This window comes from Bifidobacterium hominis (assembly GCF_040095915.1).
Lineage (GTDB): Bacteria > Actinomycetota > Actinomycetes > Actinomycetales > Bifidobacteriaceae > Bifidobacterium > Bifidobacterium hominis.
In genome coordinates, this window is record NZ_JBBMFR010000004.1 from 115,344 (window position 1) to 173,014 (window position 57,671).

Annotated in this window: 47 protein-coding genes and 1 tRNA gene (2 of these 48 cut by a window edge); 17 read left to right on the forward strand and 31 right to left on the reverse strand. The window is 55.5% G+C overall.

What is annotated here, in order from left to right; genetic code table 11:
- The 3 genes from WMO36_RS04385 to WMO36_RS04395 form a co-directional block, all read left to right on the forward strand.
- Positions 1 to 2,207: the 3' portion of a maltotransferase domain-containing protein gene (locus WMO36_RS04385; RefSeq protein ID WP_099571951.1), read on the forward strand. Its footprint begins 61 nt before the window's first position; the window shows 2,207 of its 2,268 coding nt (coding positions 62-2,268); its start codon lies off the left edge, out of view; the stop codon is at positions 2,205 to 2,207.
- Between the two features lie 140 nt (positions 2,208 to 2,347).
- Entirely contained in the window at positions 2,348 to 2,842 is a 495-nt protein-coding gene (locus WMO36_RS04390) for an inorganic diphosphatase (RefSeq protein ID WP_099571952.1), read from the forward strand.
- 573 nt (positions 2,843 to 3,415) lie between these two features.
- On the forward strand, positions 3,416 to 3,982 hold the full coding sequence (locus tag WMO36_RS04395; protein WP_144171219.1) for a manganese efflux pump MntP: 567 nt from the start codon (positions 3,416 to 3,418) through the stop codon (positions 3,980 to 3,982).
- Between the two features lie 126 nt (positions 3,983 to 4,108).
- Here WMO36_RS04395 and WMO36_RS04400 read toward each other — a convergent pair whose 3' ends face one another.
- Positions 4,109 to 4,870: a hypothetical protein gene (locus WMO36_RS04400; RefSeq protein WP_144165292.1), complete on the reverse strand. Its 762-nt coding sequence runs from the start codon at positions 4,868 to 4,870 to the stop codon at positions 4,109 to 4,111.
- A 174-nt stretch (positions 4,871 to 5,044) separates the two neighbouring features.
- On the opposite strand from WMO36_RS04400, the gene WMO36_RS04405 reads away from it, so the two are divergent.
- The 4 genes from WMO36_RS04405 to valS all read left to right on the forward strand — a co-directional run bounded on the left by WMO36_RS04405 (position 5,045) and on the right by valS (position 11,070).
- Positions 5,045 to 5,806, forward strand: a complete 762-nt coding sequence (locus tag WMO36_RS04405) for a winged helix-turn-helix transcriptional regulator (protein WP_349076955.1) — start codon at positions 5,045 to 5,047, stop codon at positions 5,804 to 5,806.
- Positions 5,807 to 5,974: 168 nt separating this feature from the next.
- On the forward strand, positions 5,975 to 6,604 hold the full coding sequence (nth, locus tag WMO36_RS04410; protein WP_294448364.1) for an endonuclease III: 630 nt from the start codon (positions 5,975 to 5,977) through the stop codon (positions 6,602 to 6,604).
- Between the two features lie 102 nt (positions 6,605 to 6,706).
- On the forward strand, positions 6,707 to 8,257 hold the full coding sequence (locus tag WMO36_RS04415; RefSeq protein ID WP_144165288.1) for an ABC transporter substrate-binding protein: 1,551 nt from the start codon (positions 6,707 to 6,709) through the stop codon (positions 8,255 to 8,257).
- A gap of 80 nt (positions 8,258 to 8,337) precedes the next feature.
- Positions 8,338 to 11,070 carry a valine--tRNA ligase gene (gene valS, locus WMO36_RS04420; RefSeq protein WP_349076957.1) on the forward strand — a complete coding sequence of 911 codons (2,733 nt, stop codon included), beginning with the start codon at positions 8,338 to 8,340 and terminating at the stop codon, positions 11,068 to 11,070.
- 390 nt (positions 11,071 to 11,460) lie between these two features.
- Here the strand turns inward: valS and WMO36_RS04425 are convergent, their stop codons facing one another.
- From WMO36_RS04425 to WMO36_RS04485, 13 genes are all read right to left on the reverse strand, one after another.
- Entirely contained in the window at positions 11,461 to 13,395 is a 1,935-nt protein-coding gene (locus WMO36_RS04425; RefSeq protein WP_236824376.1) for a hypothetical protein, read from the reverse strand.
- A gap of 106 nt (positions 13,396 to 13,501) precedes the next feature.
- Positions 13,502 to 13,915: a chorismate mutase gene (locus tag WMO36_RS04430; RefSeq protein WP_099571960.1), complete on the reverse strand. Its 414-nt coding sequence runs from the start codon at positions 13,913 to 13,915 to the stop codon at positions 13,502 to 13,504.
- A gap of 24 nt (positions 13,916 to 13,939) precedes the next feature.
- Complete coding sequence (locus WMO36_RS04435; RefSeq protein ID WP_099571961.1) at positions 13,940 to 14,416, reverse strand: Lrp/AsnC family transcriptional regulator; 477 nt, start codon at positions 14,414 to 14,416, stop codon at positions 13,940 to 13,942.
- A gap of 380 nt (positions 14,417 to 14,796) precedes the next feature.
- Complete coding sequence (gene rho / locus WMO36_RS04440) at positions 14,797 to 16,902, reverse strand: transcription termination factor Rho (RefSeq protein ID WP_349076960.1); 2,106 nt, start codon at positions 16,900 to 16,902, stop codon at positions 14,797 to 14,799.
- A 337-nt stretch (positions 16,903 to 17,239) separates the two neighbouring features.
- Positions 17,240 to 18,829 carry an NAD(P)/FAD-dependent oxidoreductase gene (locus WMO36_RS04445; protein WP_099571963.1) on the reverse strand — a complete coding sequence of 530 codons (1,590 nt, stop codon included), beginning with the start codon at positions 18,827 to 18,829 and terminating at the stop codon, positions 17,240 to 17,242.
- Positions 18,830 to 19,017: 188 nt separating this feature from the next.
- Positions 19,018 to 19,329, reverse strand: coding sequence for a DUF2469 domain-containing protein (locus WMO36_RS04450; protein WP_003833998.1), 312 nt, complete (start codon positions 19,327 to 19,329; stop codon positions 19,018 to 19,020).
- Positions 19,329 to 20,432 (reverse strand): GNAT family N-acetyltransferase, encoded by a 1,104-nt coding sequence (locus WMO36_RS04455; RefSeq protein WP_144090914.1) that lies wholly within the window; start codon positions 20,430 to 20,432, stop codon positions 19,329 to 19,331. Before WMO36_RS04455 ends, WMO36_RS04450 begins: the two co-directional genes overlap by 1 nt.
- A 283-nt stretch (positions 20,433 to 20,715) precedes the next feature.
- On the reverse strand, positions 20,716 to 22,212 hold the full coding sequence (gene gatB, locus WMO36_RS04460; protein ID WP_099571965.1) for an Asp-tRNA(Asn)/Glu-tRNA(Gln) amidotransferase subunit GatB: 1,497 nt from the start codon (positions 22,210 to 22,212) through the stop codon (positions 20,716 to 20,718).
- Positions 22,213 to 22,237: 25 nt separating this feature from the next.
- Positions 22,238 to 23,767 (reverse strand): Asp-tRNA(Asn)/Glu-tRNA(Gln) amidotransferase subunit GatA, encoded by a 1,530-nt coding sequence (gene gatA, locus WMO36_RS04465; RefSeq protein WP_099595067.1) that lies wholly within the window; start codon positions 23,765 to 23,767, stop codon positions 22,238 to 22,240.
- A gap of 1 nt (position 23,768) precedes the next feature.
- Positions 23,769 to 24,065, reverse strand: coding sequence for an Asp-tRNA(Asn)/Glu-tRNA(Gln) amidotransferase subunit GatC (gene gatC / locus WMO36_RS04470; RefSeq protein WP_003833990.1), 297 nt, complete (start codon positions 24,063 to 24,065; stop codon positions 23,769 to 23,771).
- A 681-nt stretch (positions 24,066 to 24,746) separates the two neighbouring features.
- Positions 24,747 to 25,430, reverse strand: coding sequence for a TrmH family RNA methyltransferase (locus WMO36_RS04475; RefSeq protein ID WP_435374588.1), 684 nt, complete (start codon positions 25,428 to 25,430; stop codon positions 24,747 to 24,749).
- Between the two features lie 407 nt (positions 25,431 to 25,837).
- A complete protein-coding gene (locus WMO36_RS04480) occupies positions 25,838 to 26,488 on the reverse strand; it encodes a type I phosphoribosyltransferase (RefSeq protein ID WP_144165274.1) in 651 nt (216 codons plus the stop codon).
- Between the two features lie 63 nt (positions 26,489 to 26,551).
- Positions 26,552 to 27,886, reverse strand: coding sequence for a DNA recombination protein RmuC (locus tag WMO36_RS04485; RefSeq protein WP_271724707.1), 1,335 nt, complete (start codon positions 27,884 to 27,886; stop codon positions 26,552 to 26,554).
- A gap of 172 nt (positions 27,887 to 28,058) precedes the next feature.
- Here WMO36_RS04485 and WMO36_RS04490 point away from each other — a divergent pair, with 172 nt between their 5' ends.
- Positions 28,059 to 28,931 (forward strand): copper-transporting ATPase, encoded by an 873-nt coding sequence (locus WMO36_RS04490; RefSeq protein WP_349076964.1) that lies wholly within the window; start codon positions 28,059 to 28,061, stop codon positions 28,929 to 28,931.
- A 150-nt stretch (positions 28,932 to 29,081) separates the two neighbouring features.
- On the opposite strand, the gene clpB is transcribed toward WMO36_RS04490, so the two are convergent.
- From clpB to WMO36_RS04510, 4 genes are all read right to left on the reverse strand, one after another.
- Positions 29,082 to 31,787 carry an ATP-dependent chaperone ClpB gene (clpB, locus tag WMO36_RS04495; RefSeq protein ID WP_144090919.1) on the reverse strand — a complete coding sequence of 902 codons (2,706 nt, stop codon included), beginning with the start codon at positions 31,785 to 31,787 and terminating at the stop codon, positions 29,082 to 29,084.
- 225 nt (positions 31,788 to 32,012) lie between these two features.
- Complete coding sequence (locus WMO36_RS04500; RefSeq protein WP_099571998.1) at positions 32,013 to 32,834, reverse strand: fumarylacetoacetate hydrolase family protein; 822 nt, start codon at positions 32,832 to 32,834, stop codon at positions 32,013 to 32,015.
- 129 nt (positions 32,835 to 32,963) lie between these two features.
- Positions 32,964 to 33,806: a YggS family pyridoxal phosphate-dependent enzyme gene (locus tag WMO36_RS04505; RefSeq protein ID WP_033501455.1), complete on the reverse strand. Its 843-nt coding sequence runs from the start codon at positions 33,804 to 33,806 to the stop codon at positions 32,964 to 32,966.
- A gap of 220 nt (positions 33,807 to 34,026) precedes the next feature.
- Complete coding sequence (locus WMO36_RS04510; protein WP_033501456.1) at positions 34,027 to 34,434, reverse strand: HTH domain-containing protein; 408 nt, start codon at positions 34,432 to 34,434, stop codon at positions 34,027 to 34,029.
- A gap of 208 nt (positions 34,435 to 34,642) precedes the next feature.
- On the opposite strand from WMO36_RS04510, the gene WMO36_RS04515 reads away from it, so the two are divergent.
- A complete protein-coding gene (locus WMO36_RS04515; RefSeq protein WP_099571971.1) occupies positions 34,643 to 35,746 on the forward strand; it encodes a glutamyl-Q tRNA(Asp) synthetase in 1,104 nt (367 codons plus the stop codon).
- 233 nt (positions 35,747 to 35,979) lie between these two features.
- Here WMO36_RS04515 and WMO36_RS04520 read toward each other — a convergent pair whose 3' ends face one another.
- The 6 genes from WMO36_RS04520 to rpsF all read right to left on the reverse strand — a co-directional run bounded on the left by WMO36_RS04520 (position 35,980) and on the right by rpsF (position 39,357).
- Positions 35,980 to 36,708, reverse strand: coding sequence for an MIP/aquaporin family protein (locus tag WMO36_RS04520; RefSeq protein ID WP_099571972.1), 729 nt, complete (start codon positions 36,706 to 36,708; stop codon positions 35,980 to 35,982).
- 200 nt (positions 36,709 to 36,908) lie between these two features.
- Positions 36,909 to 36,982: transfer RNA gene (locus WMO36_RS04525), tRNA-Lys, on the reverse strand.
- 586 nt (positions 36,983 to 37,568) lie between these two features.
- Positions 37,569 to 38,015 (reverse strand): 50S ribosomal protein L9, encoded by a 447-nt coding sequence (rplI, locus tag WMO36_RS04530; RefSeq protein ID WP_349076967.1) that lies wholly within the window; start codon positions 38,013 to 38,015, stop codon positions 37,569 to 37,571.
- Between the two features lie 19 nt (positions 38,016 to 38,034).
- A complete protein-coding gene (gene rpsR, locus WMO36_RS04535; protein WP_003833963.1) occupies positions 38,035 to 38,283 on the reverse strand; it encodes a 30S ribosomal protein S18 in 249 nt (82 codons plus the stop codon).
- 70 nt (positions 38,284 to 38,353) lie between these two features.
- Positions 38,354 to 39,013: a single-stranded DNA-binding protein gene (locus WMO36_RS04540; protein WP_099595074.1), complete on the reverse strand. Its 660-nt coding sequence runs from the start codon at positions 39,011 to 39,013 to the stop codon at positions 38,354 to 38,356.
- Positions 39,014 to 39,069: 56 nt separating this feature from the next.
- Positions 39,070 to 39,357 carry a 30S ribosomal protein S6 gene (gene rpsF, locus WMO36_RS04545; RefSeq protein WP_003810120.1) on the reverse strand — a complete coding sequence of 96 codons (288 nt, stop codon included), beginning with the start codon at positions 39,355 to 39,357 and terminating at the stop codon, positions 39,070 to 39,072.
- A 264-nt stretch (positions 39,358 to 39,621) separates the two neighbouring features.
- On the opposite strand from rpsF, the gene WMO36_RS04550 reads away from it, so the two are divergent.
- Positions 39,622 to 40,635, forward strand: a complete 1,014-nt coding sequence (locus WMO36_RS04550; RefSeq protein WP_144171209.1) for a ribose-phosphate diphosphokinase — start codon at positions 39,622 to 39,624, stop codon at positions 40,633 to 40,635.
- 175 nt (positions 40,636 to 40,810) lie between these two features.
- Here the strand turns inward: WMO36_RS04550 and WMO36_RS04555 are convergent, their stop codons facing one another.
- From WMO36_RS04555 to WMO36_RS04570, 4 genes are all read right to left on the reverse strand, one after another.
- Positions 40,811 to 41,788 (reverse strand): ribokinase, encoded by a 978-nt coding sequence (locus WMO36_RS04555; RefSeq protein ID WP_144164723.1) that lies wholly within the window; start codon positions 41,786 to 41,788, stop codon positions 40,811 to 40,813.
- Between the two features lie 111 nt (positions 41,789 to 41,899).
- Positions 41,900 to 43,351, reverse strand: coding sequence for an MFS transporter (locus WMO36_RS04560; RefSeq protein ID WP_144171207.1), 1,452 nt, complete (start codon positions 43,349 to 43,351; stop codon positions 41,900 to 41,902).
- Positions 43,352 to 43,430: 79 nt separating this feature from the next.
- On the reverse strand, positions 43,431 to 44,387 hold the full coding sequence (locus WMO36_RS04565; RefSeq protein ID WP_117656552.1) for a nucleoside hydrolase: 957 nt from the start codon (positions 44,385 to 44,387) through the stop codon (positions 43,431 to 43,433).
- Between the two features lie 273 nt (positions 44,388 to 44,660).
- Entirely contained in the window at positions 44,661 to 45,719 is a 1,059-nt protein-coding gene (locus WMO36_RS04570; RefSeq protein ID WP_349076969.1) for a LacI family DNA-binding transcriptional regulator, read from the reverse strand.
- A 201-nt stretch (positions 45,720 to 45,920) separates the two neighbouring features.
- On the opposite strand from WMO36_RS04570, the gene WMO36_RS04575 reads away from it, so the two are divergent.
- The 3 genes from WMO36_RS04575 (at position 45,921) to WMO36_RS04585 (ending at position 47,408) form a co-directional block, all read left to right on the forward strand.
- Positions 45,921 to 46,394 (forward strand): hypothetical protein, encoded by a 474-nt coding sequence (locus tag WMO36_RS04575; RefSeq protein WP_144090925.1) that lies wholly within the window; start codon positions 45,921 to 45,923, stop codon positions 46,392 to 46,394.
- Positions 46,395 to 46,794: 400 nt separating this feature from the next.
- Positions 46,795 to 47,085: a type II toxin-antitoxin system RelB/DinJ family antitoxin gene (locus WMO36_RS04580; protein ID WP_195524294.1), complete on the forward strand. Its 291-nt coding sequence runs from the start codon at positions 46,795 to 46,797 to the stop codon at positions 47,083 to 47,085.
- 14 nt (positions 47,086 to 47,099) lie between these two features.
- The gene (locus WMO36_RS04585) at positions 47,100 to 47,408 is read left to right on the forward strand and encodes a type II toxin-antitoxin system RelE/ParE family toxin (protein ID WP_226669216.1); all 309 of its coding nucleotides are present in this window, start codon (positions 47,100 to 47,102) and stop codon (positions 47,406 to 47,408) included.
- A gap of 569 nt (positions 47,409 to 47,977) precedes the next feature.
- Here the strand turns inward: WMO36_RS04585 and rfbB are convergent.
- Positions 47,978 to 49,027: a dTDP-glucose 4,6-dehydratase gene (gene rfbB, locus WMO36_RS04590; protein ID WP_302147382.1), complete on the reverse strand. Its 1,050-nt coding sequence runs from the start codon at positions 49,025 to 49,027 to the stop codon at positions 47,978 to 47,980.
- 104 nt (positions 49,028 to 49,131) lie between these two features.
- Between rfbB and WMO36_RS04595 the strand changes: the two genes are divergently transcribed.
- From WMO36_RS04595 to WMO36_RS04610, 4 genes are all read left to right on the forward strand, one after another.
- The gene (locus tag WMO36_RS04595; RefSeq protein WP_349076972.1) at positions 49,132 to 50,907 is read left to right on the forward strand and encodes a hypothetical protein; all 1,776 of its coding nucleotides are present in this window, start codon (positions 49,132 to 49,134) and stop codon (positions 50,905 to 50,907) included.
- Positions 50,908 to 50,910: 3 nt separating this feature from the next.
- Positions 50,911 to 51,552, forward strand: coding sequence for an NUDIX hydrolase (locus WMO36_RS04600; protein ID WP_316103835.1), 642 nt, complete (start codon positions 50,911 to 50,913; stop codon positions 51,550 to 51,552).
- A gap of 262 nt (positions 51,553 to 51,814) precedes the next feature.
- On the forward strand, positions 51,815 to 54,424 hold the full coding sequence (locus tag WMO36_RS04605) for an LTA synthase family protein (protein ID WP_349076974.1): 2,610 nt from the start codon (positions 51,815 to 51,817) through the stop codon (positions 54,422 to 54,424).
- A 59-nt stretch (positions 54,425 to 54,483) separates the two neighbouring features.
- Positions 54,484 to 56,508: a glycosyltransferase gene (locus tag WMO36_RS04610; protein ID WP_349076976.1), complete on the forward strand. Its 2,025-nt coding sequence runs from the start codon at positions 54,484 to 54,486 to the stop codon at positions 56,506 to 56,508.
- Between the two features lie 59 nt (positions 56,509 to 56,567).
- Here WMO36_RS04610 and WMO36_RS04615 read toward each other — a convergent pair whose 3' ends face one another.
- On the reverse strand, positions 56,568 to 57,500 hold the full coding sequence (locus tag WMO36_RS04615) for a glycosyltransferase family 2 protein (protein WP_085381170.1): 933 nt from the start codon (positions 57,498 to 57,500) through the stop codon (positions 56,568 to 56,570).
- Positions 57,500 to 57,671, reverse strand: partial view of a glycosyltransferase gene (locus tag WMO36_RS04620; protein WP_349076978.1) — the end only. The gene runs 1,520 nt beyond the window's last position; only the last 172 of its 1,692 coding nucleotides appear in the window; its start codon lies off the right edge, out of view — the gene reads right to left on this strand; its stop codon occupies positions 57,500 to 57,502. The genes WMO36_RS04615 and WMO36_RS04620 overlap by 1 nt, the downstream gene beginning before the upstream one ends.

Below are 57,671 nucleotides of genomic sequence, written 5' to 3' on the forward strand. Positions count from 1 at the left end.
AGACGACCGCCAAGGCGGAGTCATCAACATCTCAGACGCCTCACAAGCGCACTGCCGCCAAAAAACCTACGGCATCCACCGCTCGCAAGCGCACCACTAAGGCGAAGGCCGCCTCATCGCAAGTCGTAGGTGAAGCCCCAGCCCCCGTCATCGAACGCACCAGCCCCGAACAGTTCGGCCGCGTGAACGTGCTCGACATCACCCCGAACGTTGAGAACGGCCTGTTCCCGGCACGCGTGGAGCTCGGCGAAGCATTCAACGTCACCGCCCAAGTGTTCATCGAAGGCCGTACCAAGGCCGGAGCGACCGTGTCCGTGCGCAGCGCACGCGGCCGCGAGGTTGAACGTTTCGCCATGACCTGCACCAATCCGGGTCTTGACCGTTGGGAAGCCATGGTCAAGATCGGCGAGCACAGCGATCTGAAGCCGTGGGATTCCGACTATGCCGCCGTTAAGCGCCAGCTGGGTGAATGGCAGATCGTGGTTGAAGGCTGGGAAGACACCTACCAATCCTGGCTGCACGACGCCGCCATCAAGGTTGAAGTGAACGACGACGTGGAGAACGCGCTGGAATCCGGCGCACGACTGCTCGCACGTTGGGCCGATGCGAAGGATTCCAAGCTTTCCGCAGCCGACAAGAAGGTGCTGCGCGACGCTGCCAAGACCATAGAAAACAAGTCGCTGAGCGCCGAAGAGCGTCTCGCCGCAGCCCAGAGCAGCGACATCGAGCAGCTGCACGAAACCAACCCGCTGCGCGACGGCCTGTCCGAGTCGAATCCGCAGCGTTTCCGCGTGGAACGCCCGAAGTCCAGCTTCGCTTCCTGGTATCAGTTCTTCCCGCGTTCCGAAGGTGCCTACTACGGCGAAGACGGCAAGATCGTTCCCGGCAACCTCAAGACATCAATCGCCGGCTTGGAACGTGCCGCAGCCGAAGGCTTCAACATTGTGTATTTGCCGCCGATCTTCCCGATTGGCGTAACCAACCGCAAGGGACGTAACAATTCCCTGGTAGCCGGCCCGAACGATCCGGGCTCTCCGTTCGGCATCGGTTCCGAACTGGGTGGCCACGACACCGTTGACCCGCAGCTTGGCACCATGGACGATTTCAAGGCATTCTGCGAGCGTGCCCACGAGCTGGGCTTGGAAATCGCGCTTGATTTCGCTCTGCAGTGCTCTCCTGACCACCCGTGGGTTAAGGCGCATCCGAACTGGTTCCGCACCAAGCCGGACGGCACCATCGCATTCGCCGAGAATCCGCCGAAGAAGTATCAGGATATTTACCCGATCGATTTCAATGCCGACATGGAAGGCATCGAAAAAGAAGTCGAACGCATTATGGACCTGTGGGTCAAGGCGGGTGTGACGATCTTCCGCGTTGACAACCCTCACACCAAGCCGGTGCGTTTCTGGCAGGATGTGATCGCCGCCGTCACGAAGAAGCACCCGGAAGTGCTGTTCCTCGCCGAGGCGTTCACCCGTCCGGGCATGATGCGCGCGCTGAGCTATGCGGGCTTCACGCAGTCGCACTGCTACTTCCCATGGCGTAACACCAAGGAAGAGCTCGAAGAGTACTTCGAAGAGACCAACGGCGATGGCGGCTTCTACCAGCACAACACGTTCTGGCCCACCACTCCGGATATTCTCACCGCCTACGTGCGCGACAACGGCATCGCCGGTCACGCAGTGCGTGCGGTGCTCGCCGCTATGGGCAGCCCGAGCTGGGGTATTTACAACGGCTACGAGCTTATCGAAAACAAGCAGCGTCCGGGCTTCGAAGAGCAGATTGACAATGAGAAGTACGAAGTCAAGGTGCGCGACTGGGACAGCACCGAAAAGTACGGTATCGCCGAACTGCTGACCTCGCTCAACAAGATTCGTGACACTCACCCGGCATGCCGCAGCTACCACAATCTGCACATTCTGCCGAGCGACGATGCGGGCGTGATCGCATTCCTGCGCCAGACCCCGGCCGAACTGACCGGCACCGGCAAGGCAGACACGGTGATTGTGATCGTGAACCTCGACGGCCACAACGCGCACCAGTCCATCGTACATGTGGAGCTTGGCGACTTCGGTTTCGCCACCGACAAGCCGCTCAAGGTGCATGACGAGCTGACCGGCCGCGACTTCGAATGGGGTTACGACAACTACGTTTCGCTCGCCCCATGGGCCGACGTGGCACACGTGCTCACCGTTGTCGAAGACTGATTTTCAATCGATCTGATTAATCTCAGTCAGCTCAACTAGGAATTCGTTTCGATTCATGCCACAATACCGGTTCCACTTCGGCGGAAAGCGGTATTGTGGTTACTGGTAATGTAAACTGCCCAATCTCAAGGAGAAATGACATGGCAGAAACCTTCAACGTCGTGGTGGAAATTCCGCGCGGCTCCAAGAACAAGTACGAAGTGGATCACGAGACCGGCCGCGTGTTCCTGGACCGCACCCTGTTCACTTCCATGGGTTACCCGGATGACTACGGCTACATCGACGGCACTCTGGGCGAGGACGGCGATCCACTCGACGCACTCGTCATGATCCCGAACTCCGTGTTCCCGGGCTGCGTGGTGGAATGCCGCGCCGTTGGCCTGTACCACATGGTCGACGAGGCTGGCGGAGACGACAAGGTGCTGTGCGTGCCGGCTGACGTGCGTTTCGACGACATCAAGGATGTCGAAGACGTTTCCGAGTACCACAAGGCTGAAATCAAGCACTTCTTCGAGCAGTACAAGGCTCTGGAGCCGGGCAAGGAAGTGCTGCCGGGCGATTATTGGACCGGCGTCGAGAAGGCTGAAGCTGAGATCGTGGCCGCCCGCAAGCGCCTCGCCGAATCCGAGAAGTGATTTCCACGCCTTTCTAGATAGCTTTAGGTAGCAATCCAAGGAAAGCCCGTTGACATACGCACTCGCACACGTCAACGGGCTTTTGCATACCTTCCAACGTCCAGATTCCGCCAGTCACTGGAAGAATTCTCCCGCAAACCAGCCCCTCAGCGGGCAAAAACCTCCACTCACTGGAACAATCACCCCACTAACACGGCTTCCAGCGGGCAGATTCCCCAGTCACTGGAAGAAAATGCCCGCAAATCAACTTCTCAGCGGGCAGATTCCTCCACCGATTGGAGGAAAACGGACAAAACCATACCCTCCAAGTGTCCGGATTCCTCCAGCGAGTGGAAGAAACTGCCCGCCAAACCACCCAAACAGCACACCATACGCGCATACCATACGCGCATATTCGCTGGCGCCGCTATAGTGGAGCACGTAATTCACGGCATGCGAACAGTATTCGCAGAATTCAAAGCCCGCTGGCTGGCGCGGCAGTTCTATGTCGGTACCCCTAGGCGTAGGCGGACGTGAGACTCCGTCGAGGCCCATCCCGTGGGACGACCGGCGGGATGAACCTATATACCAGCTATGTTGATTCAAACATTACTTATTGCCGTTTCCGTATCGATGGACGCATTCGCCGTTTCCATCGGCAAAGGTCTCACCGTCAAAAAACTGCGTGACCTCGACGCGTTCAAAACCGCCCTCTGGTTCGGCGGATTTCAGGCGCTTTTCCCACTGCTCGGCTATTTTGCCGCCTCCACGTTCAGCAAATACGTGACCACAGTCGATCATTGGATCATTTTCGTCCTGCTCGCCCTCATCGGTGGCAACATGGTGCGTGAAGCATTCGAAGAGGATGAGGAAAACGCCAAGGAAACCGCTGATTTCGATTGGAAACACATGCTTCCGCTCGCCGTAGCCTGCAGCATCGACGCATTCGCCGTTGGTGTCAGCTTCGCATTCATGTCGCTGAATATTTGGATTTCAGTGATCATCATCGGCATCACCACCGGCCTGTTCTCCGCAGCCGGCCTGTATATCGGCCGCGCATTCGGCTCGCACTGGCAGAAGCCCGCACAGATCGCGGGTGGCATCGTGCTTATTCTGATCGGGGTGAAAGTACTGCTGGAACATCTCGGATTCCTCGCATAACAATCGCAAGTCAGATAAAAAACAGATATACAAACTACAGCAAAAGCCCGTGATCGCACATGATTACGGGCTTTTGCATTACGATTATTTTCTTATGATTGCTTTCCCACGATTGAAAGAATCGCATTACCAAAGTATGACGTTCGCATACGATGCAAGGCCGACCACAATTCCGGAAATCATAACCGGCAACAGCGCGATGCCAATCCACGGATTCTTGGATTGCGGATCAGGATCGGCATTACGATTCCACCAATACGAGCACGCATCGAGCGCAACAATCAGCAACAGCGACACGATTACGGAGACAATCCACGCAGGATTCACGGCAAACTCGGTGGAAGCCGCGTTTTCACCGGAACGAATCGGCAGCAGCGTCGACAAGAAACACCAGCCCGCGCTGCCAATCATGGCAACGCCTTCCACAACATTGTGCGACAGCGAACGAATCAGATGCGTACGGTTCTCACGCGCCATCTGACGTCCGAACGAAACCACAATCAGCAGGATCAACAGACCACCAACACCGGCAATCCAACCTTCCTGCATCCAAAATGTGTCTTCGCCACCCAAATCGGCGGGGAAAATCGTGCGACCAAGCATCACCGTCGTGGCGCACATCACGGAAAGCAATCCCGCAACCACGGAAATCGCATGCCCCGCAACACCATCGCGGAACGGGTTGAACACGGCAAGCAGCGCAATCATCGCCACGGAAGCCGCAACAGTGAACGACACGATCGCAGGCTCTTCCGTATTCCCATAGGAAATGCCGGGAATCAGCGCAAGCACAACCAGCACCACATATGCGGCGATTTGGATGGCAAGCACCTTGCCGAACGAGGCTTTCTGAGCCGACTTGACGGCAACTTTTTCAGAGGCGGTCATTTCGTCCCCTTTTCATGATTTTCCATAATGTGGTCATTACGTATGCAATACCATTAAATGTAGCCGCAAGTGTCCACATAGTTCAGATAAAATTAACGAAACGCCGATAACACACAACAAGAGTACAATCGCGGCAACAACGCAAAACCAACACAAGAGACAAAGGGAGCTAACGTGACGGATCTGACGCTTATGACGTTCGCTAGCGACCCAGCTACCGTGCTTCCTTCTCTGGCGTTGCTTTCCCACCGCGTGCGCGTTCTGCCGATGGATGCGGCGAGCCTGGTGAAAATGCCGGAAAACACCGTTCTTTTCCTTGATGCGCGAGACGACCTGGCCACGGCGAAAACGCTGTGCCGCCTGATCCACGCCTCCGGACTTTCCACGCCAATCGTGCTTATCCTCACCGAGGGCGGGTTCACCGTGGTCAATTCGCAGTGGGGCATCGCCGACGTGGTAGTGGCATCCGCCTCTCCGGCCGAGGTCGAGGGGCGCCTTCGCCTGGTGTCGGAACGCGGCAACTCGCCGATCAACGCAGTGTACGGTTCCCGCGAATCGGGCGTGCAGAACGAAGACGGCATGATCCGCTCCGGAGACTTGGTGGTGGACACCAACGGCTACACGGCAAGTCTGCACGGGCATCCGATCGACTTGGCATACAAGGAGTTCGAGCTTCTCAAGTATCTCGTGCAGCACCCGGGGCGCGTGTTCACCCGCGCGCAACTGCTGCAGGAGGTGTGGGGCTACGACTATTACGGCGGAACCCGTACGGTTGACGTGCATATCCGTCGCCTTCGTGCCAAGCTGGGCGGCGAATACGAGCATGTCATCGGCACTGTGCGCAATGTCGGCTATCGTTTCGACCCTCCCGAAGAGGAAGAGAGCGAAGCTGCAGCCAAGGATGCCGCAGCCCGTAACGCTTCGGAAGAAGACTGATTTTTCTTACTATCCGTTTGCTTTGCAGACGGTTTGCAATATCCGCTTTTTACAATTGCCTGCGATTTGACTGTCGGCCGTTTTGCTTTCGTGCGTGCGATTGTGTTGCTCATGCGACGGTAGACTGGTAGCGTGCCCAAGGAATCGAAACAAGCGCGACTGTCACGCATGCATCAGGAATACGCAGTGTTGTGCGAGGAGATTCCGCATCCGAAATGTGCGCTGAATTTTTCGAATCCTTTTGAATTGCTGGTGGCGACCGTATTGAGCGCGCAAACCACCGACAAGCGGGTGAATATGGTCACGCCGGAATTATTCGACGAATATCCAGGTCCAGACGCACTTGCGAACGCCAATCCCGAACATGTGGAAAGCATCATTCATTCCATCGGATTTCATCGCACGAAAGCAAAGAACATCATCGGACTTTCTTACGCATTGTGCGAACGGTTCGATGGCGAAGTGCCGCAAAATATGGACTCTTTGACAAGTCTGCCGGGCGTGGGGCGCAAAACCGCGAATGTGGTGCTTGGGAACGCTTTTGGCGTGCCGGGTTTTCCTGTTGACACGCATGTGATTCGTGTGACCGGTCGACTGCGCTGGCGTTCGGATTGGGCGAGCGGCTCTCCTGATCCCAAGGCCATTGAGCGTGAGATCACCGCATGCTTCCCGCCCGAGGAGTGGACGGATCTGTCTCACAGGCTGATACTGCACGGTCGTGCCATATGCCATGCTCGTAAGCCGGACTGCCTGAACTGCCCGCTTAACGACACCTGCCCCAGCGCATTCGCAGCATAGTTCCGTATCGGCCCTCCCAATGGGGTGATTCTCCCACTCACTGGAATAATCATCCCGTAGATGCGGCACCCGCTGTAGCACGTGTCAACTAGACTCGGCAGCATGGAAGAAGAAAACGGGCGGGAAGCCAAGCTGAAAGCCGAAATCACGCGGTGGCTGATCTTTTTCGGCGTTGCCATCATGCTCAGCGTCATGACCTGGCTGGGCTGGTCGCTGACGAACCGCAAAAGCCCGATCGCATCATTCACCACGCTCGTTTCCGACTCCTCCGTCGCCATCGGCATACAAGGCAGCGCGCCGGAATCGCTTGACATCCGCAGCGAACAGGGCACTGCAATAGAGCAGGCACTGCTCGAAAACGTGTACGAAACCTTGGTGTCACGCAGCGAAACCAACAAACTGCAGCCGTCAATCGCCAAATCATGGCAGATTTCCGACGACGGACTGACCTACACGTTCACGCTCAACACCAACATGACCTTCGCCAACGGTCACAAACTCGACTCGTCGGACGTGGTCTGGTCGCTGCAAAACGTCATCAACAACAATTACGTGGACGCCGACCAGCTCGGCGATCTCAAGGAAATCACCAATCCCGACGAAAACACAGTAGTCATCACCCTTAATCAGCCAAATCCAAGGCTTTTGCGCGCACTCAGCGGGCGCGCCGGCATCGTCTACGACGAGGAAAGCAAGGCGGATTACAGTAAGAAGGCCGTGGGATCGGGACCGTTCACCGTGGAAGCCTCGTCGAAAACACAGATCGTGCTGCAGCGCAACGACTCGTATTGGGGCACCAAAGCCGCCGCATCGCAAATAACGCTGTATTACTATGCTTCCGAAGATTCGCTGGTCAGCGCCATGGAAGCCAAGAAAATCAGCATGGCATTGCCGTTGAGCGCATCGACGGCGGACGAGCTCAACCAGCAAAGCGGTATCAACTCCGACAGCGGCATCAGCTTCGACAAAGTGATGCTCGCCTTCAACAACGGCACTGAAAGCCCATTCTCCGACGAGCAGATCCGCAAAATGACACGGTACGCCATCGACGCCCAATCCATCGCCAAAGACGCTCCGGACGCCTATTCGCCGCTCGGCGGTCCGATCAGCCCGCTGGAAGACGGCTATGAGGACTTGAGCGAACTGTTCCCCTACAATCTTGAGCAGGGCCAGCAGATGCGCAGCTATTTCGGCGCCAACTATATCGCAGACATCAATCTGTTGGTACCCAAGGAATACGAGCAGATCGGCAATACCGTGAAATCGGCGATCGAACAGCTCAATATCGGCGTCAATATGGAAGTGCTTGATTCCGCGGCACAAGTCACGGAACGTATGAACGCCGGCACGTACAATATCGCGCTCACCACCATGAGCGGCGAAAACGATGCGAGCGTATTCACCGACGGCCAAAGCGTATTCCATTATGAGAATGGCGATGCGCAGCAAGCATATGCGGATGCGATGGCAGCCACCAACGACAACGATTATCAGAATCGCATGCGCACGTATGCACGCACCGTCAGCGAGAACGCGGCAAGCGACTGGCTGTACACGCGTAAGAATTTCATTGCGGTAAGCGACCAGTTGCAGGGATATCCGAAAAATCTGACCGACCGACTGCTTCCGTTGAGCAGAATAAAACTGCACTGATTTCCCTGCGATTATTTCGCGATTTCGGCATTCGGTTGCGGTTCCGTAAGTTGTCACATTCGCTTTCTAGACTAGCCTTTATGACTGAAAGCCAAGATAATACCATCAACGCGAACCTCACGCCGCTGCCCGACAAGGTCGGCGTGGACGGTCTCGAAGACAAGTGGCGCGGAGTCTGGGACGAAAACGAAGTCTACAAGTTCCAGGGCACCCGCGACCGCAAGGCCGTCTATTCCATTGACACCCCGCCGCCCACCGTTTCCGGCCACCTGCACGTGGGCCACGTGTTCTCGTACACGCATACCGATGTGATCGCGCGATTCAAGCGCATGAACGGCTACGACGTGTTCTATCCGATGGGCTGGGACGACAACGGCCTGCCGACCGAACGCCGCGTGCAGAACTATTACGGCGTGCGCGTGGACACCTCCCTCAAGTACGATCCTGATTTCGTGCCGCCGTTCGAAGGCACCGATGGCAAGAAGATCGACGCCAAGGATCAGGTTCCGATCTCCCGTAAGAACTTCATCGAACTGTGTGAGAAGCTCACCGCTCAGGATGAGAAGCAGTTCGAGGCGCTATGGCGCTCCCTCGGTCTGTCCATCGACTGGACGCAGACCTACCACACCATCGGCGAGCACCCGCAGCGCGTGGCTCAGAAGGCATTCCTGCGCAATCTAGCCCGCGGCGAAGCATACCAGAAAGATGCTCCGGGTCTGTGGGACGTGACCTTCCAGACCGCAGTGGCCCAGGCCGAACTGGAATCCCGCGAGTACCCGGGTTTCTACCACAAGGTGGCCTTCCGTTTCGAAGACGGCACTCCGATCTACATCGAAACCACCCGTCCGGAACTGCTGGCAGCCTGCGGCGCACTGATCGCGCATCCGGACGATGAGCGTTACAAGCAGTATTTCGGCCAGTACGTCTACTCCCCGCTGTTCCACGTGAAGGTGCCGATTCTGGCGCACAAGGCCGCGGAAATGGACAAGGGCGCAGGCATCGCCATGTGCTGTACGTTCGGCGACGTGACCGACGTCGAATGGTGGCGTGACCTGAACCTGCCGTTGCGTTCCATCATCCAGCGCAACGGACGCATCGTCATGGATACTCCGGATTGGATCGAAGACGAGGAAGGCCAGCGCATCTTCCAAGAGACCGCCGGCAAGACGACGTTCTCCGCACGCAAGGTCATCGTCGACGCACTGCGCGAATCCGGCGATCTTGACGGTGAGCCGACTCCAACCAAGCGTATGACCAACTTCTATGAGAAGGGCGACAAGCCGCTCGAAATCGTCACTTCCCGCCAGTGGTACCTCAAGAACGGCGGCACCGACGAGAAGCTGAACGCCGAACTCATCGAACGCGGTAAGGAACTCAACTTCCACCCCGACTTTATGCGCGTGCGCTACGAGAACTGGGTGCACGGCCTGAACGGCGACTGGCTGATTTCCCGCCAGCGCTTCTTCGGCGTCCCGTTCCCACTGTGGTACCCGGTGAAGGAAGACGGTACCCCGGATTACGATCACCCGATCACCCCGAGCGAAGACATCCTGCCGATCGATCCGACCGACGATGTGCCGGAAGGCTACACCGAGGACCAGCGTGACGTACCCGGCGGTTTCACCGCCGAGCCCGACATCATGGACACCTGGGCCACTTCCTCCCTCACCCCGCAGATCGTGACCCGTTGGGAAGAGCCAGGCGAAGAGAACCAGGCGATTTTCAACGCCACGTTCCCAATGGATCTGCGCCCGCAGGGTCAGGACATCATCCGTACCTGGCTGTTCTCCACCGTGGATCGCGCGCATCTTGAAAACAAGTGTCTGCCGTGGTCCAACGCCACCCTGTCTGGCTGGATTCTCGATCCGGACCACAAGAAGATGTCGAAGTCCAAGGGCAACGTGGTCGTGCCAGACAAGCCGATCAAGCAGTTCGGCGCCGACGCGGTGCGCTATTGGGCCGCTGCGGCACGTTTGGGCCTGGATGCCACCTACGACGAAGGCCAGATGAAGATCGGCCGCCGTTTGGCCATCAAGCTGCTCAACGCCACCAAGTTCGCACTGGCCATCGGACGTGAGGATGAGAACCATCATGTGGGCGCTCCGGCAACCGCAAGCTGGAACCCGGCCGACGTGACCGAGCCGCTGGACCGCGCAGCCATGGCCAAGATGGCTCTCGTGGTGCGCGAAGCCACCGAAAACCTCAACAACTACGAGCATTCCAAGGCTTTGGAAGTCATCGAGAACTACTTCTGGCAGTTCTGCGACGATTACATCGAACTGGTCAAGAACCGCGCGTACGGCACCGCCGACGCCACCGGCCGAGTGCCGAGCGAGAAGGCCGTGAAGTCCGCCCGCACCGCACTGGGACTGGGCTTGGATGCCTTCGCACGCCTGCTGGCACCGTACCTGCCGTACGCCACCGAAGAAGTGTGGAGCTGGATGCATGAGGGCGAAGGCTCCGTGCACCACGCCGCATGGCCGAAGGCTGAAACGTACGATGCGGCCGCCGCAGCCATCTCCCCGGAGCTGCTCACCCATGCCGGTGAAGCGCTGGCCGCGCTGCGTGGCATCAAGTCGAAGGCCAAGGTTTCGATGAAGACCCCGATCCTTTCCGTGCAGCTAGGCGTTTCCGATGAAGCGCGCGAATCCATCGAAAGTGCATTGGGCGATATTGCCGAAGCCGGTCGCGTGGTCGGACGCATCTCCTTCACCTCGCCTGCAGCAGCCGAAGGTGAGGACGAGGCCGCAACCGACGTGACAATCGTTGAAAGCGAGCTGGGCGAGCCGCCGGCAAAGAAACCTAAGAAGTAATCTTCTGAAATCATATCGGCCGACGGTTCTCACGGGACTGCCGGCTGACGGTAAAGCCTCCTTTTGTATTGCCCCGCATTGCGGATTTCGGTATCGCAAAAGGAGGTTTTATCGTATTCTTATGCTTTTCCAAATCGCAATCGATGCATGGTCGGGGTTGCGAAAATCACATTCCCTGCCAGAATATGCACCCCCGTACTCGAAAAAGCCGCATTCCCGATGTGCAATCGCAGTCAACGCACGCAAGAGGGCATCAAAGCGGCGTTCCAAGCCGAAATACGTACCCCCGTATCCGAAAAACCGGGAAAACCAATCCAGATCGATCTTATTCATGAATGGGGGCCGCGCCAAAACAACCACAAATCACACCCATCAGCGGAAACAGCCAATCTACAGTATCGGGACAGCCAGCAAATACTGCGCGACGCCAGTCGCCTTTGCGGGGCCAGCCGACAGTCCAGACTGCATCGCACCGTCCAAAATCTCGGCCGCGGCAGCCAACTCAACCGTCTCGTCGATCAAATCGCCATTATTTGGCGCAAACTCGCTTTTCGCCAAACCGTAGCCCGAAATCGGCATCGAGCCGGCGGATTCGGAACCGCCATCCGAAGCGACGGAATCGCCCTTCTTCGTGGAGCCATCCACTCCCCCAACCTTCGCCACGTTCTTCGACGTGACGTCCGCGGCCGCGCCGAATGACGGACGCAATCCACCCGCATAGCTCATCACATCGTCCATGCTGATGGCGTTCTTGTCGTCAACCAAGCTGGAGGAATCGGCGGCATCGCCCTTGGTCTGCACCCGTTCCGCCTTGTGCTGAGCCTTGGCGCGCGACTTCTCGGCCTTCGCGCACAACGCACGCCCAGCCGAAACGGCGCGCATTGAATCAAGCACCGAAGAGCCGTCAGCAGCGTTGGAATCCGATGTCTCGTCATCCGAATCCAGCTGGTCAGCAAACCGCACGATGATCTGATGGAACGCGCTGGCCTGCCCGATATGCTCGCTAGCGTCCGCCAGCGCGGTCATCGCGGCGGAGACTTTGTCGGATGCGGTTTTGAGCTTCTCATTGCCCTTGATGCCGGCACGCACGTCGGCGATCGCCTGGTTTTCGTATTCGGACGCGGTGCCGGTGGTGGCGCCCAGTTCCTTGAGTCGAGCCGTGTATGCGTCGGTGAAGTCCATCGAATACGGAATCATCGCGGAGGACAGCTGTGACTGGCCGACGCTGTAATCCTTGGAGCCGCGCTGCTGCTCCTCACCCGCGCGTTTACCGAGCTCTCTCACCAGCCCGGATGTGCCGCGCTGTTCGATGGTGCGGATCACCTCGTCGACCGCATCAGCGGCACCAATATGTCGGTAGGCGGCGCTCACGTCGTTGACGACGTTGGCAAGATCCGCCACGGACTTGGCTACGGGAGTGTCGCCGTTCAACTCGGATGCGGTGCCGAGAATGGCGGACAGCTGCGTGGAATTGCCGAGTGAGCCGGACAGATGCGTGGTATACGAGCCGACATACGCCTCGACATAGGCGTCGAACGCCTGCTCATGCGCTTTGGAACGCGTTGAGATGGTCTGTTTGGCGATCGCTTTTTCGTTGTCCCGAAGCCTTTCCAGTTGAGAAATGAGCTTGCGGTTGTGCTGCGAACCAACGTTGGTCAACCCGTCCACCAGCGTCGCCGCACGCTTGGTGAGATCAGGCAGCGATTGGCCAGCATCGCCATCCACCGCGGCGACGGCCAGCGAGCTCATGGAGAAACGATTCGCCGTCACATACGTGTTAAATGTTAGATCCTCACCGGGTTTGCCGGCTGCGGCCACCAGTGTCGAAGTGTTGTCCGACGAAACGGCCACACCGTCATCAGCGGTCACGTCATTGCCGACGCGGCTGGGGATGGTGAAAGCGACGATCGGTGTCAAATCGGCCGTTTTGTCGGCATCAACGGCATGCAGGGCGATGCGAACGCCAACCATTCCGGAAGCGCCGGAAATTTCGGAAGCGCTCACATTGGGACCGTCAAGAGTGAACGTGGCGGACACTTTCCACGGCATTGCCACAGTGCCTTTGGGAACGCGCTGTGATGCGTGCGATGCAGAAGTTCCGCTCTGGGTCAGGAAAAGACGGCCAGGCTTGTCGATGGATTCATACGCGCTCATCACGTCACTTTGCGTCGCCTCGACCGCATATTGCCTGTTCTGCCGAACGAACGTCGCCACATTGGCCGCATCGACGGCCGCGACCGGAATCGCGGCGACAAGCGCCACAGCAGTAGCCGCGGAAAGATGGCGACGGATGTCCCGTGGATGAATCGTAAGTGCGTGATGCATGCCGAGCCTCTCAATCGCAATTACAAATGCCTGAAATACTTTCCAAAGCATTCAATGTAGCGCCCGGCATGCCCCGAAATACTTGTTTTTGCCGAAAACAGACAGGTCAGGCGAATACGTCGAGCACGCCCGGATCTCCACCGTTTTCGGCGATGCGCTTATGCCTACGCTTGGCTTCGGTCACCACGAATTCGCGGTACATTTCGGCGATATCAGGGTCAAGACCCGCGTCGACGGCATTGCGATGCAGACGCTCGATCTGATAGTCTTCACGCTTGTAATCGGCCGGCGCGAAGCCCGCACGTGCCTTCAGCACGCCCACTTGGGACGTGTATTTGAAGCGTTCCGCCAGCAGGGAGACGATGGCCGTGTCGACATTGTCGATCGACTGGCGCAACGCGGCGATTTTCGCCACGGCGTCGGCAACCTCAGGATTGTTTTGCGCGGTACCCGCGTCGATGATGGTTTCGGTTTCGTGTTCTTCTTCTGGCCGAAGCCAGTCGTGTTCGCTATCGCTCATGCGTACAAGACTACCGCGCGAATGTCACTTGGAGAAGTACCGTTGCAGCACAATCGAGGTTTCCGTGCTCACCGGCACCGTCTGATGAATGACATTCAGCAGATCCTCAAGCTTGCTTGGCGAAGCCGCGCGCACCGTCAGCATGTAGCTGGGAGAACCGGCAACGGAATCACACGACATAATGCCGTCGATATCCTGCAATTTGCAGGGAATCTCGGATTCCTTGGAATAGTCGATCGGGGTCACCGCAATGTAGGCGCGCACGCCGAGCCCGCGCTTTTCATCATCGATGACGGCCTTGTAGCCGAGAATCACATCGCGACGTTCCAGCTTCTGTACGCGCGACTGCACCGCGGAAATCGACAGTCCCGTAGCGTCCGAAAGCTGGGATAGCGTGGCGCGGCCATCCTCCTCCAACATGCGGAGGATGGTCTCGTCGATGTCGTCAAGTTGACCCACGTTAGCGTACGTTGTGTCGGGTTCGTTGCCGTTGCCTGTCATACATACCCCTTTCCAACAAGCATTCTGCATCGGCCTGGCAGGACCGACTCCCCTATGCAGCTCACAGTTCGTCCATTACGATACCCACCCCAACACACAAACCGTCAACCGCATTTTCGTAACGCTTCCGACGAATTTCGATTTTCAATCACTTATCTTTTAATATTTACACATACCCCCTTATATGGCAATACAATTTTCGACTTTCAACTTTTGATTTCGTATTTTTTAGGATGTCGGAATTTATGTATCGCATGTCCACAACGTGATCATCCATACATCTGCAATGCCTTGCGGATATACGAAAGGGTCGTATGACGATTGCCATACGACCCTTGGCTTGCTTACCGCAGATTGCGATCACTCGCGACTAATTGCGATCAATTGTTGCCATTATTCGCGTTATTGCTGCTCTGCTGAATCAGCGACGCCATGAAATCACGGTTGGTCGCGGTCTTCTTCAGACGTGGCACGAGCGTCTGGTAGGCCTGCTCAGGCTCGAAACCGCCAAGCAGTCGGCGCAGACGGTAGATGATCGGCAGTTCCTGCGGATCGGTGATGAGCTCCTCGCGGCGGGTGCCGGAAGCGTTCACGTCGATGGCTGGGAACAGGCGCTTGTCCGCCAGTTCGCGGCTCAGACGCAATTCCATGTTGCCGGTGCCCTTGAACTCCTCGAAAATCACCTCGTCCATCTTGGAACCGGTTTCCACCAGAGCGGAGGAGATGATGGTCAGGGAACCGCCGTTTTCGATATTGCGGGCGGCGCCGAAGAACTTCTTCGGCGGGTACAGCGCCTGAGCGTCAACACCGCCGGAAAGGATACGCCCGGAAGCCGGAGCCGCGACGTTGTAGGCACGTGCCAGACGGGTCATGGAGTCAAGCAACACCACCACGTCCTGGCCGAGCTCCACGAGGCGCTTCGCACGCTCGATGGCGAGTTCGGCGACGGTGGTGTGGTCGGAGGCCGGGCGGTCGAAGGTGGAGGAAATCACTTCGCCCTGCACCGTGCGTTCCATATCGGTGACCTCTTCCGGACGTTCGTCCACGAGCACGACCATCAGGTGGACTTCCGGATTGTTGGTGGCGATCGCATTGGCGATGTTCTGCAGGGTGATGGTCTTGCCGGCCTTCGGCGGAGACACGATCAGACCACGCTGGCCCTTGCCGATCGGCGCCACAATGTCGATGAGACGGCCGGTGAGCTTGTTCGGCGCGGTCTCCTGCTTCAGGCGCTCCTGCGGGTACAGCGGGGTGAGCTTGTTGAAGTGCGGGCGGTTCTGCGCTGCCTCGACGGTCATGCCGTTGATAGAGTCGATGGACTGCAGGGGCACGAACTTCTGACGCTGGTTACGGCGGTCGCCCTCACGCGGAGTGCGGATGGAACCGTGCACGGCGTCGCCCTTGCGCAGGCCATACTTCTTGACCTGGCCCATGGAAACGTACACGTCGTTCGGACCCGGCAGATAGCCGGAAGTACGCACGAAAGCGTAGGAGTCGAGCACGTCGACGATGCCTGCGACTGGCACGAGATCCTCTTTCGGCTCCTCGTGGCGCTGTTCGCGTTCGACACGTTCGACATTGCGATCCGTGCGATCGTTGCGTTCAGTGCGGTCATTACGCTCGCTGTTACGGCCACGACGATCGTCACGCTCATCATAATCGCGGTCACGGCCACGCAGACGGCGTCCGCGACGATCCATACGATCGCCGCCCCTGTCACCGGCACGGCCACGGCCACGACGTGTGAAATCGCCATCCTCGGCTTCGTCATGGCGCTCGTCGCCCTCGTTGCCTTGCGAAGGCAGCGTGGCGAGAATATCGTCGAGATCACGCACGACATCCTCATCCTTCAGCTCCTCCACCGCACGGCGACGTCGACGCGGCTCGGCATTGACCTCATCATCCTTGCGATGGCGACGATGGTCATCCTGCTTCGGCGAAGCATCATCCAGTCCCAATTCGGCGAGCAGATCGGCGGCTGCTTCCGTATCACGGCGACGACGGCGCTTCGGAGCCTCGTCGAGGCTGTCCAAAGCGTTCACAGCGACCATGACGCCCACGGCATCCTCGCTTGCCGGCGCTTCGTCCTGCTTACGGCGGCTGAAGCGCTCGGAACGCTCAGTACGCTCGACGCGGGTCCTCCTAGAGGTTTTGGAAACCGACTTTTCAGAATCCTCAGCATCATCGGCCTTGACCTCGGCAACCTCAGCAGGCTTGCCGGCATTCTCGGCCCTACCAGCCGCGACCTCAGCGTCTGCGGATGGAGTTGCGACCTGAGCTGCCAGGTCAGCCGAAGCTGCGGACGCTGCGGACTTCGGGGCTCGAACGGTCACGCCGGCCGGCGCCTCGCCGCCGGAACGAGCAGCCTGAAGCGTCGCGATAAGTTCCGGCTTACGCATGGTGGAGGTGCCACGAAGGCCCATCTGCTTGGCAAGCTCCTTGAGCTCAGGCAGTTTCATATCTTCAAGATTCGGGCTGGTTGCCACTAGTTTTGCCTTTCCCTAGCTTCCCGCAGGCACACGCCCACGACAGCTGTAAAAAAGAGATACGGAAAAATGTTCCGCCACTGAAAGTCCGCCGCGAAATACCACGGTTTTCGAACTTTTCTAACCATACAACGTTATCCAGACCAACGCAACGCAGGCGTGCCAACGTATTCGAGCCAATCAAGCATTGCAAGTCAATCAAGCATTGCAAGTCAATCGCCAATCGCAATGCAAAAGACCCGCCATGCAATCACATGACGGGTCTTCGCCGGCAAACAACGCGAGCGTCGCACTAAAACAACGGTTTGCCGATCCTACCGAGAGATCCTACCGAAACCTACTTTTCCTCGTGATAGCTCTTGTCGGTATTGACGGACCACACGTTCTTCTTGGACGTCTTGCCATTCTTGATATTGCCGACGGCTTCGATGGCGGTGGCCATGGAATGATCCATGTTGTTGTAGCGGTGCTGTCCGTTACGTCCGACGCAGTACAGGTTACCGAAGGAATCGAGGTATTCCACGAGCTCAGGCATGCGGTCGTACGTGTCGAAGTAGGCCGGATATGCCTTCTTCACGCGCTCGCGATGGGAATCGATCACATCCTGAGGGCCGTTGATGACCTGCATGCGGGTGAGCTCCTGGATGGCGAACTTCTTCGCCTCCTCGTCAGACATGTTCCAGAAGGAATCACCCTCCTCGCAGAAGTATTCAAGACCGATCCACACGGTGTTATCAACATCCTTGACCAGATACGGGCTCCAGTTGTTGAAGATCTGCAGGCGGCCGACCTTATAGCCCGGATCCTGCACGTAAATCCAGCAATCAGGCACGATCGGCGGATTACCAAGGGTGGGAATGTCGGTGGTGTTCGGCAGGCGCAGATGATTGACGAGCAGACCGACGGTCACGAAATCACGGTACGGCAGGCCGTTGGCGATTTCGGTCATATCCTTCGGCGCGGGCTTGCTGGAAGCGTCCACTGCGTTGATGAGGTCCTTGACCGGCATGGAGGAGATGAAATCGTCCGCAGCCATTTCGTTGCGATTACCTTCGGAATCCTCATACACCACGGAAGCGATCTTGCCGTCAGACTGGCGGATCTCCACCACATTGGCGTCGGTAATGACCTTCACGCCCGCGGCCTCGCAGTTAGCCTCCACGGTTTCCCACAGCTGGCCCGGACCATACTTCGGATACCAGAATTCCTCAATCAGCGAGGTTTCGACCTCGGCATTGCTGCGCTTCTTCGGCAGGAGCTTCTGGAACGCATTCTTCAGCACGCCCATAATGCTCAGGCCCTTGACGCGCTGCGCACCCCAATCGGCGGAAATCTGGGACGGATGACGTCCCCACAGCTTCTCGGTGTACCCCTCGAAGAACATGGAATACAGCTTGCGGCCGAAACGATTGATGTAGAAGTTCTCCAGATTGTCTTCCGGCAGCTTGTGCACCATGGACTTCAGATAGCTGAAACCGGCAACCAACGTAAGCTTCGGACCCATGGCCTTCAACGTATTGGCACTCAGGGAAATCGGGTAGTCAAAGAAGTGTCGGTTCCAGTAAATACGAGACACACGATGGCGCTTGAGCATCACCTTGTCTTCGACTTCCGGATCCGGCCCGCCCGGTTCCATATCGTGCTCACGACCGAGCTTCTTGTCATCATAGCTTGGCGCGCCCTGCAGCGGCAGGACCCCCTTCCACCAATCCATGATGCGTTCGTCCTTCGAGAAGAAACGATGGCCGCCAATATCCATACGGTTGCCATCATGCTTGACGGTGCGGGAGATGCCGCCGAATTCGCGGGTTGCTTCCAGCACGGTCACATCGTAGTTCTCGGAGCCACCGTCCTTGACGAGCTCCCAAGCGGCAGTCAGGCCCGCAGGGCCACCGCCGATAATCACCACGGATCGCTTTTGCGTCACTTTGAGGTCTCCTTATGAAAACAAAAATCCCTGATAGTCTACCCGATGGTAGGGAAACGAACATCGCAACTTGTGCGAATGCTTACAAAATCAAGCCAAGTCAGGCAATACCAAGCCGAACGGTCTAAAACAAACAAGACAATATCAGGCCGAGCAAAACGATACGCGACCACACACGACCATATCGACTATATGGAATCAGGAATGTCGATATCGGTTTTCTGCACTTCCTCGACATTGACGTCCTTGAAAGTGACGATACGCACATTCTTGACGAAACGACTGGAACGATAGACGTCCCACACCCACGCGTCGGTCAAACGCACGTCGAAATACACATCCTGACCGGCGGAACGCACATTGAAATCGACTTTATTTGCCAGATAAAAACGACGTTCCGTCTCAACAACGTAAGTAAATAATTTAATAACGTCGCGATATTCCTTATACAGAGCCAGTTCTGCGTCGGTTTCGTAATTATCGAGATCCTCGGCGCTCATCACTTACCTTCCACATCACGCTTGCGACCACGCCCGAGCGTACGCCACCAAGCTTCCTTCGACGTCTTGCGCTCGCCAGCCGTATACGGCCAGCTGTTTTCGACATCGGCATCACCATTAACGGACTTGCGGTCGTCACGCTCGCTTTGCCGCGCAGCATCCACGCCTTCGACGTTCTTCTGCTGGGACGCAGCCACATCATCCATACCGTCAGAAGGAACTTCCCGCACGGATTGCGCAACCGCCGCAGCATCGTCGGCGCCCACGCCTTCCGCATCAGGTTTCGTGGCATTCTTCTCATTCAGTCGAATGGCAATCGAATGCTCGCGTGCACTCAAAGCCTCCTTGACGCCCGGATTGTCTTCGATCACGTGCATGCCGAACGCGTCAAGCGAGCGGATCGGATCAAACTCGTCAACCAGCGTGTCCATAACGATCAGATCTTGGTAACGGTTCTGCGAGTCGTTCCACAGGGCGTCGCGGGAGCGACCGGAAGGCACGAATCCCAACGACTGGTACACGGACACGGAACGCGTGTTCTGTTCGGGCACTGCGACCCAAATGCGATGCATGCCAAGGCCTGCCGGCTCCGGAGCAAGACCGTACGTCATCACGCGCGGCATGATGTCTCGCGAATAGCCACGGCCCCTGTAATCCTTTCCAAGCACCACCTGAATGCGGGCGGAACGGGCCCAACCGTCAATATCGATCAGGAAAATCATGCCGATCACATTGTCGGAATTCGCGGCATCAATCCTACCATCGCCATCATGGTCGGCTTCGGTGATGATGGACCATGCGATTGTGCGACGTGATTCCGGGTCCCCCACACCGGATTCGGACGGAGCCTCGCCTTGGGACCATGCCACGGAACGACGTACCCACGCACGCACCGCGCCACGCTCGGCGACTCGGTCCTTACCAGTGATTCCGGAAGCGCCGACGTACGCCTCGATGGCGTCCATGCGGTCGAGATCCTCGATCACGGCCGGGCGTAGATGCACCATCTCGCCTTTGATAGGCGGCACAACGATACGTTTCGGCAGCTCACGCGACTGCCGGTCCGACTGCTCCTGTGTTGCAGCCTCAAGATTCTCTGGCATTTTTCCCGCCCCCTACGTCATTGCAGGTACGACCGTCGCCGCACCTGTACCGAGGGTATTGTACCCGACTGTATGTCAGCTGTGAATTAGCGCGGCGGCAATCGTTATAAATCTTCCTCTATCAGCATAACTTGATATTGAAAGACACGTCGGTAATCGTAAGAAAAACAACTGGTGATTAGCTCTTTCCCTTTCTTTTGGAAAGATAAGAAAACGCACGTCCCAAGTTTTTGGAACGTGCGTTTTCGTGCGATTCAGCAATCGCAAGTAATCGTTGTAAACGTTACTTAATCTTGCTCATCACGATCTTGGTGACGGCTTTCGCGTCAGCCTGACCGCGAGTGGCGCGCATGACGGCACCAATGATGGCGCCCATCGGCTTCATGTTACCGCTCTTGAGCTTTTCAACGATGTCAGGATTGGCTGCGAGAGCCTCATCCACGGCCTTTTCGAGAGCGCCGTCATCAGACACGACCTGGAAGCCATGCTTCTTGACGACCTCATCCGGAGTGCCCTCGCCGGCGAGCACACCTGCGACGGTCTGCTTGGCCAGCTTGTCGTTGAGCTTGCCATCGGCGATCAACTTCTCAACTTCAGCCACATCGGTCGGAGTGATCGGCAGCTCTTCGAGGCTCACGCCCTTGTTGTTGGCTTCGCGGCTCAGCTCGCCCAGCCACCACTTCTTGGCGCCGGCTGCAGTGGCACCGGCCTTGACGGTTTCCTCAAGCAGGTCCAGAGCGTCGGCGTTAAGCACGTCGCGCATCTCCAGATCGTTGAAGCCCCACTCGCCCTTCAGGCGGTTGCGGCGCTCACGCGGCATTTCCGGCATCTGGGCCTTCATCTCTTCGATGTGCTCCTTGGTGATGTGCAGCATCACCAGATCCGGATCCGGGAAGTAACGGTAATCGTCGGCGTCGGACTTCACGCGGCCGCCGGCGGTGGTCTGCGAAGCCTCATCCCAGTGTCGGGTTTCCTGCAGAATCTCGCCGCCTTCGCTCAGAATGGCCGCCTGACGGCGAATCTCATACTGAATGGTCTTTTCAATGCCACGGAACGAGTTCACGTTCTTGGTTTCGGAACGAGTGCCGAACGGGTCGGACGGGCTGTTGCGCAGCGACACGTTCACATCGGCGCGCATATTGCCCTGCTCCATACGAGCGTGGGAGATGTTCAGCGCACGCACGATGTCGCGGATGGCACGCATATAGGCGCCTGCGATTTCGGGGGCACGGTCTCCGGCGCCTTCGATCGGCTTGGTCACGATCTCGATCAGCGGCACGCCTGCACGGTTGTAGTCGACCAAGGAGTGATCGGCACCTTCGATACGGCCGTCAGCACCACCGACGTGGGTGTTCTTACCGGCGTCGTCTTCGATGTGGGCGCGTTCGATCGGCACGCGGAACACGGTGCCGTCTTCAAGTTCCACATCAAGATAGCCGTTGCCGTTGGTCGGCTTGTCGTACTGCGAGATCTGGTAATCGCGCGGCATGTCCGGGTAGAAGTAGTTCTTACGTGCGAACTGGCTCCATTCAGCGATTTCGCAATGCAGAGCAAGACCCAGCTTGATCGCGTAATCGACGGCGGTCTTGTTGACTACCGGCAGAGAGCCCGGCAGACCAAGGCTCACCGGGGTGAGCTGGCTGTTCGGATCGCCACCGAACGAGACTTCGGCCGGGCAGAACAGCTTCGTGGTGGTGCTCAGCTCAACATGGGTTTCCAGACCGATGACCGGGTCGAACTTCTTGACGGCATCGGCGTACTTCATCAACTTTTCAGCCATTTTGTTTTCTTTCCTCCGATGCTTCTTACTTGTTCAAGCCGTCGAGCCACGGGGTCTTCAGGGACTGCCAGATCGGGCCGTTCCAGTCTTCCTCGAGAGCTGCTTCAAGAGCTGCGGCAGGCTTGTACATGGCCTCGTCGCGCTGCTGCGGAGCGAGGAACTGGAAGCCGACTGGCAAACCGTCGTCGCTCAGACCAGCAGGAATGCTCATAGCCGGAACGCCGGCAAGGTTGGCCGGAATGGTGGTGATATCGATGGCATACATAGCCATCGGATCCTCAGTCTTCTCACCGAACTTGAATGCGGTGACCGGGCTGGTCGGGCCCACAAGCACGTCGACCTTGTCGAAAGCCTTTTTGAAGTCATCGATGATCAGGGTGCGCACCTTCTGCGCAGAACCGTACCATGCATCGTAATAGCCAGCGGACAGGGCGTACGTACCGAGGATGATACGGCGCTTGACCTCGTCGCCGAAGCCGGCTTCACGAGTGTAGGCCATCATGTTGGCAGCGGTCTGAGGAACACCCGCCGGCGGCATGACGCGCAGACCGTAGCGCATGCCATCGTAACGGGCCAGATTGGAGCTGACCTCGGATGGCATGATGATGTAGTACGCGCCGAGAGAGTACGGCAGGTGAGGCAGAGACACCTCGGTGATCTCAGCACCCATTTCCTCGAGCTTCTTGACGCCTTCGTTGAAACGTGCCATAACGCCCGGCTGGAAGCCTTCGCCGCCGAGCTCCTTGATCAGACCGACCTTGAGGCCCTTCAGATCACGCTTCATGCCTTCGCGGGCGGCCGCAACCATCGGGCGCGGGCCTTCCGGAATGGACGTGGAATCACGCTTGTCGTGGCCGCCGATCACTTCCTGGAGCAGGGCCGCGTCGAGCACAGTGCGCGAGCACGGGCCGATCTGGTCGAGCGAGGAAGCCATGGCGATCGCGCCAAAGCGGGAGACGCCGCCGTAGGTCGGCTTGACGCCGACGGTACCGGTCAGAGAACCCGGCTGGCGGATGGAACCGCCGGTATCGGTACCCAAAGCGAGCGGGGCTTCGAATGCAGCCACGGCAGCTGCAGAGCCACCGCCGGAACCGCCCGGGACGCGCTCGGTATCCCACGGATTGTGGGTGGTCTGGTAGGCGGAGTGTTCGGTGGAGGAGCCCTGCGCAAACTCATCGAGGTTGGTCTTGCCCAGCAGCGGCATGCCTGCGGCCTTGAGCTTCTCGATGACGGTGGCATCGTACGGGGGCACCCAGCCTTCGAGGATCTTGGAGGCTGCGGTGGTTTCGATGCCCTTGGTGACGATCATGTCTTTGATGGCGATCGGCACACCGGCGAGTTCCGGCAGTGCAGCCTTTTCCTCATCGGACTTGGCGTCGAAGGCGTCGGCCTGTTCGAGGGCCTGTTCGCCGGATACCTTCAGGAAGGCCTTGATGCTCGGTTCGGCGGCTTCGATGACTTCGAGGTGCGCTTCGACCAGCTCGCGACTGGAAACTTCCTTGGTCTTGATCTTGGCCGCCATCTCAGCGGCGGAAAGCTTGACGAGTTCGCTCATGTCACTCCTCCCCTAGAATGCGCGGCGCAACAAACATGCCGGCTTCAGAAACCGGGGCGCCCGCAGTTGCTTCTTCCTGAGTCAGCGGGGTTTCCGGCACATCCGGGCGCAGGTAGGCTTCCAGCGGAATCGGGTTTGCAGTCGGTTCCACATCGTCGGTAGCGACTTCCTGGACCTTGTTGATGGATTCTGCGATGACGTTCAGATCGCCCTGCAGACGGGTGATCTCCTCGTCAGTGAGTGCAATTCGGGCCAAATCGCCCAGATGCACGATTTCTTCTTTGGTGAAAGTAGGCATGTCCCTAACATTAACGCGTCTGTGTGACTAGCGCCCCACCCATTTCGCCTATCGCCCCAGCCTCACGCTCCAGCCGCACCAGCCCAGCCGGAACAGCCTCGCCGCACCAGCCGCCGCAGCCCATGGATTCGATCATCCGCGAATCTTGCACCGGCAAGGACTGACCATAACATTGCCCAGTCACGGATCATACCGACCGCACGAAAAACTCAATATCATATACAGTCCATACCCCAGAGAAAAAGCGGTAATCGCAAACGGAATTGTCGTCACGAATCCCTCTCGTACGCTGCTAGATTGCGGACGCACGATAGATTTCGTCCATTCTCTACCGATTTTTGACGATGCAATCCGGCAAAAACCGCTGATTGCGAAACTGCGGCGCGCTGGGGTTCCTTGCGTTTCATAGGGTGATCTTCTGTGGGAAGATTCCTCCAGTAGGTGGAAGAGTCGGGACGCTGAAAAGCTCGCCACCGGGAAGATTCCTCCAGAGAGTGGAGAAATCTAGACTCTAGCAAGGCACTCAGCGGAAGGATTGTTCCAGTAGGTGGAGGATTTGGGTCTCTGGTGAGGCTTTCTGCGGGAAGATTCCTCCAATCGCTGGAGAAATCGGGACGCTGAGTAGTCTGCCAGCAGGAGGATTCCTCCAGTGACTGGAGGATTTGGAACGATAGGAGCCGGTCAGGACTGGGGTGCGGCGTGCTGGGCGATCCAGGCGTGCATGGAAACCGCGGCGGCAGCTCCGGCGTTAATGGAACGCACCGAACCGAATTGGGAAATGTAGACCACGTCATCCGCCAGCTCAAGTGCCTTTTCGGACAGTCCCGGACCTTCCGCACCAAACAACATAAGACATCGCTTCGGGAAGCGATACGTTTCCATCGGCACCGCACCCGGAATGATGTCAAGCGCAATCACCCGCGCAGCCTTCAACTCGGCAATGCGCTGATCAATCGCTGCCAGCTGCGTCATATAGGACAGCTTGTTCCCATTTTCAGCGCCACATGCGGTTGAAGTATCCATTGAATTGCCAGCTGGAGCACACTCAGTAGCACGGCCCTCATTCAGCGAAGCAGCATCGTTCATACCGGTACCGTGCCCACTTTTCGCGTTTTCGTGCATATGTAATGCGATTGCGGAGGCTTGCGATTGCGCCGCCGCGATTTCTCCGTCAATGCGCAGCTTCCAGCATTCGACCAGTTCGGTTATGGAAGGGTGATTTTCGACGTGCTGGTACAGTTCCGTCATCAACGCGCCCTTGCGATTCCATTTATGCGGACCGACGATATGCACGCGTTTTGCCTGAAATGCGTTGGCAGTGCGCACCATCGATCCGATATTGAAATCGTGCGTCCAGTTTTCCACGGCAACCTCAAAATCATGGCGACCATGAGCGTCAAGATCATCTTTGATGGCCGAAACCGTCCAGTAACGATACCGGTCAAGCACGTTGCGGCGATCACCCTCATCAAGCAGAGACGAATCGAATCGACGATCATAATTCGGCGATTGCGGATCATCCGGACGGGGCTCGCCAAGATGCGCTTCAGCCCACGGACCTACGCCCACTTCACGAAAGACCGGCTCTCCGGATGCTTTCGCCGCAATATCGATGGGATTAGGCTGATGCACGCGATTCCTCCTCACAACTCATTAATTGATCCAACTAGACGCAAAGTCGTAAAACGTTCCGTGAAACACGCTATTTAGCGTCACCGAACCACCAATGCAACCGAAAAGCTGCGACACTTCGATACTCAGTGTTGTGACACTTAATGAAGTTCCGATTCCTTGAATACTTCCACAAACGGCAGATCGGATTCGCTTCCGTCAACCGGATTGATGACCTTGATAGAAGGCGACGCCATATCGACGCCACCAATCAGCGATGCGACGGCAAGCACTTTAGCACCCTCGTTTTTTACCACGGAGAAGTCAAGGCTCAACTCGTTGCCATTGCGCAACGTAACCAACGAGGACGTCTGCACATACGACTTTTCAGATAACCAGGAATCCAACAAAACCACGCGCTTGCCTGCGATCGAAGGCCCCTTGATGGACGGATACACGAAATCCATCACGAAACCGTTCAGGTTCTCCCCACGAGAAGCGGCCGCCTGAATCATGGCGGACACCAGCGGAACCGAGGCCGCGGTCAACGCACCCACCGCGTCGAAATCATCCACGGAATAACCGGCCTCTTCCAACGTGTCCAGCAGGATATGCCCAACGATCGAAGCGCCACGATGGTCGAACAGTACGGAGGAAAGCTCCGAGAATGGCTTGTCTGCCATTTCAGCCTGCAACAGCGACTTCAGCTGGTCACGCGGCTCAAGCATGGCGAAATCGATGTCGCTATGCGTGGAAGCATCGGCAGGCGCAGCAACCGACTTGGTCTTACGGAAAGTCTTCTCTTCGGTCATGTTCCTAGCCTATCCTTTCGGCTCGTCAAACCTTATCCCCTACCGACACGTATCAGGCAAAGATTACTGTGCACTGGTTTCGGGAGCGTTGAGTTCGCGGACATCGGCCTTTTCGGGCGCGATCATGCTCACGGGTTCGATGATTCTGCTCTGGTCGACGCGCTGCAGCTTGCGTGCGGTGACCAACACGCGTGATTCCAACGACGAGGCGAACGCATTGTAGGCGCCGACCGTTTTGGTGATGGCGGACCCCAGCTTGGTGGCACGGTCCCCAAGCACGGCGAACCGTTCATACAATTCGCGAGACAGGTCGAACAGCATTTTCGCGTCATCGGTCAGGCTTTGCTGCTGCCACGCGTACGCCACGGACTTCAGCACCGCCCATAAGGTAATCGGCGAAGTCAAGGCAACCTTGCGCGCAAACGCGTCGTCCATCAGCGTCGGATCGGTTTCCAAAGCCGCCTGCAACAAGGATTCGTTGGGAATGAAGGCGATCACGAAGTCCGGCGCGTCGTCGAACGCATTCCAATAGGCCTTGTCGCCCAAGGTTTTCACATGATCGCGCACCGCTTTGGCATGCGCATGCAGCAATTCCGACTTTCGTGCCAACTCCTCAGGCGTGGCGGTGTCGGGAATTTCACACGCTTTCTGATAATCGGCATACGGGGCCTTTGCATCGATCGGAATGGTCTTGCCGCCCGGCATGTGGATGATCATATCCGGACGCTGCGCGCGACCGTCCGCATCGGTGACGACCACCTGCGTATCGAAATCCACGTGTTCCAGCAGCCCGGCGGATTCCACGATATTCCTCAACTGCGCCTCACCCCACGCGCCGCGCACCTTGTTGTTGCGCAACGCGGACGACAGAGCGTTGGTCTCGCGGTCAAGACGGGCCTGCTGTTCGCCAAGGCCCTTGAGTTGTTCGCCAAGCGCACCCATTTCCCGCTTGCGGCCCTCTTCGATTTGTGAAACCTTCTGCTGCAGGGCATCAAGATTCTTCTGCACGGGCGCGAGCGCTGACAATACCTTGCTCTGCTCCTGCAGTTTTCGCTCGTTTTCGGCCTGCTTGCGTTCCGCTTCGGCCGCGGCACGCTCACGCTCACGCTCCACACGTTCCTGTTCGGCCCGCTGGGCCTGCGCGAGCTGCGATTTGAGATAGGTCAACTGTTGGGCCAACCCTTCCGCCTGCGTACGGTATTGGGTCACCGATGTGGACAATTCGCTGATTTCCTGCCGATCAGCTTCGATCTGCGCTTTTGCCTCGTTAAGATCAGCAGTTTTCGCATCACGGGCCATTTCCTGCCCTTTAGCGCGGCCCGCAAAAAAGCCGGCCGCAGCTCCAAGCGCGGCCACAACCACCAGAAGAATCACCACAAACACAGGATTATCGAACATATGTTCTATATAACAGCATGCCCAGGACATCTTGAAAGATCAAGGTTCGCAAGACAACCGCGCCCAGCTGCATTATGCTTGGAGCCGAAGCATGCTCACGAACATGGCGGCAACGCGAGCACGCTGAATATTCGAGAGGTATTCAAGAGGCAATCCGGGGGTTCGGAAACACATGGGATTCGATTTGTTCATGACGGTGGCGGCAATTGTTGCGGCGGCCGTGGCCACTTGGGCCATCCTCAGGCTATTCCTAAGAGAAAACGATGTCACAGCCCCCTCCCACCAGCACACCACCGATGAAAAACCCACCGAAAATCACGTCGAAAACCCAGACGAGATAGCCGGCAAAACACACAGAAGCGACATCGCCAAGCGTCTCGTCATCGCAACCATATTGACCATTCCCACATTCACCGTAACCATGCTGACATTCGGCGGCATCGCACTCCCCCACTGGCTGACCAATCCATGGCTGCACGCCATCATCGCCACGCCGGTCATGTTCTATTGCGCCGCGCCGATGCACAATCATGGCACCGCCGCCCTGAAAAGCCGCACGCCTAACGCGGATTCGCTGCTGTCACTCGCCATGACCATCGTGTACGCTTACAGCCTGCTGGCGTGCGTGGTGTCGTGGCTTTCCCCCGAAAGATCACGCAACCAATGTTTCGCTTTCGCAAGCATGGTCGCCGTGCTGTCGCTTGCAATTCCGATGATCGAGCAACGCCCCACGGCAAAGAAAGCATCGGAAGGCGATATTTCGACCGCACAATTGCAAGAGACGCAGGAAATACAATCGCAGGAAACACAAGAAACACAGCAAAGCACGGATACGCTTATCCAAGCCAGCATCGTATATGAGATTCGCACGCGGGTAACGCAGATTACCGCGACCGTGACGATGGTCATCGCGGTTTGGACGTTCGCTTTGTGGCTGATTTTCGGACTTCAGCCGAAGCTTACGATTGCCGTGTTGATCGGTGCGACGGTTTTGACGGTCGCAGGCTTGGTTTTGCAGGCATACGACCGCCAACCGTCACGGTAAAAACGGTTTTCGCAGAAAATCGCGCAGTCGCAAAAAATGGGCGGACCCGCATATGCGCAGTCCGCCCATCGTCAACGGTTAGACCGTTTTCGCGACTCGGCCAAGCGACAGTCAGTCAGGCCAAACCGATCAGCCGAATGACTCCGACCGTCACTTAGCTTCCGCCGAAAAATCGTCGTCGATCTGCCCCGGCGCCCACGAGGAAAGCTCCAAATGGTCGCCGCCGGTCTGGTCCACAAGCACGGTGTCGCCGTCGTGCACTTCGCCAGCCAGCAGCATGCGCGCCAGCTGGTCGCCGACTTCGGTTTGCACCAAACGACGCAGCGGGCGAGCGCCATACGCCGGATCGTAACCGGTGTTGGCGAGCCAATCGCGCGCCGAATCGGTAACATCCAGCTTGATACGGCGATCCGCCAAGCGGGCCGAAACCTGCGCCACCTGAATGTCCACGATGCCGCCAAGTTCTTCGCGTGTAAGCGGGTGGAACATGACCAGTTCATCCAAGCGGTTGATGAATTCCGGCTTGAACTGCATGTGCACGGCGTCCATCACGGCCTTCTTCTTGGCTTCGTCATCCAGTTCGGTGTTCACCAGGAACTGCGAGCCAAGGTTGGAGGTCATGATCAGAATCGTGTTCTTGAAGTCCACGGTTCGACCCTGCCCGTCGGTCAAGCGGCCGTCGTCGAGCACCTGCAACAGCACGTCGAACACTTCAGGATTGGCCTTTTCAACCTCATCGAACAGCACCACCGAATACGGGCGGCGACGCACGGCCTCAGTCAGCTGACCACCCTCCTCATAGCCGATGTAGCCCGGCGCAGCACCGATCAGACGAGACACGGAGGCCTTCTCCATGTACTCGCTCATGTCGATGCGCACCATGGCTTTTTCATCGTCGAACAGAAAGTCGGCGAGCGCCTTGGCAAGTTCCGTCTTACCCACGCCGGTCGGTCCAAGGAACAGGAACGATCCCGTCGGGCGGTTCGGATCGGAAATGCCCGCGCGCGATCGGCGTACTGCATCAGAAACAGCTTGAATAGCTTCTTTCTGGCCGATCACACGCTTGCCGAGATAATCTTCCATGGTCAGCAGCTTCTCGTTTTCGCCTTGCATGAGGCGGCCGACGGGAATGCCCGTCCAGTCGGACACGATTTCGGCCACGGAATCGGCGTCGACGCGGTCCGGCACCATCGGAATATCATCCGCCGCGCCGTCGTCGCCAGTCACGCCGGCCGCACCATCCTTGGCCACCGCCTCGTTTTGTTCGGCTTGTGCGATTTCCTTCTGGATGGCCGGAATTTCGCCATAGTTGATGGCGGAGGATTTCGCCAGATCGCCTTCGCGCTCGTACCGTTCGGCTTGGGTGCGCAGTTCATCGAGCTTCTTGCGCAGGTCGCCGATGCGGTTGTGTCCGTTCTTTTCGGCGTCCCAGCGTGCTTTCAGACCGTTGAGTTTTTCGCTTTTGTCTGCGATTTCCTTATTGAGGTCGTCGAGACGTTCCTTGGCGCTTTCGTCAAGCTCGCTTTCGGCTTTGCTTGCGGCGGCATCGTCTTTCGGATTGCCAAGCAGGTATGACTTCTCCATTTTGAGTCGGTCGACCTGGCGTTGCAGTTCGTCGATTTCCTCAGGCGAGGAGTCGAGTTCCATGCGCAGGTGGGATGCGGCCTCGTCCACCAGGTCGATGGCCTTGTCTGGCAGCTGACGGCCGGAAATATACCGGTTCGACAGTGTTGCCGCGGCCACGAGCGCGTCGTCGCCGATGGTCACCTTGTGGTGGGCTTCGTATTTCGGCGCGATGCCGCGCAGAATGGCGATGGTGTCTTCAACACTCGGCTCCCCTACGAACACTTGCTGGAAACGACGTTCCAACGCCGGGTCCTTTTCGATGTTCTCACGGTATTCATCGAGCGTAGTGGCGCCGATCAGACGTAGTTCGCCGCGTGCAAGCATGGGCTTGAGCATATTGCCCGCATCCATGGATCCTTCGGCCGCGCCCGCGCCGACGATGGTGTGGATCTCATCGATGAAGGTGATGATCTGCCCGTCGGCGTTCTTGATTTCCTGCAGCACGCTCTTCAGACGTTCCTCGAATTCGCCACGGTATTTTGAACCGGCCACCATGGAGCCCAAATCAAGCGAAATGAGCTTCTTGTTTTGCAAGGTTGTCGGCACGTCGCCGGCGACGATGCGCTGTGCGAGGCCTTCCACCACGGCGGTTTTGCCCACGCCCGGCTCACCGATCAGGACCGGGTTGTTTTTGGTGCGGCGGCTCAGGATCTGGATCACACGGCGGATTTCCTGATCGCGACCGATCACCGGGTCGAGTTTGCCTTCTTTCGCGGCCGCGGTCAGGTCGGTCGAGTACTTTTCGAGGGCTTTGTACGACCCTTCAGCATCGGGGCTGGTCACTTTCGCGCCTCCTCGAATCGATGGCACAGCTTTTCGTAGCGCGTCGGCGGTCACGCCGTATTGTTCCATGATTTGCGCGCTTTGGTTTGGTTTTGCCGCCGCGATGGCGATGAGCAGATGTTCGGTAGAGACGTATTCGTCGCCCATCTGCTGCATTTCCTTGCCCGCTTGTGCAAGCACGGCGGACAGTTGCCTGCTGACCTGCGGCTGCGCGGTGGTCGATCCGCTGGCGCTCGGCAGCGTGTCTTGCGCTTGGTGCACGGCTGCGCTGATGTTCTGCGCGTTGCCTCCCGCAGCTTCGATCAGTCCGCGGCTTACGCCGTTTTCCTGACGCAGCAGCGCGTCAAGCAGGTGCAGGGTTTCGACTTGCGCGTTGCCTGCAGCCGACGCGTTCTGCACGGCGTCGGAAATGGCTTCCTGCGCCATTGTGGTGAACTTCTGTTCCATATCATCCTCCATGGTTCGCGTCGAACGTCCGGTTTTCGCACGGTTGCGTCGACGCATATGTCGTTGTCTGATATGCTCAACCGACTTCACCACCATTCTATTCCCAAAAGTTGAGTCCGCAACACTCAACTTTTGTTCACCGCACGGAAAGTCGTGAAAAAACGCGAAAAGGCCGCCATCCACGAAAGATGACGGCCTTCATATCCGCAATATGCCAATCGACGATCAGCCGCGCACTACCACATTGCGCAGGCTGCCGATGCCTTCGACGTGCACGATTGCCTCGTCGCCCGGATCGAGATGTCCGGAAGCGTTCGGGGTGCCCGTCAGAATCACATCGCCCGGCAGCAGCGTCGTAAAGCTGGAAATCGCGGCAATCTGCTCGGGAATGCCGTGAATCAGGTTCGCCGTGGTGCCGGAAGCCAACTCGACATCCTCGCCATTCAGTGTGAAGGAAATCTTCGCATCCTTCCAATCCAAGTCATCACGAGTCACAATCCACGGGCCAAGCGGGCAGGACGTGTCGAAGCCCTTCGCGCGCGTCCACATCGGGTCAAGCCCCTGCAGATCGCGCAATGTCACATCGTTCACGCAGGTGAAACCGAGCACATAGTCCATGGCCTGTTCGACCGACACATTCTTGGCGATGCGGCCCATCACCACGGCCACTTCCGGCTCGAAATTCATGTCGTTCGAATATGACGGAATCACAATCGGATCATCCGGACCGATCACCGACGTACTCGGCTTGGAGAAGATCACCATGTCTTCCGGAGCATGCTTGATATCGGAATGGCCGGCTTCATGCATGAACTGCGCGTGCGCCTCATAATTTTTGGCCAGACCATACACCTTCGACGGAATCACCGGAGAGAGCAGACGGATGCCATCGCCGTCCACCGGAAAACGCTCGCCGGTCGGCTTCACGCCGGCACCGGCCAGAGGATGCCCCTCAAGCGCTACGAGATAGTCCTTACCGTCGCTTTCATCGGTCTGCACGAAAGCGTATTGCGGTACATCATTATGCGAAAAACGTGCGATTCTCATGCTTGCCAGTCTACCCGCAACAATCGTCGAATCGTCCATATCATCGACATGCGACGCCCGACAATCAAAAACATCAAAAAAAAAACGGGCCACCACAGCATGCGAAGGCCCGTCACAGGAAGAAAAACGTCAGATAAAAGCACGCTCGCCGAAAATCGCGGTACCGACTCGCACGATGGTGGATCCTTCCGCAATCGCAAGTTCCATATCGCCGGTCATACCCATCGACAGTTCACGGCAAGACTGCGTGCCAGGCTCCCCCGATTCGAGAATATGATCGCGAGTTCTACGCAGATGCTCGAATCCCCGGCGAATGGCGGTTTCGTCGCTCACATGCGCGCCAATGGTCATCAGACCCTGCAATTCAAGCCCGTCCAATGTGCCGATTTTCTGCGCGACGCGAATGGCATACGCCGGATTGCAACCGGATTTCGACGCCTCGCCCGATTCATTGACTTCCAGCAGCACACCCACGGTGATGCCGCGCGCCACCGCCCTACGTGAAATCTTTTCCGCCAGATCAAGGGAATCAACCGATTCGATGGCATTGACGACCGGCAACACCTTGCCGATCTTATTGCTTTGCAGCTGGCCGATCAGATGGAACGGAATGCGCTCGCAAGCAACTTCGGAATCGTCTGAAGCGGACGCGATGCCGGAATCGTCGGCAACACCCAACGCAAACCCGCGTTCCGCGCAACGCGCCATCAACCCTTCGGCCTTCGCCGTCACTTCCTGCGGACGATTCTCGCCGATCATGCGCACGCCCGCGTCGATCGCCGCCATGATCTCGCCCACATCGCGCGTCTTCGTAGCGGCAAGCAGGCGCACGGAACCCGCGTCACGACCGGCATGCTGCTCGGCCGACGCAATACGATCCAACACGCGATGCACGCCATCGGCGATCTGCACGGCGCGCACGTCGTCGATCACCTCATTGGCAAGATTCTTATGATCCATATATGCGGTCATGTTCAGCCTCTTACATTTAATCCCAACTACCTCTACCAGAGTAAGAAGAAGCCCGTACGACGGTCTGAAGCGAAGCGATAAAGCGACCAATATTCGCACGGGCCAATAAAACAGACGTCAGCAGAAGGGGGGACTTCAAAGACTCCGTCCGACAATCACTATATGGAAGATTTACTAAACACGCGCCGAAAAAACAATCTATTTTTTCAGCTATCGCACTTCATCTCTGTATTTCTTTCAATTGCCGTTCCAAAACGTCGATGCGATCCTTCAGTTCAAGTACCTGACATGTCAACGACCGAATCTGCCCCAGCTGAACGGACACCAGTCGCTCGCGCGTCTCGGCAGACAACGGTCCCGACGAACCTCCGCTTTTCGCGGCGGCCATGATATCCGGATCCACCTTCCAGCGCGCGATATTACGCTCCACACGCTTGCGACCGACAATCGCAGGACTCAATCCAGCCGACGTGAAAATCGAACTTGGCCTCTCGCCATCCAAATATCTGCGCATGCAGCTGATTTGAAAATCACGCGAATACGTGATTCTGTTCTGCGTAACCGACTCAACCGCCGGCAACGCACGAAGATACTCGACCTCCGTGTTGCTAAACTGCCTTTTCGTCATATCGACCTCATTCACCCGACAAAACGGAATACCTTTTCCACGCTCGCAGATTACCTTCGCAAACGAACGTACCGGAACGGCACATACTACCACCTTATACACACTGGTATGGGGGTTTGCGCCACCCGAATCGCCCTACGCTGAACCTGAACGAGTCCCAGAAGGTACAGTTGCATACTGTCACCATCGATGTATCAAAGGAGCCACCATGACCGGCCGATTCGCACCCACCCCATCAGGCCGCATGCATATCGGCAATGTCTACGCCATGCTTGGAGCTTGGCTTTCCGCACGTAAAACAGGCGATTCCATACGATTGCGCATTGAAGACATCGATGAACCGAGGGTCGTTCCCGGCGCTGCCGAAACCATGATGCACGACCTCGGCTGGCTCGGTCTCGACTGGGACGGCGAACCAGTATTCCAATCGGCGCGACACACCCTATATCAGGAAGCGCTCAATCTTCTCACCAACCTCAACATTGACGAAATCAGCGATACTATCAGCACTATCGGCATCGGTTCCTACGATTCCGATTCCTACGGCACTACCGCAAACAACACCATAAACACACCCGGCGCAACGCCGCTCATCTACCCCTGCTTCTGCTCGCGCGCCGACATCCGCGCCGCGTCGGCACCGCAGGAAGGCGACCGTTTCACCGTATATCCGGGAACATGCCACCGACTCATCGCCAACGACCCGCAACGTGTGAAGCAACGTCTCGCCAGCGGAGACCGCCATTCGCTGCGCATCGCCACCACCGACACCACCATCGCCTTTCACGACGAAGTGTTCGGCAACCAGCATTACAACCTCGCCCAAGACATCGGCGACACCATCGTCCGCCGATCGGACGGCATCTACTCCTATCAGCTGGCCGTCACCGTGGACGATCTTGACATGGGCATCACCGACATTGTGCGCGGCCGCGACCTGCTACGCTCCAACGCTTTGCAAATCTATATCCGCAAAGCCCTTATCGCTGCGGGATTCCAGTCTTCCGAACCTGCCGATGCGGCCATTTCATACGCGCATCTGCCCCTTATCGACAACGCGGCCGGTCAACGCCTCGCCAAACGCGAACGCTCGCTCGATCTCGGTATTCTCACGGCACATGGCGTCACCGCGCAACAGATCATCGGCTATTGCGCATGGCTGCTTGGATTGCAAGGCAATCCGGAACATACCAAGCCGCAGCCTATGAACGCCGCCGAAGCGCTTGGCGAATTCAGTTGGAGCGCCGTTCGCGCCAACACTTCGGATCGTGTACTCGACCAAGCCGAGTTCAACGCGTATTTCGGACTATAGGCCCTATTCTGCAGTTTTATTTCCGCTTATTCCGCAGTCCTATGCTGACGTCACGCGGGTGGCAGCATATCTCTTCCAAGGCAACGCTACCAGCCAATAATGGGCATGCAAAAAGCCTGTTTCCCCCGAACCAGAAAATTTCCGAGGAAAACAGGCTTTGCATGTCAGTTCTTATATGTCAAACGCAACTTATGTGACAGTCAGACAAACAAATCACGAATGACTGCAGACGATCAGACGAACAGCTTGAACATGGCCACACCGACGATAGCGCCCAGAACCGGGGCGACGACCGGAATCCAAGCCTCGTCCCAGCGGGAGGAGCCCTTGGACGGAATCGGCAGGATGGCGTGCAGCAGTCGCGGCATGAGATCGCGGGCCGGGTTCAGGCCAGGACCGGTCGGACCACCCATGGAGGTCACGAGGCCCCACACGATGAAACCAACCGCGATGGATGCGGCAGCATGGTCTTCCTCACCCCACGGCAGGGACAGGCAGCACAGTGCGCCGACCACGAGCACGAGGGTGCCGAAGAACTCGTTGACGAAGTAGTTCACGCGATCGTTGTGAGCGTCGGTGGTGCAGAAAGTGCCGAGGATGGCGTCGGCGTCTTCGGTGTCCTTATAGTGCGGATAGTAGGTGATGTATACCACGAGCTGACCGACTGCGGCGCCGAGCAGCTGAGCGATGATGTACGGCAGCACCAGATTCCAGTCGAACAGGCCGTTCACCGCCTGGGCGATGGTCATGGCCGGGTTGATGTGCGCGCCGGAAACGCCACCGAACATGAGCACCGGGAACATCACGCCGAAGCCATAGCCCATGGCGATGTTCAGCCAGCCTGCATGGTGGCCCTTGGTGTTCTTCAGTTCAACGTTCGCGACAGCGCCGTTGCCGAAGATCATCAGAATGGCGGTACCGAAGAATTCGGCCGCAAGTTTGACAAAAGTCGAGTATTCCACTGCTGTTTCCTCTATTGCTTCTTCTCTGTAAGAATCAGATTGATGTCGATTCCGCTCTCGGCGGACAACAGCGTCCAACACTACTCCCCACACTGGAAGTCGAGCACAAAAAGGCTTGACAGGCCGTCGGCTTGCCGGACAGTCATACGGAAATCGGAAAACAAAAAAACCTTGGAACCGAAGTTCCAAGGTTTTATCTGTGCCCCCTCAGGGATTCGAACCCTGGACACGCTGATTAAGAGTCAGCTGCTCTAACCAACTGAGCTAAAGGGGCGTTGGTCTTGCGAGGTTTTGTTCTCGCTGAGCACGAGAAGTAAATATACTCAGAATCGAGAAGAATGCAACTTTCGGCGTGTCGCGGTTGTAAAACCGCTATTTTTCAACGATTTCGGCATATTGCGCAAATCGCAGAAAAACGCGATTCAACCATCATATTTCCTACCTAAAGAGCACAATCAAGGCAGGAAATCACAATTTCTTCACAAATTCAGTTCCTTGCAATCCAGTTGCCCCAAACGCTCCCGCTAATTCATTTGCACAGCCATGCATGAAAACTGACGGTAAATCGCTCTTCTTGAGTGAATCAGCATGCTTCACGCAACACCCACTTAAGGATTGAGCTTAGGTTGCTTCCAAGCACCGTTTCCGCACGAGAGAAGGAAAGTAACGACCATGACGTGCCCAAGTTGCGACAAACCAACTAATGACGGTGGCTACAACTGATCAAATATGAAAATCCCCCTGCACAACTGTTTTCAGCTGGTGCAAGGGGATTTTCCATGCTTAAGCTCAGACGTATCTCAGTCTGAAGTCATTCATCATGGCTGCAACGAATGCAGTCTTGATGAATGGGGCCGAAATCACTCAGCGACAACCTTCACGGTGAAGGAAGCGGTGATTTCCGGGTGCAGAGCGACGGTCGCAGCGAACTCGCCGGTGGTCTTGATCGGATCCACGGTGATGTTCTTCGGGTTGACGGCAACCTTGGAAGACAGAGCGATGGCGATCTTGTCGGCGGAGACACCACCGAACAGCTTGCCAGACTCGGAGACCTTGGCGGCGATTTCGACGACGGAACCCTCAATCAGGCCCTTGGCTGCAACAGCCTCTTCGCGGGTGGCGACGGCCTTGGCCAGACGAGCGCGCTTCATGGCCTCGATCTGGGCAGCAGCGTTCTTGGACCAAGCAAAGCCGAGGCCCTGCGGGATCAGGTAGTTGCGAGCGTAACCGGCCTTGACGGTCACGACGTCGCCCGGGTGACCCAGGTGATTGACGGACTTGGTAAGAATAACCTTAGCTTCAGCCATTGTTCAAACCTCTCTCAGATCAGCGACCGGAAGTGGCGTACGGCAGCAAAGCCATCTCGCGGGCGTTCTTGATAGCCTTGGCGAGCTCGCGCTGTTCCTGCACGGAAACACCGGTGATACGACGGGAACGAATCTTGCCGCGATCGGAAATGAACTTGCGCAGCAGGGCAACGTCCTTGTAATCGATCTCGGTGACCTTGGCGGCCTTCAGTGGATTCGGCTTCTTCTTAAACGGCTTGACCGGCGGCTGCGGCCTCTTGCGTGACATCTTGATGTTCTCCTTAAAAACTGGAAATCGCTTTTCTTCTAAGCTGCTTTAAGCTGCGATCCAGATCGGATCAGAATTCCGGTTCGTCGCTGTTTCCGCCGAACTCGGAGGAACCGAACGAACCGAACGAGGAGGAACCGGAATTATCCGAGCTGCCCCACGGATCCGATGCCGGAGCGGGCTGCATGGCGGGCGCGGCGTTGGCTGGAGCGGAAGCTCCGCCCTGATAGCCTGCACCACCGGAATATCCGGCACCACCCTGATAGCCACCGGCATTGCCGGCGAAGCCACCATTGTTGAATCCGCCATTGCCACCAGCGAAATTGTTGCCACCACGATTGCCGGCAAAATTACCACTGTTAGCACTGGAGGTTCGGGTGACCTGGGCGGTCGCATAGCGCAGGGACGGGCCAATCTCATCGACCTGAAGCTCGACGACCGTGCGCTGGGAACCATCGTTCGCCTGGTAGGAACGCTGCTGCAAACGACCTTGCGCGATCACGCGCATGCCCTTGCTTAAGCTCTGCGCACAATGTTCGGCCATGTCGCGCCACGCGGAGCAGCGCATGAACAGGGCCTGACCATCTTCAAACTGGCCCGTATTACGGTTCCAGGTACGCGGAGTGGAGGCAATCGTGAAGCTGGCCACGGACGAGCCGTTGCCAACTGTACGGATTTCGGGATCAGCGGTGAGGTTACCCACCACAGTGATAATCGTTTCGCCTGCCATCGTTACCTACTTACTTTGCAGCTTGTTGTTTTGCAGCTTGAAAAGCTTGGAATTACTTACTTGCGAAGAATCTTCGTGCGGATGACGGATTCGTTCAGGTTCAGCAGACGATCGAGTTCGTCGCTGGTGGCCGGCTCAGCGGAGTAGTTGACCACAACGTAGTTACCTTCGGTCTTGCCAGCGATCTCGTAGGCAAGCTTGCGACGGCCCCAGATGTCGATGTTCTCGACAGCACCGCCTTCCTTGGTGACAGTTTCCAGATACTGCTCGGTCAGCTTCTTCAGACCACGCTCATCCAGCTCAGGATCGGCAATGAACATCAGTTCGTACTTATGCGCAGACATCACCCACCTCCTTCGGACTATCGGCCATGGACCTTCCATGGCAGGAGTGTGTATGCGTACTGCCTTCACACATCTATATAAGAGGTATAAAGATGCATTTCAGACAACCTGTTCAGCATAGCCCTTCTGCTGGACGAGCGGCAATCGCGCACGTTCCGCAAAACAGGCGCGTCATGGGCACCCGCATTGTTATATTGAATACAGCTACTTTTGTACGGTTGGCATACCGTATTTACGCGACTCTAGATTTGTGGAAGGCGAAGCATGTCGGCGATTCTCGAAGGCACTCCGGATAAAAAACTGGCTTTGGTAACGGGTCGTGCATACCCTGATCAAGCCCATGAAACCGCGAAATACCTGGGAATCGACGTGCTTGAAACCACGGCCTACGATTTCGCTAACGGCGAGATGTACGTGCGCTACACCGAACCGGTGCGTGGTGCCGATGCGTTCGTGATGCAGGCGCACACCGAGCCGATCAACAAGTGGATCATGGAACAGCTCATCATGGTTGACGCCATGAAGCGTGCTTCCGCCCGCTCCATCACAGTGGTCGCACCGTTCCTTGGCTATTCTCGTCAGGATAAGAAGCATCAGGGCCGCGAACCCATCACCGCCCGCCTGATTTTCGACTTGTTCCGCGCAGCCGGCGCCGACCGTATTATGACGGTTGACCTGCATGCCGCCCAGGAGCAGGGTTTCTTTGATGGTCCGGTCGATCACCTCACCGCCACTCCGGTGCTGCTCGACTACGTGCGTAACAACATGCCGCTTGAGAACACCACCATCGTGTCTCCGGATGCCGGCCGCATCAAGGTTTCCGAGCAATGGGCCGCAAAGCTTGGCAATCTGCCGCTCGCCTTCATCCACAAGACTCGTGACATCACTCGCCCGAACCATGCCGAGGCACATGGCATTATCGGCGAAGTCGAAGGCCGCGACTGCGTGGTGGTTGACGACATGATCGACACCGCGGGCACCATTTGCGAGGCTGTGCGCACGCTGAACAATGCCGGCGCGAAGTCCGTGACGTTGGTTGCCACCCATGGTCTGCTGTCCGGCCCGGCTGTGGAACGCCTGAGGAATTGCGGTGCCAAGGAGATCATACTCACCGACACCGTGCCCGTTCCGGAGGAGAAGCGTCTGCCGAACATGACCGTGCTGTCCGTAGCTCCGCTACTGGCTGCCGGCATCCGCTCCGTGTTCGAATCCGGCTCCGTTTCCACGCTGCTCAACGGCTTGCCCGAAGACATGCGTCCGCGCAACATTTACGCCTGATTCGCGCAATCTTTTCAACGTAACAAAAACTCGCCCCCATCCGGTCGGCGAGTTTTTAATGTCAGATCTTCCCAAAAACGGGGTGCCGCATCCTACGTCGGTAGGATGCGGCACCCCGCGTATCAAGAGAGAAAAGAGAAATCTGGCTAGCGTCCGATAGGCATCCTCGCTTCCGTTATTTGGCGAATGCTTCACGGATTTGCGCAGCATTGCCATAAGAGGCCTGCGCGCCATAACCGGTGGCAGCGTATGCGGACACGTATGAGGCAAGCTCGGCCGCTTCGCTCAATGTCATGCCCGAGGCGAGTCCGGCCAGCACAGTACCCATGAAGGAGTCACCGCAACCGGTGGTATCCACCGCGTTAACGCGCACGGGGGCAATTCGCTGGATCGGCGCTGCCGAAGTGGAATCCAACACCACGGAACCGTCGCCGCCGAGCGTCACGATCGCCTGTTCGAAACCGAATCCGCGCATCGCTTCCAGCGCATGATCCCAGTCGAAACCGTCCCAATCATCGTTTTCAGGCTCGTCGATGCCCAGCAATTGCACCATCTCATGCTCGTTGACGAGCAGAATGTCGGATGCTTCCACCAGTTCGGCCGGCAGCGACGGGGTGAACGGCGAATCGTTGAGCAACACTTTCACGCCCGCTTCGTGGCACATGCGTGCGGCGGCCGTCACCGTTTCGATCGGGCTTTCCAAGCACAGGCCAAGCACGGAAGAACGTACCAGCGCCTCGCGCACGGATTCAACATAATCCACGGTGACCTGCGCGTTGGAACCCGGCGAGTACACGATAGTGTTTTCGCCGGCTGCGTCCACGGTGATCACGGTTGTGCCGGATGGTCCGAGCACGCGGCGAACATGCGTGGTGTTCACACCAGCTTCGCCCAGGGCGCCCAGCAGGAAGTCGGCGTTGGAATCGGAGCCTACCGCACCGAACATTTGCACGGTTGCGCCGATGCGCGCTGCGGCGGCCGCCTGGTTGCCGGATTTTCCGCCTGGTAACAGCTGCAGCGGACCGCCGGTGATGGTCTCCCCCGGCCCTGGCAGACGCTGTGCGGTGACGGTGTAATCCGCATTCATCGAGCCGATTACGGACACCGTGCCGTGGATGCGGTCCAATGCAGAGAGAACTTCAGTCGCGCTCATCTTTGACTTCCTTACATTAATTAAATAAAAAGGAGATTTGCGGAATATTGTTTTTCAGTATTCGCAATTATCGCAAATCTCCATTGTTTATATTGAGGATGTTATGTGCGATTATTTAGCCGATTCCTCGGTTTCCAACGCATGGTTGCCTTCGTAGATCTTTTTCTTGAAGACGAAGAACACGATCAGACCAAGCAGTGCGGTACCGGCGGCGATCAGCAGCAGGTTGGAATAGTTGGCGGCGTCACCGGTAGCACCGGTGATGGAACTGCCTGCGAGGGCGTTGGAGCCGAGCAGGCTGCCGATGATGGCAATGCCGATGGACGGAGATACGTTCATAGCCAGATCGTTCATGCCGACGCCACGACCAGATTCGTCCTTCTCAATGGTGCCGAGCACGGTGGAAACGACTGGAGAGTACATAAGGCCACAGCCCGCGTAGAACACGCATGCGCACAGGGTCAGCACCACAAAACCGGAGTTCACGCAGAATGCCGCGCCGGTCCATCCCAGGAACATGAGGGTGCCTGCGGTCACGATGCCGGCCTTGATGCCGATCTTGCGGATGATCATGCCGGAGCAGGTGCCCACCACAGCGGCGACCACGAAGGCCCACACGATGTGCAGGGAAACCTGGGTGGTGGTCATGCCGTAGATGTTGGTACCAATGGCATTGAAGATCGGGCTCAGTGCGTAGTTCACGAAGTAGAACACGAGGATCAGGCAGATGGCGCGCAGCCAACGGGTGTTCTTGAAGAACGCCGGGGTGATGAACGGGTTGGAGGCCTTGTTGATGTAGAAGGCGAATGCCACGAACAGCAGCAGGGAGACCACGAGCATCCACCATGCCATGTACGAGAAGAACAGGGTGAGGAATGCGGTGGCGAAGCCGAAGATCACGAAGCCGAATGCGTCGACCTTCTGGCCGTTGCCACTCTTGGACGGCAGGGTCTTGAGCAGGATCGGCAGGAACAGGATGGTGACGGCTGGGATCAGGAACAGGAACTGCCATGCGATGGAGCTGAGCATGCCGGCTGCGAACACGCCGATGGAAGCGGACAGCTGGTATGCGGCGGTGAACAGGCCGAAGAAGATGACCTTCAAATCGTTACGCAAGTACTTAGTGGCCACCACCAAGAAGGCTGAGCCCGCCACCTGTTCGCCTGCGGTCTGCAGCACACGGGCGATGATCACGGTCCACAGGTTTGCGGCGAAGAAGTAGTTTGCCACGAAACCGAAGAGGGAGCCGATGAACAGCGTGACGAGACCGACGGTCACGAGCTTACGCAGGGAGACGAAGTCGCCCAGGGAACCGTAGATGAAGCACACGATGCCGAGCACGATGCTGGGGAATGCGGTGATCAGGGATGCCTGGTTCGGAGCGCCGACGTCGGCGCCGACTTGCTGGAACACGAGGTTGAAGCCCTGCAGGCACAGGGTGCCGAGCACGAAGGTGATCAGCAGCGGGATCAGGGAACGGATGGCCATCTTGTTGCTGGTCACCGGATCGTCGAACGGATCAGCGGATGCGGCGCTGGTCACAGCGGTTGTTTTGTTAGACATTGTAAAAATCCTTGATTCTCTCGAATTGCGCGATACGCGATACGCGATTTGTGATACGCGATTGTTTGGCTGGTTACGCTTATTCGGCTTTGGCCGCGAGGCCGGAGATGCGGGTCATGAATTCGTTCAGGAAGCGCGGCACGTCAACGCCGACGGCCACCTTCATGGTCTTGACAGGGTCGTTCAGGCGAGTTTCGTCGCCGATGGTGCGTCCACGGGTCGGACCTTCCACGTCGACCTTCATGTTGATGTCAAGGGTGGTGACGAGGGTCGGGTCCACCGCCACGCCGACGGCGAGCGGATCATGCAGACCGCAGCCGCCCAGGTGCGGGGACGTAGTCTCGTAGGCCTTGATGTAGAAGTCGGTCATGTCGGCCAGGAACTTGCCGGCCTTGGTGCCGAGATCGCGCCACTGCTGAGTTTCCTTGTAGGTGAGCAGGGTCTGCAGGGTCACGTCGAGGCCGATCATAGTGGTCGGAGCGCCGGAACGGAACAGGTAGTCGGCGGCTTCCGGATCCTGCGAAATGTTGGCTTCCATGCAGGCGTTGCAGTTACCGGGCACGGTCAGTGCGCCACCCATGAGCACGATCTGGCCGATTTCGTCTTTGATTTCCGGAGCCTTCTTCAGTGCGGCTTCGATGTTGGTCATCGGGCCGGTCGGCACGTAGACGAGATCCTTGCCATAGGTCTTCACTGCGTCGATGATGAAGTCTACCGCGGATTCGGTTTCGACGGAGCGGTTGGAATCAGGGATTTCCACGTCGCCGATGCCGTTGTCGCCGTGGATGAACGCGGAGATTGGCAGTACTTCGAAATGGTCGGTGGTGCTGGAGTGCGGCAAACCCTGATACACCTTGACTTCCGGGTGGCCGAGCAGGTCGGTCACGGCCAGTGCGTTGCGCACACCCTGCTCGACGAGCACGTTGCCGTAGGTGCCGGTGATGCCGATCAGTTCAATCTCCGGGCTTCCCAGAGCATACGAAATGGCAAGCGCGTCATCAACGCCGGTATCAAGATCAAGAATCATCTTTTTCATGTGTGTGCCTTTCCTCTTTGACGGGCCTGACGACGGTCCACCACCATACGGGTGCGTCGTCAGTTATACATCGAGCACATTCTCGATTGTGTTGTGTTGACAAGATTTATGATAAAGCGTTTTATCAAGAACGCAAATTCGGCACTACCCTACGGCGTGTTGCTTTTATTTCCAACAATTTAACCGTATAAGAAACTCCGACGACACTTTAATCAAGATTTATCAGCGCCACCCGTCTCATCATGATCCGCAGGTATCTAAAAATCCTCAATCCTACGCGCAGGCGGCCTGCACCAGTTTCGGCGTAAGCACTTCAACCTGCGGATTAGAAAGCCACGGGCGAGCAGCCCTCGAATCCACGCCGGATTTGGTACGAATCGCAACATCAATCCGCTTACGCAACATACCCCAACAGGCGGCGGCCAAATCAGTCACGCTCTGCTCAACGGTGGTCATACGCCAACCAAGACCGAATCGTTTGAGAATATTGTCGTAACCAATCACCTGCATATCCTCAGTAACATGCAACCCACGCTCCGCCATACGCTGACGGAAGCCAAGCGCCATCACATCGTTGCAGCAGAACACGGCCGTCGCCCCGCCATCGATGATCTGATCCGCAGCATGATAGCCACTACCGAAACGGTAATCACCCTCAACACACAGCGAAGAATCAAAATGCTTCCCCGACTGCTCGACGGCATCCACAAACCCACGACGACGCTCCGCAGCACTCGACTCCGCAGTATCGCCAGTCACAATGCCAATACGAGTATGACCACCCTCCAACAGATAACGGGCAGCCAAACGACCGCCAAGATAATTGTCAAAACCAACGGCATCGCACCAACCGCACTGCGTCAAACGATCAATCAACACCACAGGGCACGACACAAGCGCCACATCCTCACGCAACCGCTCAGCAGCATCGCCAGCGCAGGACTCGCGCGCCGGAATCAGCATCACACCGTCCACCCCACGAGCCGGAAGGCGCTGCAACAACTCATGCTCGGTAACACGCGAATCATCGGAATTGGCCACAATCAGCGAATACCCCTGCGCGGCGCACTCATCCTCCACACACTTGGCAAGCGCCGCGAAAAACAAGTTCTTAATATCAGGCACGATCAGCGCAACCAGCTGGGACTGCTTGGTCACCAAGCTTCGCGCGCTCTGATTCGGCACGTAATTCAGCTTCTTCGCCGCGTCGGCAATGGCCTTGCGCTTCTCCTCAGACACGCGAGCCGGTCGATTATTCAACACCAGCGAAACCGTCGTCACAGACACCCCCGCGGCAGCGGCCACATCCTTCAGTGTCGCACGATACGCCATCAAACCCCCTTAAAACGTTTCTCCCTCCAGCATAAATGCCATGCGATCCTGACGCGCCCAGCATCGCAATCACAAACAAATTCCTTTCACAGCAAAATAATCCGCATTATTTCCAGCGGTAAATCGTTTCTCGGAAGTGTTTTTTGTATACTCACAACGTTTTGTCTGAAATGAGCGCCACACAAGAAGAGAGGAACCACCATGCAGCCAACCATGCAGAAAAACAATGTGAAACAGCGCAAGACCATCGCCATCATCGCCATGATCGCAGTAGCTGCCATCGCGCTCGCAGCCGTCGCCATCATCGCAGTCTCCAACAAGCGAGAAATGACACAAGCCGCCAGCGACACCTGCACGTTGAATGCGAAGGCGCTCGCCACGCATCAGCAGAACTTTGAAGAAGCGCAACAAGAAGCTGAAGAAGCAGCGAAACTCACCGTGAATGACGTGGCGGACGGCACCACGCTCGAAACCCTGAAGGATGCGATCACACTGGCCAAAGCCGTGGAAAGCGCGCCAGCATGCCCCGCAAGCGGCAATGCCAGCGACTTCACCAAAGCGACGGACGACATTCGCAAATACGCCGACAACCTGCGCAACATCACCAACGAACTCGACGCGGCCGCCAAGTCGGTGGTCGCCAGCCAAGAACTCAAACTCGAGTCCGCCAAGTAAGTCAAGTAAGCCGCCCCGACGGTTAGCGCCGACGTCAGCGCCAAACCCTACGTTCAACGGGGCCAAAGTCATCCAAGTCTGCAACTTCGCCCCCATTACAAGCATTTTCGCACCACATCGGGCTTATATATGGCAGATTCGACAGGTCGCCCGGAGACATTTCGCTTATATATGGCAGGTCATTCCGGAAAGACCGCAGTTAGAGGGTGCAAAATTACCCCCTAACTGGCTTGTTTCAAAAACAGACTGCCATACATAGGCGAAATGCCTCCGTGCAAACCCCAAAATCTGCCATACATGAGCGAGATACCATCTGCCGACTTTCCTTTATTTTGCATTATGCGTGCATTTTACGTAGAATACACATTAATTGCACGCAAGATTAGGGCAGGTGATTCAGATGGGCAATATTACCATTCGCATGAACGACGATCTGAAAGCCCGGGTCAACCAGACACTCGACGCCATAGGCATGAATTTCAACACTTACGTGACCATGGCGAGCATCCAGCTCGTGAACCAGCAGCGCCTGCCTTTCGACACTTCCGTGCGCGCCGCGGAACCAAACGAGCAGACCAAGCGCGCCATGCTCGAAGCCGAAGCCAAGGAACGCGGTATCCTCCCAGACGACGCGGCCACCTTCAACAGCGCGCAAGACGCCATCGCCTGGCTGCACAACAATCACGGCTGAACAGGCAAAGCGCCATGATTACCATTAAATTCGACCAACAATTTCAGACCGACTTCAAACGCATCTCACGACGGATACCTCAAATCGTAACGGAACTCGAATATGTAATCGAAGCTATTGAGGAGTACGGGCACGTTCCGGAATCATATAATCCTCACATGCTTGATCACCCACGAGGAATCTACTCGGGATATGCGGAATTCCATCTTGCCGAAGGGAAAATGGATGTGTTGGTGATCTACTCGGAGCGGCCGGAAGCGTCGACAATCCGATTCATTCGCATGGGATCCCACGACGAACTGTTTGACGGTCCGTTGCTTTAGATGAGACCATCGTAGGACCCAACGAGATTCAGCCATCGATTTCCGCCCAATAAAACTTTTTCCCACCATATCGGGCTTATATATGGCAGATTCGACAGGTCGCCCGGAGACATTTCGCTTATATATGGCAGGTCATTCCGGAAAGACCGCAGTTAGAGGGTGCAAAATTACCCCCTAACTGGCTTGTTTCAAAAACAGACTGCCATACATAAGCGAGATGCCTCCGTACAAACCCCAAAATCTGCCATACATAAGCGAGATATGCCCATGAATTACGCATCTATGCCGTGCAGGCGCGACCTCGCGTCGCTTAGAGGCTTGACAACACCTTCCATTTAACAAAAGTTGTCAGTTGCCACGCACCAGGAGACGCAATAGGGGCCGCACCTTCGAGGTGCGGCCGTTTTTCATCCTTCACCAAACCTGGATCTGCAACTAAGGCTAGCGAACAAAATGTACGCCAAACCACACATCCATTCCCCGGCGAGGTTGACTCGCCTGCAACGTGTCTCCTCGATCACCGCTTACCGAACTTCAATTGTCCGGCTTGCGCCACACGAACCGAATTCTTACTGGCCTTGGGCGCGGTAGCGGGCTTCGGTGGCGGCTTTGGCGGGCTCCCACCAGGCGCGGTTGGCAGCATACCAAGCGATGGTCGCTTGCAAACCGGCTTCGAAATCGGTGTGCACGGGCCGCCAGCCGAGTTCGGTACGCAGCTTATTGGAATCGATCGCGTACCGTCGATCATGCCCAGGACGGTCACACACCCAGTCGAACGCATCTTCGGCACACCCCATAAGCCGCAGAATCATACGCATCACGGCGATGTTACTCATTTCACCGTCCGCGCCGATCAGGTATGTTTCGCCGATCCGCCCGCGTGTAAGAATCTCCCACACCGCAGAAGAGTGGTCTTCCGTATGGATCCAGTCGCGCACGTTCTCGCCTGTGCCATATAGTTTCGGACGCACGCCCTCCATGATGGAAGTGATCTGGCGTGGAATGAATTTTTCCACATGCTGGTACGGCCCGTAATTGTTGGAACAGTTGGAAATCGTGGCGCGTAGATCGTACGTGCGCACCCATGCGCGCACCAGCTGGTCGGACGCCGCTTTCGACGCACTGTACGGACTCGACGGCTTGTATGGCGTACTTTCGGTGAATCTGCGTGGATCGTCGAGTGCAAGGTCGCCGTACACTTCGTCGGTGCTGATGTGGTGGAATCGTACGTCATACTTACGGGCGGCTTCAAGCAAATGGAACGTACCCTCCACATTTGTTGTAATGAAGGGTTCGGGATTGGCAATGGAATTGTCGTTGTGTGATTCGGCCGCGAAATGCACGATCGCGTCATGCCCGGGCACGATACGTTCCAGTAGTGCAGCATCGCAAATGTCACCTTGCACAAGTTCTACTTGTGACTGCGGGAGACCGGCGATATTTTGCGGATTTCCTGCATATGTCAGCTTGTCGAGCACGGTTATGTGCACGTCAGGATGGTTACGTGCCACATAGCGCACGAAATTGGCTCCGATAAACCCACATCCGCCGGTCACGATGATGTTGCGCGGCTTGAAAATCTCACTACTCACGATTTCAGAGTACCGGCAGGGTTGCATAGTCGAACACCGTTATGTTTGCGCCTCCACGTTTTTCAATGATCGTTTGTCGATTCAAACCCATAAAGCATTCCCCCACCAGACGCATCAGTACAATCAAAGCTGTGAGCCTTTTATCTCAGGAGGAATCAGCCGCTATGAACCAGCGCCCTTATGCCACGATGGTGACAAACTTCGATTCCACGGAACAGAAACACAGCTGGGAAAGGCTTCTCCAGGAAACCCAAAGCCAGGAAGACGAACGGTCATCAGCTCAAAACATCTCCAGCACCACACTCCCATCAGTTGAAGAGCTATGGCACACACGAACCTGCGAAAGCCTACTCAACGCCCACACTTCATTCGCCACGCATTTCGCCGGCATAATTCGCACCGCATATCTGTATTGCCCGCAAATCATGCTGTCTGATGCAGAGGTTTGCGACGGTCTCTTCTTTCTCGCCCTCGGTCCCAATACTGTCAATTCGCTGCTTGGAAAATCATATAAAGATGGCCCGTCCATCATTATCTCTGGCCGAAGTGATTCGTTTGAGGAATGCCTGTTCAACTTCACGCTCAGCACAGTTGGGGCCGTTCAGGCGAAGGCTCAGAAGGCGGCAAAACGAGACGATTGTTTACATAATGCAATTGAAAAATGCCCCGCAATGCCTGACCAATATACTATTCGTCCATTGGAATATTGCGCACTAGATTGCACAATCAGTTATACTGACGCACTTTCGCAACCTGCAGAATTTTACCAAAATCTTACCGAGAAAATCAACCTTTGGAAGCAACAACAAATCGGAAACTTACCTGAAATTATCACTTTTGCTTTTTCTTCTTTTTTTGAAAAGTCCGAAGATACTTACGCTTATCTTGCCCAGCGATGGCAGGATTGGCTGGATGCAGTCGCCTGTGGATTAGTATATTATGAGAATCAAAATGCTGAAGACGTGCGTAACCGTATCAACGAGGGACGTGAAAATCAGATTAAAAACATGGACTTCGATAAGCTGTTTGCGAGATACTCTTGTCAGAACAGCCTAATTTTGGAAACGCATCTGAAGACCAAGAACCCTTTTGGGACAAAAACAGCAGATGCACTCGAAACACTCCAACAAGTTGCTGAGATGTCGCAACGTTCAGAAGCTTTTACCTATATTGATAAGAAATATCCAGACAAGTTAGGCACAGTCGAAGTTTACGCAGGAAAAACACCAACTGAAAAGATTCATAACAGCACGGATAGCGCGGATAGTACGCCGAATCAGTTGTTGAAATCTTGGTATCAGTTCGTCTACCAACGGACTCTTGCCACTCATCTTGGTGCATGCCTTATCGCTGTCGCCGCCACGCCAAATGCATATGAGCAGATTGCCGGTAGAAGTATGGCAGATTCCATTGAAGAGGAAGCTGGCATATTCCGCAAAATGGTACGTTCTTTCAAATATCTCACCACTGCAAATCCTTCATCTTCCCTCACTTTGTCTGGGTCTATAACGGAGATTTTGGGTGGCATGCCGTATCATGTTTTCTCTTGCTTCTGCTACGAGGCGCGCACGACCATTGATAATTGGAGGAACTGTTCTCCCACAACTCCGCTAAGAACGCAGAAGCTGCACACCAGGAACACTGCTTATCTTATTCAGAAGGCAAGCGAGGAAGTCAGCCTTCTTGACGACGCCAAGAGTATGCGGAACAAGACAGCACTTGCATTTGTGCTCGCTCTTATTTCGGTGTTTTGCGATCAAATTTGGTTTAACGATGGCACAGTCCCACTTTGGCTGGTTGTTATTGTTACTTGGTTTGTTTCTGTGGTTCCTGATTTTGGAGAGTTGTTCGCCTGGATCAGAGGTGTGCATTCGAGCGCCAAGACTGTTGTGTTTATGGGGGATTGATACATGGCTACTGATTCAATCCAACACGTTGTTCCTGTAGAAGATGGAATTCCTCCACTTGATATTCAGTCTGAAACTGAAGTGTTCCGCGAGCATGGTGGGGCAGGTTTTACTGTAACTAAAAATACTGCGGTCGTACGCTCAACTGGAGAACGCCTACAGTTTCACGTCGCTTCGGTTCGAGACGGTAAAACGGGTGCTGTTTGCATTGCAGAGCAGATTTTGTCTGATGGAACATCCACTTTTCTTCTTGCACGCCACTGGAGGGTAGCCACCAGGCAATGGGCTTGGGAATTTCCACGAGGCATGGGTGCCGATGATGAGGATTCTCGAGATACGGCTATCCGTGAGCTGTCTGAGGAAACAGGAATCACGGTTTCACGGGATCAGGTTAGAATTCTGCAACATATTCACGCCGACACAGGCGTTCTTCGCGACAATATTGCCGTCGCGAGGGTCTTGCTTTCGGAAGAAGATTCGCAAGTCTGCAACCCTACCGACTGGGAACTTTCGAATTCACGCTATGTTCCTGCCAGCACAGTGTGTCAGATGATTGCAGGTGGAGAAATCACTGATGGCATTACGCTTGCTGCCTGGTCCGTGTACTGCGCTCATTTTCTGTTCCCACCAGCCGAAATGGGGTAAAGGATTTATTATCCTGCGGATTTTCAGCATACGTTAGCTCGCTAAGTACGGTTGTGCGCACGTCAGAATCTTGCATACCGCATAGTTGAGCGAGACACCAAAACCCGAATGTGTTCTCGCTCAAAATCCCAGTTAACCTTCCAGCTACCTTTAAGACATCCGCTAGGCACCCGTTCGTCCACAGCTGAACACTAAAATATACCCGGTTTAATTGTACAGAGCCTCCAATTATAAGGGGGTTGTCTTTTTGAAGGATGCGACGATGCCTATTTTCTCGCCTGACCGTCACGCTTGCGCACCTTCATACATAAAACTTACTAAGCAGCCGATTGCGGGTGGAACATATCGCCCTCTTGCGGACAACGAAGACAGCAACGCCTGTGCTCCATCCACCCTTTCAGGTCACCACAGTTCAAAGCTGTATACGCAGAAGTCGGCAATTCACGCCACCTCCGACAACACAAGCGTTTTCATTCCCAACGTCGACGCGCTCCATCTGCCAGAAACGGCTGATAACAAGTCCGGCAACGGAGCATTTGGCGAAGCAGGGAACGACAATATCCATTTCACCCCCCTATCTGCCGAAATTCAACTCGCGCAAACTGACGAACATCCTCTGATGCAGGCCTTTGAAGTCTGCAAGCAAGCAGCCCGCACCACAACAAACGCGCTTTCCACCGCAGGGCACGCAGTCGTAAAAGCCGCCAAAACTACCGGCCACGCCATCCATGTCGCCGCCACAGCAGTAAAGACCGCATGGCACACCTTCACCAACTTCAAAGCCGTTCAACTCATCATCAAATTCTTTAGGAAAGCATATGACCCGTGGAAGAAGCGCATGAGGTTCTCCTATGCGTTCTACGCCATCGTGTTCACCCTATTGACTTCTGCCGAAGTCATCTTCCTTCAGTGGGGAGTGTATAGCGAACCCGAATATGCAGAAGATTCAGAGGTTGATTATACGACTCAGATTTTGCAAAGCGTTGCTGGGCAAACCACTAGATTCGTCAGCCAGATTTGGCTTGAACAAAAGTATCAATTTCTCCTTAATTTCATTGGCATAGGGCTTATTTACCTTGCATTAGTTTTTGTATTAAATCGCTTTTGGATAGCGACCGTTATTTTCGGTGCCGCTATGACTGCCTACGGCGTAGCGAACAGCATCAAGATGGGACTTCGTAACGAACCTATTCTCCCTTCAGATCTTAGCTTTGTATCAAATGGCAATGGCGGGAGCCTCCTTTCTTTCATACCGAAAGACCAGCAAGCTCTCGTTAATGGAGCAATCACCGTATTAATCTGGTTCTCTTGTGCCTGTCTTCTTCTTTTCGTTCTTGATGGAAGACGCCGCTTTATTCACTGCTCTTGGAAACACCCCTCTTCGAATGCCAAAAATATAATTGGGACATCATCTCGCGCACTTGCTGCAATTCTCAGCATCGTTCTTCTGGTTTCCTACACATGGAATCTCAATATTCCTGGAGCTTGGTCCTATACTCTGGCAACCAACTTAGGATACAAGCCTGTCCCGTGGAACACCTATGAAGATGCCAAATCAAACGGCCCAGCCACTACATTTCAAAGTCTCGTAAGAGTTAAGGCAATGGATAAGCCGAGCGAGTACAGTAAAAAAACTATGGAAAAGATAGCCGCTCGCTACACTAAAGAAGCAAATAAAATTAATACATCACGGGCAAACATCCTCACGGATAGCACTGTGATTCTCATTTTATCCGAGTCTTTTTCTGATCCCCTGCGTGTTCCTGGCATCTCCTTTGATATCGATCCGATGCCTAACATTCGAGCTTTGAAAGATGTCACCACCTCAGGACTTATGCTATCGCCAGGCTATGGTGGCGGCACAGCTAACATCGAGTACCAGTCTCTAACTGGAATGAATCTCGCTAATTTTAACGATCAGCTTATTTCTCCTTATCAACAACTTGTACCCAGTCAAAAAAACGTATACACCTTCAATCAAATTTGGAATGATGCATGCCAGGCGCAATGCTCATACGCTTTTCATCCCTATTTGAAGAATTTTTATCTTCGAGATTCGAATTATAAAAAATTCGGTTTCAAATACTTCCGTACAATCGACAGCAAACCGGCGTTGAAATATCAGGATCACATTGACGCTGGCTATGTTAGCGACGCATCGGCATATCAAAATGTGATCGACCAGCTTAATCAATCTGACGGAGAATCCCAGTTTATTCAGTTGGTAACCATGCAAAACCATTTGCCATACGGGGACTACTACACCAACAATGAATTTAAAGAGGCAGATACTTCAACAGGTCTCGATGAAAACGAAGAAGTTCAGATTGATACCTATGCAAAAGGCATCAGTTATACCGATCAGGCCACGGCCACATTCCTCGATCAACTAAATATGATAGAACAGCCAATTACTGTCATTTTCTACGGAGACCATCTTCCTGGCATCTACGCATCAGCAGCAAAGTACAAAGAAAATCAACTCACTTTACACGAAAGCGATTATTTCATATGGTCTAACTCTTCTTCTTCGAGCGCTGGTTCAAAGCTATCGCCCGAAGAAAGCGATTACTCGTCTTCGAACTTCTTTATGGCTAGCGCCGCAGAACACATGGATGCGAAAATCACGCCTTTCCTAGCTCTGCTTACAGAAGTACATCAATCTGTACCGGCAGCCGGCAGATTCGCCTCGACCGATGCCGATTGGGGTACTGGGTCAGCTAGCTATCTGGATTCTTCTGGACAGTTAATAAAAAAGAAGCATCTATCATCAGAAGCAAAACAGCTACTGGAGGATTATCGTCTGATCCAGTATGACCAGACCGCAGGAAAAGGATATCTCAGCGAAAACTGGTTTAATCGAGTGCCATAAAAAGGAAACGGCAGTCAGGATGCTCTGGAGGGGGAAAAACAAGAACGTATACTGGTGTTATGTCTGCACTAGAAGAAAACCAAGAATGGGAAGCAGTTAATAGAATTGTTTTCCCTACTACAGACGCGGAAAGCACGCTTCCTCTCTACGTTGTCAATTGGACACCGTCGCACCCAGATCCAGCTCTATTTGATGCCCGAGAATCTCTGGAAAAAGTCACCTTCTCAAGTTTAAGTAAACGACAGCTCTCGGGGACTCTCAGGAATGGGATCTTTTCAGCACAAGAAGCAAGTAAAACAGAGCTTCCCGCGGGATCAGTTTTAATTAAGTCTCGAACTTCAATTGAGTTGGCAGCAGGTCAGCACGTCTCATTGTGCACTTTCTTCAACGCATTTCCGGCAAGTTACTGGCAACGCTGGACCAAAGTTACCAACGTACGTTTTATTGCGAAAGTTGGCGGCGTCGGACGTATCGTCGTCATGAAATCATCAGCCCGAGGAATCCCCTCTCCTGTTACCACAATTCCTGTGACACAAGAAGATGAATTCGTCGAAGCCGACATTAGCTTATCTGGCTTCATGGATGGCGGATTCATTTGGACTGATATGGAATCCGCTTCGAATGACTCTTTGACCGTTACCGACGCCCAATGGCAGGTCCCCACCCAAGAAAGGCGCGCCCCTCACAACTCGTCTCTTTCAATTGCGATCACCACATTCAATAGACCGTCATACTGTTTGAATCAACTTCAGACCATTGCCGCCGAAAAAAACTTACGAGATCATTTAGATACAATTTATTGCGTCGATCAAGGAACAGATCGAGTACAAGATCAACCCGATTTTCAGCAAACGAGAGAACTCCTAGGGCAACAGCTAACATATATCCTGCAAGACAATTTAGGCGGATCTGGCGGTTTCTCACGAGGGATGTATGAAACAGTCAAGGCCCAGAAAAGTGCATACGTTTTACTTCTTGATGATGACGCAATCACCGAACCTGAAGCCATATTAAGAGCCCTTCAGTTTTCCGATTACGCTACCAGACCAGTTCTCGTTGGTGGTGGAATGCTGCATCTGGACAATAGAACTGTACTGTACTCTTCCGGCGAGCGCTTTGACGCAAGCTCTGCAATGCCAGCACCAGCCACCGGCACACATTACAATCATGATTTTGCTGTAAACCCGCTAAGGGATACTCCTGAACTGCATAAGAGGATCAATCCTGACTTCAACGGCTGGTGGCTATGCCTCATCCCCACGGAGGTCTTGAAGAAAATTGGTCTTTCCATGCCGGTTTTCATTAAATATGACGATGTGGAATTCGGCTTGCGTGCCAAAGAAAACAACATTCCGACTATATGTCTTCCCGGTGTCGCCGTGTGGCACCAAGCATGGCATGATAAGGATATTTCCAGAACTTGGGAGGAGTATTTCGCTCAAAGGAATCGTTGGCTCTGCACTCTTATGCATTTCCCCGTACCAAGCAAAAAGTTTGCTTTCCGAATGCTTTATGAAGATGCTCATCTAGGAACAAAGCTTCTTTATTCTGCCATGAAGTTAAACCATATGGCACTTCGCGATTTGACCGAGGGGCCGGAATACATCGTCAGATGCCTCCCGCAGAAACTAGCAGAAGTTCGTAAAGCAAGAGAAGGTTTCACAGATAGTCTTGTTCTGCATAATCTCGACGATTTTCCAGCGGCACTTGCAGACTATGAACCGACATTCATTCCGTCGGATCCCAAAACCGTCACGAAGATAGGGCTCAAATCCGTTATTTCTGCATTCTTTTCTCAATCGAGCGGAATAAAAGACACTCACCCTCAAGTGTCCATCATGTCCAAGGATGTAATCTGGCCGGCTTTTAACAAAGTATCGTCGGCACTTGTAACTACTGCTGACGGAAACGGAGCGGCCTGGTTCAAGCGAGACAGCAAGTTGTACCGCAAGGAGCTTTTCCGCTGCGTACATCTAGCGGCCAATATCTTGAAGCAGTGGAACAAGCTTTCTCGCCTTTATCGAGAGAGCGATTTCTGCAGCATAAATACTTGGCAACGAATTTTCAATCAATCAAGTAAATAAAAGCAGTGAGTGGCGGTACATCAGAGTCGGTTCTCGACGTGTACCGCCACTCGCTGTTTTTACTTTGCAGCTACTTGTGGATAATCAACTCTCGGATTGAACTTCCACGCTTCAATCATCTTTTTGTACATCTTCTTTCTCAACGGCTTTGCAACATTTCCATGTCGCATACCGTTCCAGACCAGCGCGCAAAAACGCAAATACTGATAAAAACCTTCATGATGCAAGTGATAGGAAGCCTCATTACGAACTCCGTAAGAGAACTTCCAAGCGTTTTTCTCATCAATCATGGAGAAGTTAACTCCCCGGTTAACACCCATATCATGGAGAACGACACTGTCAAGTACCTGCACGCCAGGGCAAGACTTCGTTATACGAAGCGTGTACTCAGCATCATCGAACCAAATGAAGTATTCCTTATACGGCAAGCCAAAAGCTTCCATCACCCAACGTGGGATTAAGACAGAAACGAAGGAGCATCGGGAAACCATGACAATGTCAAGTCCTTTAGCTTTCAACCTTCCCCAATCCCATGTCGGAATCGGATTATTCATTTCCGAGATAGTTCCGTCAATAAACTTCACCATGGAACAGGCAAAAGGTACGTCAGGCCCCAGCTCCGCTACTGCGCTATCGTACCCGAGCACCAACTTATCTAGAGCATCAGGTTCCGGATAACCGTCATCATCAAAAATCCAAGCGTAATCAGCGCCCAGCTCATAGGAGCGACGCATGCCAGCAGAAAAGCCTCCTGCACCACCCTCATTTTTCTCAAGCGTGACAATATCCAACTGCATGGAATCTGACAAGGCGAATCGCTGAGCATACTCCTGCAAATATTCCGCAGTTCCATCCGTTGCAGCATTGTTAACAATGACCAACATCTGCGGAAGTCTCGTCTGCGATTCAAGCGAAGCCAAAACTTTTTTCAACTTCTCAAGACGGTTATATGTTACGACAACGGCCGCTACTTTTCTCACGTCTGTTGACATCAGTCGTGCCACTCCTTCAACATCTTCTTGAAATATGCCTCAGCAGATTCAAGCTCAGAGAACTTCTGAAGACGAGTAAGTTCACTCTCCCAAAGCTTCCTGCGATCTTCTTCATTATTCAAAATATGAGACAGTGCGGATTTTGCGTCATGTACAAAGTTTGAAGTCATA

Coding starts and splice junctions, on each gene's coding strand:
- WMO36_RS04450 (WP_003833998.1), bottom strand. CDS start 19,329: ATGAGCGCCGAGGATCTCGATAATTACGAAACCGACGCAGAACTGGCT.
- WMO36_RS04485 (WP_271724707.1), bottom strand. CDS start 27,886: ATGTTCGATAATCCTGTGTTTGTGGTGATTCTTCTGGTGGTTGTGGCC.
- WMO36_RS04560 (WP_144171207.1), bottom strand. CDS start 43,351: ATGTCTAACAAAACAACCGCTGTGACCAGCGCCGCATCCGCTGATCCG.
- gatA (WP_099595067.1), bottom strand. CDS start 23,767: ATGAGCGAACTCGTCAAGCTTTCCGCCGCTGAGATGGCGGCCAAGATC.
- WMO36_RS04415 (WP_144165288.1), top strand. CDS start 6,707: ATGGAAGAAGAAAACGGGCGGGAAGCCAAGCTGAAAGCCGAAATCACG.
- WMO36_RS04580 (WP_195524294.1), top strand. CDS start 46,795: ATGGGCAATATTACCATTCGCATGAACGACGATCTGAAAGCCCGGGTC.
- WMO36_RS04575 (WP_144090925.1), top strand. CDS start 45,921: ATGCAGCCAACCATGCAGAAAAACAATGTGAAACAGCGCAAGACCATC.
- WMO36_RS04565 (WP_117656552.1), bottom strand. CDS start 44,387: ATGAAAAAGATGATTCTTGATCTTGATACCGGCGTTGATGACGCGCTT.
- WMO36_RS04400 (WP_144165292.1), bottom strand. CDS start 4,870: ATGACCGCCTCTGAAAAAGTTGCCGTCAAGTCGGCTCAGAAAGCCTCG.
- WMO36_RS04555 (WP_144164723.1), bottom strand. CDS start 41,788: ATGAGCGCGACTGAAGTTCTCTCTGCATTGGACCGCATCCACGGCACG.
- WMO36_RS04435 (WP_099571961.1), bottom strand. CDS start 14,416: ATGACAGGCAACGGCAACGAACCCGACACAACGTACGCTAACGTGGGT.
- valS (WP_349076957.1), top strand. CDS start 8,338: ATGACTGAAAGCCAAGATAATACCATCAACGCGAACCTCACGCCGCTG.
- WMO36_RS04430 (WP_099571960.1), bottom strand. CDS start 13,915: ATGAGCGATAGCGAACACGACTGGCTTCGGCCAGAAGAAGAACACGAA.
- rfbB (WP_302147382.1), bottom strand. CDS start 49,027: ATGCAACCCTGCCGGTACTCTGAAATCGTGAGTAGTGAGATTTTCAAG.
- gatC (WP_003833990.1), bottom strand. CDS start 24,065: ATGCCTACTTTCACCAAAGAAGAAATCGTGCATCTGGGCGATTTGGCC.
- clpB (WP_144090919.1), bottom strand. CDS start 31,787: ATGGAACAGAAGTTCACCACAATGGCGCAGGAAGCCATTTCCGACGCC.
- WMO36_RS04610 (WP_349076976.1), top strand. CDS start 54,484: ATGTCTGCACTAGAAGAAAACCAAGAATGGGAAGCAGTTAATAGAATT.
- WMO36_RS04390 (WP_099571952.1), top strand. CDS start 2,348: ATGGCAGAAACCTTCAACGTCGTGGTGGAAATTCCGCGCGGCTCCAAG.
- WMO36_RS04480 (WP_144165274.1), bottom strand. CDS start 26,488: ATGACCGAAGAGAAGACTTTCCGTAAGACCAAGTCGGTTGCTGCGCCT.
- gatB (WP_099571965.1), bottom strand. CDS start 22,212: ATGGCTGAAAAGTTGATGAAGTACGCCGATGCCGTCAAGAAGTTCGAC.
- WMO36_RS04550 (WP_144171209.1), top strand. CDS start 39,622: ATGTCGGCGATTCTCGAAGGCACTCCGGATAAAAAACTGGCTTTGGTA.
- WMO36_RS04500 (WP_099571998.1), bottom strand. CDS start 32,834: ATGAGAATCGCACGTTTTTCGCATAATGATGTACCGCAATACGCTTTC.
- WMO36_RS04515 (WP_099571971.1), top strand. CDS start 34,643: ATGACCGGCCGATTCGCACCCACCCCATCAGGCCGCATGCATATCGGC.
- WMO36_RS04600 (WP_316103835.1), top strand. CDS start 50,911: ATGGCTACTGATTCAATCCAACACGTTGTTCCTGTAGAAGATGGAATT.
- WMO36_RS04490 (WP_349076964.1), top strand. CDS start 28,059: ATGGGATTCGATTTGTTCATGACGGTGGCGGCAATTGTTGCGGCGGCC.
- WMO36_RS04570 (WP_349076969.1), bottom strand. CDS start 45,719: ATGGCGTATCGTGCGACACTGAAGGATGTGGCCGCTGCCGCGGGGGTG.
- WMO36_RS04540 (WP_099595074.1), bottom strand. CDS start 39,013: ATGGCAGGCGAAACGATTATCACTGTGGTGGGTAACCTCACCGCTGAT.
- nth (WP_294448364.1), top strand. CDS start 5,975: ATGCATCAGGAATACGCAGTGTTGTGCGAGGAGATTCCGCATCCGAAA.
- WMO36_RS04510 (WP_033501456.1), bottom strand. CDS start 34,434: ATGACGAAAAGGCAGTTTAGCAACACGGAGGTCGAGTATCTTCGTGCG.
- WMO36_RS04605 (WP_349076974.1), top strand. CDS start 51,815: ATGCCTATTTTCTCGCCTGACCGTCACGCTTGCGCACCTTCATACATA.
- rpsF (WP_003810120.1), bottom strand. CDS start 39,357: ATGTCTGCGCATAAGTACGAACTGATGTTCATTGCCGATCCTGAGCTG.
- rpsR (WP_003833963.1), bottom strand. CDS start 38,283: ATGTCACGCAAGAGGCCGCAGCCGCCGGTCAAGCCGTTTAAGAAGAAG.
- rplI (WP_349076967.1), bottom strand. CDS start 38,015: ATGGCTGAAGCTAAGGTTATTCTTACCAAGTCCGTCAATCACCTGGGT.
- WMO36_RS04615 (WP_085381170.1), bottom strand. CDS start 57,500: ATGTCAACAGACGTGAGAAAAGTAGCGGCCGTTGTCGTAACATATAAC.
- WMO36_RS04585 (WP_226669216.1), top strand. CDS start 47,100: ATGATTACCATTAAATTCGACCAACAATTTCAGACCGACTTCAAACGC.
- WMO36_RS04455 (WP_144090914.1), bottom strand. CDS start 20,432: ATGCCAGAGAATCTTGAGGCTGCAACACAGGAGCAGTCGGACCGGCAG.
- WMO36_RS04425 (WP_236824376.1), bottom strand. CDS start 13,395: ATGCATCACGCACTTACGATTCATCCACGGGACATCCGTCGCCATCTT.
- WMO36_RS04505 (WP_033501455.1), bottom strand. CDS start 33,806: ATGACCGCATATATGGATCATAAGAATCTTGCCAATGAGGTGATCGAC.
- WMO36_RS04395 (WP_144171219.1), top strand. CDS start 3,416: ATGTTGATTCAAACATTACTTATTGCCGTTTCCGTATCGATGGACGCA.